Genomic DNA, 53,398 nt, shown 5'->3' with positions numbered 1-53,398 from the left:
CCGAGAAGCGCCCGTTGATCGTGCTCACCACTCGGCCGCCGCAGCTCGAGACGCCGTTCGAGGTCTTCAACGACGGCCTCATCACGCCCAACGACGCGTTCTTCGTGCGCTATCACAACGCCGGCATCCCGACCTCGATCGACGGCGACAGGCATGTCATCAAGATCGGCGGCAACGCCGCGGGCAAGCCCTTCGTTCTGACGATGGCCGACCTGCGCACGCAGTACAAGCCGGTCGAACTGGTGGCCGTCAACCAGTGCTCGGGCAACAGCCGCGCGCTGTTCAACCCGCGCGTCACGGGCGGCCAGCTCACGAACGGCGCGATGGGCAACGCGCGCTGGGTCGGCGTGCCGCTGAAGGACATCCTCGTCCGCGCCGAGCTCAAGGACAGCGCCAGGCAGGTCACCTTCGACGGCCTCGACCTCGCGCTGATGGGCGGCGGCGACTTCGTCAAGGCGCTCGACATCGCGCAGGCCATGAACGGCGAGGTGATGATCGCCTACCAGATGAACGGCGCCGACCTGCCGATGCTCAATGGCTACCCGGTGCGCCTCGTCGTGCCCGGGTACTACGGCACGTATTGGGTCAAGCACCTGTCCGAGATCCAGGTGATCGACCAGGTCTTCGACGGCTTCTGGATGAAGCCCGCGTACCGTGTCCCCGACAACGCCTGCGCGTGCGTCGAGCCCGGCACCGCGCCGGCGGCCACGCGCCCGATCGGCCGCTTCAACGTGCGCTCGTTCATCACCTCGATCGGCGACGGCGCGCGCGTGGCGGCGGGCAGCCCGCTCGCCGTGCGCGGCATCGCGTTCGACGGCGGGCAGGGCATCCGCGAGGTCGCGTACAGCACCGACGGCGGCCAGAGCTGGCGCGAGGCCACGCTCGGCCAGGAGCTCGGCCGCTTCTCGTTCCGCGAGTTCACGTTCGGCTTCACGCCGCAGGCCGGTGGGCACGACCTGCGCGTGCGCGCGTTCAACCGCTCCGGCGAGAGCCAGTCGATGCAGGCCCTGTGGCAACCCGCGGGCTACATGCGCAACGTCGTCGAGTCTGTCAAGGTCACGGCGATCTGAGGAGCGCGAACATGAAGCACACCCCCTGTCTCGTCGTTGCCCTGCTGGCCGTCCTGGCCGCGCCGATCGCCGCCAAGGACATCCAGCTGCCGCCCGACACCGTCCAGCTCACGCCCAGCCCGCTGCCGGGCTATGCCAAGGCGCAGGCCAACTGCACGATGTGCCATTCGGCCGAGTACATGCGCTACCAGCCGCCGAGCGCGGCGCGGCCGTACTGGGACGCGATGGTGCATCGCATGAAGGCGGTCTTCAAGGCGCCGATCGCCGACGAGGACATGCCCGAGATCGTCGACTACCTCGCGAAGACCTACGGCAACGAGCAGCCGAAGTGATCGTCCGCGCAGCCTGTCCGGCGAACGCTGCGGTTCGTCGCAGGCCGCGTGCGCGGCGTGTGGCGCGGCCCTAGGCTTCGCGACCTGTGACGCACGGCGATGGTCGCCGTGGACAGGACGAGAGGTCCACACGATGAATCGAATTTCGCTGCTGCTGTGCGCGTGTCTCGCGCTGCTCGCCGGTGCCGCATCCGCCCAGGACACCGCCGCCGCCGACGCGCTCGATAACGCGATGCGCGGCACGGCGGTGCCGGCGATGGCCGTGCTCGAGATGCGCGACGGCCAGGTCGCGCGCGAGGCGGTGCGCGGCGTGCGCCGCAACGACGGCACCGAGCCGGCGCGGCTGGACGACGCGTGGCTGATCGGCTCCGATGCCAAGCCCATGACGGCCGCGCTGGTCGCGAAGCTCATCGACCGCAAGCTGCTGTCGTGGACGACGCCGCTGTCCGAGATGCTGCCGACGCTGGCGTCCCGCATGCGACCGGAATACCGCGGCGTGACGCTGGAACAGCTGTTGTCGCACCACGCCGGCCTGCCGCACGATGCGAGCGACGAGGCCTTCTTCAACGCGTTCTTCCACGACACGCGCCCGCTGCCCGAGCAGCGCCTGGACTACATCGGCAAGGCGTTGGCCGAGGCCCCGGTCGCCGCGCCCGGCACGAAGTTCGAATACAGCAACACCGGCTTCCTGGTCGCCGCGGTGATCGCGGAGCGCGTGGCGGGCAAGCCCTACGAGGCGCTGGTGCGGCAGGAGGTCTTCGAGCCGCTGGGCATGCACGGCGTCGAGTTCGGCGCCATGCACGCGAACCAGCCGCAGGGCCATCACGACGGCAAGCCCGCGCAGCTGGCGGACACCAACCCCGACATGTTCGCGCCCGCCGGCAACATGGCGATGCCGCTGCGCGACTGGGCGGCGTTCTGCCTCGACCAGATGGCGGGCGGCGAAGGCCACGGCAGGCTGCTGTCGGCTGCGTCGTACCGCGAGATGCAGACCGTGCAGCCCGGCGGCGGCAGCGCGGGCCTCGGCTGGGGCATCCAGGCCTCGCTGGGCGGCCACGCCGGCCCGGTGTGGATGCATGCGGGCTCCGACGGCACTGGCTACGCGATCGTCGCGCTGTTTCCCGCGAGCAAGCGCGGCCTGCTGGTCGTCGCAAATGCCGGCGACGAGATGGGCGGCGCCAAGGCTGCGCGCGACGCGATGGTCGCGCTGATGAAGTCCTATCCCTGAGGACTCTTCAGGTGCTGCGGCAGCGCGCTCAGCAGCGCGCGCAGCGCGAGCGGCAGCAGGACGAGGTCGTCGACCGCGCCGAGCATCGGCATCGCGAGGCTCAGCGGATCCAGCGCGAAGAACGCGAGCAACACGGTGGCGGGTAGCAGCCAGGCGGGCCGGTCGGGGTGCTGCAGCGCGCGCCACAGCAGCCTCAGGTCGCGTCCGCCCTGGCGCCAGAAGAGGAAGAGTCGGCGCATCGTGGCTCCTTGTCGGGCACAGGCGCCCGAAAGCATTCATCTTGGGTCCATCGCGGCGATTTCAATGCGGGCGCTAGACTGCGCGGCCACGCAAACACCGGAGATCCAGCCCATGCTCAACGGCAGCTGCCACTGCGGCAACGTCCGCCTCGAAGTGCCCGACCGTCCCGCGTCGCTGATCCTGTGCAACTGCTCGATCTGCCGCCGCTACGGCGCGCTGTGGGCGTTCTATCCGCGCGAGGAGGTGCGGCTGTCCGGCCATCCGGAACACACCGTCGGCTACATCTGGGGCGAGCGCACCATCGAGACCTTCCGCTGCACAGGCTGCGGCTGCGTGACGCACTGGGAGTCGCTGGCGCCGAAGCCGGGCGGCAAGATCAGCGTGAACATCCGCAACTTCGACCCGCACGAGATCGGCGACGTGCGGCTGCGGCGCTTCGACGGCGCCGACGCCTGGGCCTATCTCGACTGAGGCCGGTCACAATGGCCGCATGACTTCCTTCCAGACGAACAAGAATTCGCGGCGCGTCCTTCAACTGCTCGCCATCGCGGCGACCGTCGCCTGCGCCGGCTGCGAGGCGCCGATCGACATGGTGCACCGCGTCTCGGTCGACGTGCAGGCGCATCCGAAGGATCTGCGCGCCTGCGTGATCGAGGCCATCAAGGGCGTCGACGGCGTGCCCGGCATCGATCCGCCGTCCGGCGGCATCGAGCAGTCGCTCGTCGAGTTCCGCACCACGCTGCCCTACGTGTCGGGCGAGGTGGAGCGGCAGGGCGACGACGGCGTGCGGGTCAGCATCGAGGTGCTGTCGCGCGTGGAGCCGGACAACTTCTGGGCCTTCGCGCAGCCGCGCGCCAAGGCCATCGGCGACGCCATCGTCGCGAAGTGCGGCGCGCTCTGACCGGCCGCGCTACAGGTCGAAGTTCGTCGGCAGCATCACGACGTCGCGGATGGTCATCCCCCGCGGCCGCGTCAGCATGAACAGCACGACCTCGGCCACCTCGCTCGCATCGAGCAGGCTGCCCGACGCGCGCGCCTCGGCGAGCTTGTCGGCCGGCCAGTCGGCGATCAACGCCGTCACCACCGGCCCCGGCGAGATCGCGCCCATGCGGATGCCGTGCCTGAACACCTGGCGGCGCGTGGTCTGCACGAAGCAGTCGATCGCCCACTTCGACGACGCGTAGACCGGCTCCCACGGCGTCGGGTAGTGCGCGGCGAGCGAGCTGGTGACGATGATGTCGCCCGAGCCGCGCGCGATCATGTGCGGCAGCACGTCGCGCACGTTCTTCATCACGACGTTGACGTTGAGCGTGAGCATGCGGTCGATCGCGTCCGCCTGCGCGTCGACGAGGTCGCCGCCGATGTAGAGGCCCGCGTTGGCGTGCAGGATGTCGACGCGGCCGGCCAGGCCCAGCGCCGCGGGCACCAGCGACGCGCAGGCCTTTGCGTCGAGCAGGTCGATGACCAGCGGCAGCATCGCGTCGCCGTGCGGCGCGCAGGCGGCCTTCAGGGCGGCCTCGTCGCGATCGACCATCACGACGCGCGCGCCCGCCGCGACCAGTGCCTTCGCGCTCGCCAGCCCGATGCCGGACGCCGCGCCGGTGACGACGGCCACCTGACCGCTTAATGAGTGGGACATCAGGCGTGCTCCTTGATGAAGAGGTCGCGGTCGGGCGCGAAGTTGGCGTGCAGCGGCAGCAGCGCGCCGCCGAGCGCGCCGGCGTCCGCGCCGATGCTGCCCGCGAACAGCTGCGGCACGCTGACGCCTTCCCAGTTCGAGCGCCGCATCGCGGCCTCGGTCGCGGCGATCAGCTCGTCGAGCAGGCCGCGGTCGATCGCGCCGTCGACGATCACGCCGTCGAGGTCGAGCAGGCAGACCGCGCTCTGGATCGCGTGCGCGATCGCGGCCGCCGCGTCGGCGAGCCATGCGCGCGTGACGTCGCGCCACGGCGCCTGCAGCGCCTCGGGGCCGTCGAAGCCAGGGTCGGCCAGGCCCGCGTTGCGCCAGGCCTGTTCGAGCGTGTGCAGCGAGGCGACGCTGAGCAGCTGCGGGGCGGCGCCGCGGCCGCCGGGCAGGCCCAGCGGCATCGAGCCGATCGCGCCGGCGTTGCCGGTCAGGCCGTTGCGCAGGTGGCTGTCGATCACCAGGCCGCCGCCGATGAACGTGTCGACGAAGATGTAGAGAAAGCTGTGCATGCCGCGCCCGCGGCCCTCGACGAGCTCGGCGACGCACGCGGCCGCGGTGTCCTTCATCGCATGCACGGGCCCGTCGCACATCGCGGCGACGGCCTCGCGCAGGTCGAGGCGGTTCCAGCGCTCGGCGGCCTCGGACGTCACGCCCAGCAGCGACTGCCAGCTGCTCAACGCGAGCGGCGCGGCCAGGCCGACGCCCTGCAGGCGGTCACGCCGATCGGGGCCCAGCTTGCGGCGGATCGCGGCGAAGCGCGCGCGCAGCTCGGCCAGCACGTCCTCCGGATCGGGGAAGCTGTAGGCGAGCGACCAGCGCGCGCACGGCTTGCCGCTGAAGTCGATCAGCAGCGTGTCGAGCCGGCGCCGGCCCACCTTGATGCCGATCGCGTACGCGCCCTCGGGGTCGAGCGACAGCGGCACCGACGGCTGCCCGACCTTGCCGCGCACCGGCTCGCCCTTGCGCAGGTAGCCGTCGTCGATGAGGCTCTTGGTGATCATCGACACCGTCTGCGCGGTCAGGCCGGTGAGCCGCGCGATCTCCACGCCCGGCAGCGCACCGTGCAGCCGGATCGCCTGCAGCACCACACGTTCGTTGTACTGGCGCAGCCCGCCCTGGCTGGACCCGCGCGGGCGCAGGTGGGCGCGTTCCGCGCGCGCGTGGGTCTCGGTCACGATGGTCTCAATGGGCGAGGGCGTCTGCGGGAAGGTCTTCGGGACGCAGCGCGCCGGTCATCACGGCCACGGTGTCGCTCATGCCGATCTTCTTCGGATTCAGCACGGTCGCGCGCTTGCCCAGGCGCGCGACGTGGATGCGGTCGGCCACCTCGAACACGTGCGGCATGTTGTGCGAGATCAGCACCACCGCCAGGCCGCGGTCGCGCACGCGGCGGATCAGCTCCAGCACCATGCCGCCTTCCTTGACGCCCAGCGCCGCGGTCGGCTCGTCCATGATGACGACGTGCTTGGCGAACGCGGCCGCGCGTGCGACGGCCACGCACTGCCGTTGTCCGCCCGACAGCGTCTCCAGCGCCTGCGACATCGAGCGGATGCCCACCTTCAGCTCCGCCAGCCGCGCGATGCTCTCCTCGATCATGCGGCGCTTGTCCAGCATGCGCAGCACGTTGCCGCGCCAGCCGGGGCGCCGCATCTCGCGGCCGAGGAACAGGTTCTCGGCGATGGTCATCGCGGGCGCGACGGCGAGATCCTGGTAGACCGTCTCGATGCCCGCGCGCCGTGCCTCGATCGGGCTGCGGAACTTCGTGACGACGCCATCGAGCTGGATCTCGCCCGAGTCGGGCACGGTCGCGCCCGACAAGGCCTTGATCAGCGAGGACTTGCCGGCGCCGTTGTCGCCGATCACCGCGAGGATCTCGCCGGAGCGCAGCTCGAAGTCGGAGCCGTCGAGCGCGACGACCTGGCCGTAGCGCTTGACCAGCGACGTCGCCTTCATCACCACACGGGGGGTTGCGATCGCGTTCATCAGCGGGCTCCCCGACGCGAGAGTTGATCGGCGGTGACGGCCAGGATGACCAGCACGCCCGTGACCAGCACCTGGTAGATCGACGACACGCCCATCAGTGTCAGCCCGTTGCGGAACACGCCGACCACCAGCGCGCCGACCAGCGAGCCCACGATCACGCCGCGGCCGCCGAACAGGCTGGTGCCGCCGAGCACGACGGCGGTGATGGCGTCGAGATTGTCGGTCTGGCCGGCGTTCGGGTCGCCCACGCCGGTGCGCGACACGCTCAGCAGCGACGCGACGCCGTACAGCGCGCCGGCCACGACGTAGACGACCAGCAGCACGCGCTGCGTCGCGATGCCCACCAGCCGCGTGGCCTCGGGGTTGTTGCCGACCGCGTAGACGTGGCGTCCGGCGGCGGTCTCGCGCAGCACGAACCAGGCGAGTCCGTACATCGCCAGCATCACGATCGTGCCCCACGCGAACTGCGTGCCGCCGATCGAGAAGGTGTCGCCGAGCGCCGTCATCACCGGCGGCAGGTCGGTGACGGTCTGCGCGCCCGAGTACAGCTGCGTCGCCGCGAACGCGATGTTCATCGTGCCGAGCGTCACGATGAACGACGGCAGGCGGATGCGCGTCACCAGCAGCCCGTTGACGAGCCCGAACGCCGAGGTCACCGCGATGCCGCACAGGATCGCGAACACCGGCGGCATGCCCAGCGTCGTCGCGAAGCGGGTCATCACGATGCCGCCCAGCGCCATCAGCATGCCGCACGACAGGTCGATGCCGCCGGTCAGGATCACCAGCGTCTGGCCGATCGCGATCACGCCGACGACGGCCTCCTGCTGCAGGATCAGCGAGAAGTTGGCGCCCGTCAGGAAGTGCTCGCTCTGCGTGGCGAAGAACACGCACGCGAGCACCAGCGCGATCACCGGGCCGAGGACGGCGACGCTGAGGCCCGCGGGCCATTGCAGCCCGCCGACGTTCGGCTTCGTCGCCTTGGCGTCAGGCACCACGGCGGTCATTGGAGCCCCTCCCGCGCCGGGTACGGCGCTCCGTCCCCCGAGGGGACTGCGGGCCTTCTTGGGGCGGCCCGGCGCGCGGCCCGCAAACAGGTTGACACGGAATCGACCATCTCACTTGCCCCAGCACAGCGATTCGCCGACCTTGGAGTCCTTGCTGTCGACGCCTGCCATCGGCTTGTCGGCGATCAGCGTGACGCCCGTGTCGGTATAGCCGCTGACCTTGGTGCCCTTGGTCGCGTAGTCGACGCCCGCGGCCACGCCCAGCGCGGCCATCTTCAGCGGGTATTGCTGCGACGTCGCCTGGATGATGCCGGCCTTGACGTTGCGGATGCCCGCGCAGCCGCCGTCCACCGACACGATGACCACGCCCTTTTCCTTGCCCGCGCGCTTGAGCGCCGTGTACGCGCCCGCGGCGGCCGGCTCGTTGATCGTGTAGATCAGGTTGACGTCGGGGTTCTTCTGCAGGCAGTTCTCCATCGCCGTCTGGCCCTTGGCCTGGTCGCCGTAGCTGTCGGCCTGGCAGATGATCTCCGGCGCGGTGCCCAGCGTGTTGACCGACTTGTCGGGCGCGGCCAGGCCGAAGCCCTTCATGAAGCCGTTGTGGCGTTGCGCGCCGACCGGGTGGCCGGGGAACAGGTCGAGCGTGACGATCTTCGCGGGCTTGCCGGCGAGCGCCGCCTTCGCGTACTCGCCGATCAGGATGCCGGCCTTGTAGTTGTCGGTGGCGAACAGGGCGTCGGTGGCGTCCTGCGGGTCGGTCGGGCTGTCGAGCGCGATCACCATCACGCCCTTGGCGCGCGCCTTCTGGATCGCCGGCACGATGGCCTTGGAATCGTTGGCCGTGATCATGATGGTCTTGGCGCCGGCCGTCATCATGTTCTCGATGGCCGTGACCTGCGCGGCGTTGTCGCCGTCCTGCTTGCCCGCGGCCGTCAGCAGCTTGGCGCCGCGCGACTTGGCCATCTCGGTGGCGCCTTCCTTCATCTTGACGAAGAAGGGGTTGGTGTCGGTCTTGGTGATCAGGCCGATCACGGGCTGGTCCGCGCTCACGGCGACGGTGGTGACGGCCGCGAGGGCGGCGATGGCGAGCAGGGACGAAGCGGACTTCAGCATGGTTTGTCTCCGATGCGTTGAGGAAGGCCGCTTCTGCGGCGGCGTGGCGTGGGGCGATTGTGAGGACGCGCGATTAATAAATCAAGCGGAGTGATTAATGGAAAACCCAGGGGAGCCCGCGCCGCGTGCCATCGCCGACAATCGGGCCACCATGCTGCTGCGCCTCCATCACGCCGCGATCATCTGCTCGGACTACGAGCGCTCGAAGCGCTTCTACACGCAGGTGCTGGGCCTGCGCGTGCTCGACGAGCACTGGCGAGCGGCGCGGCGCTCGTGGAAGCTCGATCTCGCGCTGCCGGACGGTTCGCAGCTCGAGCTGTTCTCGTTCGACGGCGCGCCGCCACGGCCGTCGTATCCCGAAGCCCGCGGGCTGCGCCACCTCGCGTTCGCGGTGGCCGACGTCGCGCGTGCCAAGGCCGAGCTGGAGGCGCAGGGCGTGGCCGTCGAGGCGATCCGCGTCGACGAGTACACCGGCCGGCGCTTCACCTTCTTCGCCGATCCGGACGAGCTGCCGCTGGAACTCTACGAAGACTAGACACGCGACGCGGCTTGCGTCGGACCATCCGCGGTCATATACTGAACAAAATGGTTCAGTATTCACCCGCCCGCCTCGACGCTTCCTTCGCCGCGCTCTCGGACGCCACGCGCCGCGGCGTGCTCGAGCAGCTCGGGCGCGAGGACGCGTCGATCACGCAGCTGGCCGAGCGCTTCCACATGACGCTGACGGGCATGAAGAAGCACGTCGGCGTGCTGGAGCAGGCGGGGCTGGTCAGCACCGAGAAGGTCGGGCGCGTGCGCACGTGCCGCATCGGCCACGGCGCCCTGGACGAGGCGGCGGCCTGGATCGAGGCCTATCGCCAGATGTGGGACGCCCGCTTTTCCGAGCTGGACAGGATCGTCCAGGAATTGAAACGCAAGGAGCAGAGAGATGGCCGACGGAAGAAATCGTGAGACCCGCCCCACGACGGCGGAGCGCCGCGGCGATCGCGAGATCGTCGTGACGCGCACCTTCGACGCGCCGGCCCGGATCGTGTTCGAGGCCTGGACGCGTCCGGAGTTGTTCAAGCAGTGGTGGGTGCCGAAGTCGAGCGGCCTCAAGCTGCTGTCGCTGGACCAGGACGTTCGCGTGGGCGGCGGCTATCGCCTGGTGTTCGACCTCGGGGACTCGAAGACGCTGGCCTTCTTCGGCAGCTACCTCGAGGTCGCGCCGCCGTCGCGTCTGGTGTGGACGAATGAGGAAAGCGAGGACGGTGCCGTGACCACGGTCACCTTCGAGGAGAAGGGCGGCCAGACGCTGCTGACGCTGACCGAGGCCTATCCGACCAAGGAATCGTTCGAGCGCAACGTCGGCAGCACGGACGGCCTGCCCGAGCAGTTCGGCCAGCTCGACGAGCTGCTGCCCACGCTGGGTTAGCCGCGCACGAACTCGCGCTGCAGCAATCCGAGCTGCACGAGGTCGCGCCGCTCGCCCATCCACAACCCGGCCTCGCGCAGCAGGCCTTCCTCGACGAAGCCGAGCGACTTCAGCAGCTTGAGCGACGGCGCGTTGAGCGGATGCACCTGCGCCTCGATGCGTTCGACGTCCATCCTGTCGAAGGCCCACGCGAAGATCGCGCGCAGCGCCTCGGCCATGTAGCCCCGGCCCTGCGCGTGGCGCGCGAGCTCGTAGCCGGTCAGGCAGGTGCGCCAGCCGCGATTCCAGCGGAACACGCCGCAGGTGCCCAGCAGCGCGCCGCCGCGCGCCGGATCGGCGTGCACGATGCCCCAGCGCACGCCCGGGCTGGGCTGCTGGCGCAGGTTGGCGAAGCCGGCGATCACCTTCTCGGCGGCCTCGAGGTCGGCCAGCGGATCGGTGCCGAACCACTTCATCGCCTCGGCGTCGCCGTGTATCGCCAGCAGCGCGGGCGCGTCGCTCGCGACGATCTCGCGCAGCTGCAGGCGCTTCGTCGACAGCGACGGGAAGGCGTCGTCGGAAGTCATCGGCAAGTCTCCGTGCTGCGCACTGCGAGGCGAGCGCCTTCGGGCGGCCGTGCGTCGCTCATGCCGCCCCCAGCCGCCACAGCGAGGTGACTTCCCGGCTGCGCGCCGCGAACAGCGGGTCGGACGGATCTCCCGCCTTCGGGTGCGTGGGCCGGGTGTCGTGGCGCGCGACGACGCGCAGGCCGGCATCGGCGATCCACGCCAGCATCTGCTCGCGGGTGCGCAGGCCCAGGTGCTCGGCGAGGTCGGACATCACGAGCCAGCCTTCGCCGCCCGGCGCCAGGTGCGCCGCCAGGCCGGCCAGGAAGGCGCGCAGCATCGCGCTGTCCGGGTCGTAGACCGCGCGCTCGATGGCCGCGTTGGCCGGCGTCGGCACCCACGGCGGGTTGCAGACGACGAGCGCGGCGCGGCCCTCGGGGAACATGTCGGCCGCGACCACGCGCACCTGCTTCGCGAAGCCCAGGCGCGCGACGTTCTCGGTCGCGCAGGCGATCGCGCGCGGGTCGAGGTCGGTGGCGACGACCTGCTGCACGCCGCGCTTCGCCAGCAGCGCGGCGATCACGCCGGTGCCGGTGCCGATGTCGAAGGCGAGCGATTGCGCGCCTGGCGCGAGCGTCGGAAGGGGCGCCTGCGCGATCAGGCCGAGGTACTCGCCGCGCAGGGGCGAGAAGACGCCGAACCACGGATGGATGCGGCCGCCGAGCGCGGGCACGTCCACGCCCTTCTTGCGCCATTCGTGCGCGCCGATCAGGCCCTGCAGCTCGCGCAGCGACGCGATGGACGGCGTGCCGTCGGGCGCGCCCCAGGCCTCGCCCAGCGCGGCGCGGACGTCGGGCGCGCGCCGCAGCGCGATCGTGTGGTCGGGCTCGAACTCGAGCAGCACGCGACCGAGCAGCGCGGCGCGTCGCGCCTGCGCCTCGCGGTGGCGCGCGAACGCGTCACGCGCGCGCGCGGCCGGGTCAGCCTCGGTGCGCGCCGGCGCGGGCGCGCGGCCGTCGGCGCGCGGTGGCTTGTCGACGCGGCGGCCGAGGGCCTGCAGCAGCTGGCGGCCGTTGTGGAAGTCGCCGCGCCACAGCAGGCCGGTGCCTTCGTTGATCAGGCGGAAGGCCGCATTGGCGGGCAGCGCGTCGTCGGCGGGCTGCAGCGTCGCGGGCATCGCCTGCGATTCGGAGCGCCAGCGCGCGCGCCGCGGCGCGCCGGATTCTTCCCAGGTGATCCAGGGGTCTTGTTCTGTCATGCCCGAATCATGACATTGCCGTGCGTCCGAGCCTATTTGCGCAGCCGTCGCACCCACTGGTTGACCAGGTCGCGCGACGCCGTCGGGATCTCCACCCACAGTCCGCCGCAATGGATGTAGTGGCCGCGCACGGTCATGTGCGTGGTCTTGATCGCGCCGGTCACCGGCGTGATCCTGTTCGGATCGTTCAGGCCCGGCACGGCCAGCGCGATGTTGAGGACGGTGTGCGCCGGGATGCCGACCTCCGAGATCAGGCCGATGCCGCTCTCCGACAGGTCATACACGTTCAGCTCGACGATGCGATCGCTCGCCAGCAGCACGCGCGCCCGCCAGTCGGCGCGCACGCGCGACTCCTTGCGGTTGTCGTCCTTCGGCTTGCCGGCCGCGGCAGGCTTGGGCAGCGCTGCCGGGCTGTCGAACAGCGCGTCCGCATCATCCTGGTCGTCGGGCATGGAGGCCTCCTTGCTGCCGCTGACGCAGCATCAGGATGCGCCTTTGTCCGCGGCGGCGTCAAGGCGCCAAACCCGGCGGCGCATCTCGGCCGTGGAAACGACAAGGGGCCCGGAGGCCCCTGCAAGGCGCGATGCCGGCACGCGTCAGACGCGGTTCATCGACAGGCCCGACGTGCTGCGCAGGCGGTCGATGACATGCTGCGCGATCTTCGTCAGCGGCAGCACCTCGTTGGCCGCGCCGGCGGCGATGGCCTCGCGCGGCATGCCGAACACGACGCAGGTCGCCTCGTCCTGGCAGACGTTGTAGCTGCCGGCGTCGCGCATCGTGCGCATGGCCTTGGCGCCGTCGGCGCCCATGCCGGTGAGCATGATGCCCAGCGCGTTCTGGCCGACGACGCGGGCCGCCGACTCGAACAGCACCTCGACCGAGGGCTTGTGGCGGTTGACCGGCTCGCCGTCGCTGACGCGGGCGATGTAGTTGGCGCCGGAACGCTCCACGCTCAGGTGGAAGCCGCCCGGGGCGATGTAGGCGTGGCCGGGCAGGACGCGCTCGCCGTCGACGGCTTCCTTGACGCGGATCTTGCACAGCCCGTCGAGCCGGTTGGCATACGACTTCGTGAAGCCCGGCGGCATGTGCTGCGTGATGACGACGGCCGGCGAATCCGGCGGCAGGTTCATCAGCAGTTCCTTGGTGGCCTCGGTGCCGCCGGTGGACGCGCCGATGAAGATCAGCTTCTCGGTCGACAGCCGGCCGATCGACTGCGCGGCCGGCCTGGGCGCCGCCGCGGCGCCGGCGACGGTCGTGGCCGCCGGAATGTGCGGCTTGGCGACGCGTGCCTTCGAGGCGGTGCGTACCTTCTCCGTGATCTCGTCGGCGAGCTGCTTCAAGCCGTCGGCGACGCCGATCTTGGGCTTGGCGACGAAGTCGATCGCACCGAGCTCGAGCGCCTTCAGCGTCACTTCGGCGCCGCGCTCGGTCAGCGTCGACACCATCACGACCGGCATCGGCCGCAGGCGCATCAGCTTGGACAGGAAGTCGATGCCGTCCATGCGCGGCATTTCCACATCCAGCGTGATGACGTCCGGGTTGAGGTTGCGGATCATCTCGCGCGCCGCGAACGGGTCGCTGGCCGAGCCGACGCATTCCATGTCGGGCTGGCGGTTGATGATCTCGGTGAGCAGGCTGCGCACCAGCGCGGAGTCGTCGACGACGACCACTCGGGTCTTTGCCATGGCTGTTGTTCTCCCTGTTGTCGTCCGGTCAGAACAGGTCGACCGAGCCGCCGCCCGTCGAGGCCGGAGCGGCCTTCTGCGCGGCGATGCGGTCCTGCTGCACCAGCGCCTCGGCGTTCGTCGGCGCGAGGCGCTTGACCATGGCCTTGCCGGTCGCCGGCAGGAAGCAGACCTTGCGCGGATAGATCTCGAGCACGTCCTTGGAGACGACCGGGATGCGTTCCATCGCGAGGAAGTCCATCACGAACTTGGTGTTGCGCTCGCCGACGTTGATCGAGTTCATGCCGGCGATGACCGCGCCGCCGCCGAAGACCTTGGCCTCCATCGTCATGCGGGTCGCGCCACGCTTCATCATCTCGTTGATCAGCAGTTCCATCGCGTACGAGCCGTAGCGGCCCGAGTCGCCGCTGCCCTCGGGCAACATGAAGTGGTTCATGCCGCCGACCTTGGCCTGGCGGTCGTACAGGCACGCCGCGATGCACGAGCCGAGCGTGGTCATGACCAGCAGTTCCTCGTTGTCGACGTAGTACTCGCCGGGCAGCACCTTGACCGCTTCGTTCTGGAAGTGCGCGTCGTAGAAGAAGAACGACGCCTCGCCGGGCTTGCGCGCGACGGACTTCAGCTTCTCGAGGCGCGAGCCGGGGCCCGAGGTCGCGCGCATCAACGGGGGCCGCGCGACGGCAGCGGCTGGCGTGGATTGGAGGGAAGCCATGTGCGGAAGCCTGAAGGTATTGATGAAATCCGGGGGGGGGCGAGGCGGGAGGGGCGCCTCGTCAGACGCGCTTGTAGATGGTCTTGCCCTGCAGGACGAACAGGTCCCGCGAGTCGGTGAAGTTCTCGGAGTGGCCAACGAACAGCAGGCTGCCGGGCTTCATCACGGCGTGGATGTGCTCGAGCACCTTGCGCTGCGTGGCGTGGTCGAAATAGATCATCACGTTGCGGCAGAAGACCATGTCGAACGGCTCGCCCAGCGACCACTGCGCGGCCATCAGGTTGAACGTGCGGAACTCGATCATCTTCTGCAGCTCGGGCTTGACGCGCATGAAGCCCGCGTTGGCGCCGGTGCCGCGCATCATGTGCCTTTGCAGGCGCTGCGGCGACAGGCCGCGCGAGTCGGCCGCGTAGACGCCGCGCTGCGCGGTGGCCAGCACCTTGGTGTCGATGTCGGTGGCCAGCAGCTTCGCGCCGGCGCAGCCGCCTTCGAGCAGCGTCATCGCGATCGAGTAGGGCTCCTCGCCGGTCGACGCCGCGTTGCACCACATGCGCACCGGGCGGCCTGCGAAGGTCTTCAGGTGTTCGGCCAGCGCGTGGAAATGGTGCTCCTCGCGGAAGAACGAGGTCAGATTGGTCGTCAGGCAGTTGATGAACTCCTGCCACTCCTGCTCGCCCGCGGCGCCGCTGGCGCGCTCGAGGCCGTTCAGGTAGTCGGCGAAGCTGCGGTCGCCCGTCTCGCGCAGCCGGCGCGACAGGCGGCTGTAGACCATGGCCCGCTTGCCATCGTGCAGGCTGATGCCCGCGCGCTGGTAGATCAGCTTCTGCACGCGCTGGAAATCCCCGTTGCTGAACGTGAATTCGTGGCTGGCGGCGTCGGCGTTGTCGAATGCGAGGTCGGTGCTCATCGTCTTGTGTGTCTGCCCGTGAACCGAGGGATCGGTATGGGGTTATCGGTCGCTGCCAGCCAGTCTCAAGAGTCTTGCCGCCCGCCGGCGCCTGAAGTTGGGCCTGAAATGCGGCTCTTTTCGCGGTTCCTGGCGGAGCGAGCCCGGCGGTAGACTCGGCTCAAGGCGGAAAAGCGCCTGCTCACGCCGCGGGACGCCTCCCTGTCAATTTGCTATCCACGTGAACTCGAAGCCCTCATTCCTGCCCCCGGCTGATGCCGACGCGCTGCGTCTGGATCAGGCTCTGTCGCTGCTCACGCAGTCCGGGCAGGGCGTGCCCGCGGGCGTCGAAGGCAGCGCGCCGTGGCTGCAGTCGCTGATCGACGCGCTGTGCGACCTGTCCAGCCGCGACGGTCTCACCGGCCTGGCGAACCGCCGCAATTTCGAGAACGCGATCGCCCGCGAGTCCGACCGCGTCGCACGCTCCGGCGAGCCCGCGCTGCTGCTGATGCTGGACATCGACCACTTCAAGCGCATCAACGACCACCACGGCCACGTCGCCGGCGACCTCGTCATCAAGGCCGTCGCCGACGCCCTCAACGCGACCGTGCGGCCGATGGACCTGGTGGCGCGCATCGGCGGCGAGGAGTTCGCCATCATCCTGCCCAACTGCCCTCCGGCGTTCGGCTCGACCGTGGCCGAGCGCATCCGCGCCCGCGTCGAGAGCCAGGCGATCCCGCTGGTCAGCGGCCAGCAGCTCGGCTGCACGATCAGCATCGGCGGCGCCTACGCCCCGCAATGGGTGCGTTCGACGCCCGCCGTCTGGATGGAGCGCGCCGACCTCCAGCTCTATCGCGCCAAGTCCGAAGGCCGCAATCGCACCTGCCTCGAGCCCACCCCCGTCTCCGTCGTGTCCGCCGAGGAGAAGGGCCTGTTGTTCGCATCGTCCATCTTTGGAGAAGACCTCTCATGAGTGACTTGGTGCCATCCTTCTCGCGGGCCGTGCGCCGGGCCGCCCCAAGGAGGCCCGCGCTCCCCTCGGGGGACGGATCGTCGTACCCGGCGCGGGAGGGGCTCGCATGAAGGCACGCATCACGGCCATCACGAGCGGCAAGGGCGGCGTGGGCAAGACCTTCCTGTCGGCCAACCTCGCCACTGCGCTCGCGCGCCAGGGCGAGAAGGTGCTGGTGCTGGACGCCGACCTGGGCCTCGCCAACCTCGACGTCGTGCTCAACCTGTTCCCGAAGATCACGCTGCACGACGTCTTCACCGGCAAGAACACGCTGGACCAGGCCATCCTCGAGGCGCCCGGCGGCTTCTCGGTGCTGCTGGCCGGCTCCGGCATGGTCGAATACTCGCGCCTGACGCCCGAGGTGCGCGAGCAGCTCGTGTCGGTCGTCCAGCAGGTCGTGCCGCGCTTCGACCGCATCCTGCTCGATACGGGTGCGGGTATCTCCGACGTCGTGCTCTACACGGTGTCGCTGGCCGACGAGGTGCTGATCGTGGCCACGCCCGAGCCGACCTCGCTGACGGACGCCTACGCCACCATCAAGGTGCTGGCCACCACGCAGGGCCGGCGCGACATCCGCGTCATCGTCAACCAGGTGAGCAAGCCGGGCGAAGGGCGCATCATCCGCGGCCAGCTGCAGCAGGTGGTCGACCGCTTCGTCAGCCCGGGGCTGGAAGTGCCGGTCAAGCTCGAGTTCGTCGGCGAAGTGCCGATCGACCCGTCGGTGCGCGACGCCGTGAAGAAGCGCCAGCTGCTGCTCGATTGCCTGCCCGGATCGGCGGCTGCACAAGCCGTCGTTGCCGCCGCCACGCGCCTGCGCGCCTGACGCGCATGCCCCCGCGGGCGCGCGCTCGCGCGCCACGTCCGACAATCCGGGCATGACCGATTCCGTTCCCGACACGAAGACGCCGACCCCGTTCGAACAACTGGGCGGCATTGGCGGCGTGCGCGCGCTCGTCGACCGCTTCTACGACCTGATGGACCTCGAGCCCGAGTTCGCCGCGCTGCGCGCGCTGCACCCGAGCACGCTCGACGGCTCGCGCGACAAGTTCGCCTGGTTCCTCACCGGCTGGCTGGGCGGCCCCGACCTCTACATCGAGCGCTTCGGCCACCCGCGCCTGCGCGCGCGCCACCTGCCGTACCCGATCGGCATCGACGTGCGCGACCAGTGGCTCACCTGCATGGGCCTGGCGATGGCCGAGATCGGCGAGGCCGGCGGCTTCACGGCCGACATGCAGCGGCGCCTGCTGGCGTCGTTCGCCAACACCGCGGACCACATGCGCAACACGGCCGGCTGAACGGCCGTCCGGCTGTCGAGGATGTCCTGACGAGCATCGTCAAGATCTCCTGACAGCGCACGACATCGTGATTTAGTAAGCACGCGAACGATTCGGCGATGGTGCGGTCCTGAAGTCGCCGGGCGATGATCCGAAACACCGAATGTGCAGGAACGCCCTGCACCTCGGCGGGAGAAATCCCCACACCAGGATCCTTGAATGCAACTGCTGCCGCTCCAGGAAGTCGCGAACCAGATCAAGCCGGGTCTCCCGCTGGCCTGGGGCATCCGCGACGGCAACGGCAAGCTGCTGCTGGCGCGCGGGCACCGCGTGACCGATGCCGCCATGCTCAGCACGCTGCTGGCGCGCGGCATGTTCGTCGACGCCGCCGAGATGCGCGCCGCGCTCGCCGCGGGACACGCGGCCACCAAGCCCAGGGAGGGCTTCTTCGGCCGCTGGCGGCTGTCGAGCGGCCGTCTCAACACGCTGCTGACGACGTCGCCGGCCGACCTGCGCGCCGCGCTCGACGAGGTGGTCAACGTGTTGATGTCGCTGGCCGACCGCTATCCCGACAAGGTGCTGTTCCAGATCCTGCGCCACGACCAGACCAAGCTGCAGTCCTACGGCGTGTCGCACTCGCTGCATTGCGCCGCGGTGTGCTGCCTGACCGGCAAGCGCATGGGCTGGGACGACAACCAGCGCCGCATGCTGGTGAGCGCCGCGATGTCGATGAACCTGTCGATGATCGAGCTGCAGGGGCGGCTGGCCGTGCAGTCGGGCCCGCCGACGCCGGAGCAGCGCGCGGCGATCCAGGATCATCCGGTGCGCAGCGCCGTCATGCTCGCGGCAGCGGGCGTCGACGATCCGTTGTGGCTGGCCGCGGTCGAACAGCACCACGAGCTGACCGACGGCACGGGCTATCCGAGCCGCCGCACCGACGTCGTGGAACTGGCGCAGGCGCTGCACTTCGTCGACGTATTCACCGCCAAGCTCAGCGCGCGTTCGTCGCGCGTCGCGCTCGCGCCCAACGTCGCCGCGCGCGACATCTTCACCGGCAGCGCCGGCCACCCGCTGGCGGCGGCGCTGGTCAAGGAATTCGGCATCTACCCGCCGGGCTGCTTCGTGCGGCTGGCCACGGGCGAGATCGCCATCGTCATCCACCGCGGCGAGTCGGTCAACACGCCGGTCGTCGCCTGCCTGACCAACACCGCGGGCCAGCCGATGATGCGGCCGCAGCGCCGCGAGACCACGGACAAGGCCAACGCGATCGTGGCGCTCGTGGCCGACGCGGACGTGATGGTGCGCGTGCCCTGGGAAACGCTGTACCCGGACGACTGAGTTCAGCCCTCTTCGCTGCGCCAGGCCGCGTCCAGCGCGGCCATCGCGCCGTCCCAGGCCAGCGCCATCGTCTCCAGCAGCTTCTTCGTGTCGGCGTTCTTCGCCGACGCCGCCGCGCGGCCCAGCCTCTGGTCCAGCGTCGCCGCGTCGCGGGCAAGCTGCTCGAAGGCGTGGGCGGCTTCGCGCAGGCGGGAGTCGCCCGATTCGTCCTGCCATGCCAGCCCGCGCGCGGCGAGGTCGAACGCGCCGGCGAAGCGGCGCACCGTGCAGGATGCCCAGTCCTCGTGATACGCCGTGCCGTATTCGCGCAGCAGCGGCAGGTCGTCGGCGATGCGCGCGGCGAAGCGGCGCAGCGGATTCGTCGCGGGCCGGAACGCCAGGTGGTTGCCGAGGTGGTGCAGCGCCAGCATCCGCAGTTCCGCGGTGGAGCGCGCGACGCGCCGATCCGCGCGGACGAACTGCGCGCGCGGCGGCAGCCGGCCCTCGTCCAGCGCCGCTACGGTGGCGCCCACCTGTGCCACGCGCGCGCCGCGCCAGTCGGCGATCGCCTCGAGGTCGGACGTGTCGTCCTCCAGCCCGAGCAGGTGCGTGACGTCGTCGCCGTGCGCCTCGGCATGGCCCGCGCCGTGGAAGTAGCCGATGCGGCGGGCGTCGAGGTCGACCTCGTTGAGGACGATCGTCCTCTTCGCGTGGCTGCGGCGATGCTCGGCGTCGACGGGCAGCCAGAACGCGTCGGCCTCGACGACCAGCGCGCGGCCCGCGGCCAGGTGCTCGATCGCGTGCTCGGCCAGCGGGCGCCACACGTCGAGCTCCTGCACGTCGATGCCGTAGAGCGCGCGCAGCTCGTCGCGCGACGGCTCGATGGCGGTGCACTGGTCGCCCTCGAAGTCGAGCGAGACGGTGGCGGGCCACAGCGCGTGGGGGTCGAGGCCGAGCGCGGCCAGCAGCTGGATCCACGGGGCCATGCGGCCGACGTCGGCGTGCGCGGGCGCGGGCGCGGCGCCGGCGGCGGGCTCGCCGACGGGCAGCGCGCGGGCATGGCGCACGCCGGCGCCGGACAGGTCCAGCTTCGAATGGGGAAGGTCGGTCGCAGGCATGCCGCTACTTTAGCGAACGCCGGGTCGCGTGCAGAATGGTCGCCGTGAAAGAAGACGCTTCCGACGCCTCCGCCGGTGCATACCCCGCCACCGTATGGGTCGAACCGGCCGCAACCGCGCGCGTGGCGGTGATGCTGCTGCACGGCCTCGACATGGATGCCGCGCGGCTCGCGCCCATCGTGAGGTCGCTGAAGCTGCCCGCGCTCGTCGCGTTGCCGTGCGGGCCGATCGAGCGCGCCAGCGGCGGGCGCGCGTGGTGGCCGGTGGACGACGCGGCGCGCGAGGCCCGCATGCGTGACGGCCCGGCCGACCTGCACGACAGCCACCCGCAGGGCCGCGAGCCCGCGCGCGAACTCGTGCACGCGACCGCTCTCGCGCTGCGCGAGCGCGCGCCCGGGGTGCCGCTGGTGCTGGCCGGCTTCTCGCAGGGCGCGATGCTGGCGCTCGACGCCGTCCTGCAGGCGCCACCGCTGCCGGTCGACGCGCTGGCGCTGTGGTCGGGCTCGCGCCTGGCGTTCGCGGAGTGGGCGCCGGCGTTGCCGAGGCTGCGCGGCGTGCGGGTGGACCTGGTGCACGGCATCGGCGACGCCAACCTCGGCATCGCCGCGGGACGGTCGCTGCACGATGCGCTGGTCGATGCGGGAGCGCGCGTCCGCTGGCTGCCGTTCGATGGCGGACACGAGATCCCGCCGCAGGCCTGGCTGGCCCTGCGCCGGCTGGTGCGCGAGCTGGCGGCGAACGTGACTTAACTGGCAGTGCGCGGGGTTTACGCCGTCGAGCGGGCACTGGACGCGTCGCTAGAATCGGCTGATACGTTTTGTAACCATGCCCGCCCCCCTCGTCGTCACCGTCCCGGATTTCGCTTCGATGCCGTGCCCCCGCACGCGCCTCGCGGCGGCCCGCGCCTCATCGTGAGCTCGCGCGACGAATGCGCCGCGCTCGCCACGCCCCGCGCTGATCGCCCCGGGCCGACGCCGCGCCGCCAGGCCGCGCCGGCGCCGCAGCCCGTGCTGATCGCTGCCGCCGGCCACACCTGCGTCGCGTGGTGGCACGCGCCCGCCGCGGGCGCGTCCCCGGCCTTGCCGCTGGCAATCGTGCTGGCGAGTTCGTGGGGCGAGGAAGACATGGCGGCCTACGACGCCCAGCGCGCGCTCGCGATCGCGCTGGCCGACGCCGGCCTCGGGACGCTGCGCTTCGAGTGGCCGGACACGGGCGACTCGTCGGCCGCGACCGGCAGCACCAGCGTCGCCGACGCGCTGGGGGCCTTCGACGCCGCGGCCGCGCGCGCCCTCGCGCTGTCCGGCCACGAGCGGCTCGCCTTCGTCGGACTGGGGCTGGGCGCGTTGCTCGCCGCGCATGCCGCGTCGGCGCGGTGCGATGTCGACGCGCTGGTCGCATGGATGCCGGTGGCCAGTGGCCACGCGTTCGTGCGCGAGCAGCGGCTGCTCGGCGCGGATCGCGTGTCGCTGCGGCCCGGCATGCTGCTCGACCCGGCGGAACTACCCGTGTCGCTGGGCGGCTTCGCGCTGCCGGTGCGACGGCTGGAAGCGCTGTCGGCGTTGCGCTGGCCGGCCGCGGCGACGACGTCGGTGCTGGAGGCCCTGGTGATCGAGCCGCCACAAGCGTCGGGCCGCGCGGCCCCGGACGCGCTCGCCCGCATGGGCATGCGCGTGCGCGAGCGGGCGCACGACGACCCGTCGGGCGCGCCGGCGCGGGCCGAGATCGTGCGCTGGCTGCGCGAGCGCGCCACCGACGCCACGGTGCTGCGCGGCGTGCCCGCGATCGAAGGCTTCGGCGTCGCCGATCCGGCCAACGTGCGCGCCCATGCCGCGCTCGCGAAGGCGCGCCTGGACGCGGCCACGACGGCGGTGCTCGCGCTGGCCCGGGGCGACGCGCCGGTGTGGATGCGGCTGCGCGAGCGGGGCGTCGCGCTGCGCGAACGCGTCGTGCGCATCGGCGACGCCGGCGAGCCCGCGCTCGTGGGCGTGCTGGGCGAGAGCGATCGCGCCGACAGCGACGCACCGCCGCGCGAGGCCATCGTGCTGCTGTCGTCCGGGAACGCGCGCCGCGTCGGGCCGCACCGGCTGTGGGTGCCCTGGGCGCGCCAGCGAGCCGCGGCGGACGACGTGGTGCTGCGGCTGGACATCGCGGGCAGCGGCGACAGCGCAGCGCACGCGGACGGCGATGTCGACGACGACGCGCGCGTCGCCGCCGACATCGCGCGCGCCGTGGCCTGGCTGCGCCGCGAGAAGGACATCGCCGCCTGTACGGTGGTGGGTATCGGCTCGGGCGCGACTCGAGCGTGGCGAGCGGCGCTCGAGGGACTCGACGTGCAACGCGTCATCGCCGTCGATCCGACGCATTTGCGCCGCAGGCCCGCGCGCGCGTCGCGCGCGCTGCGCCTGCTGCGGCCGTCGATGGGCGAGTTGGCCGTCGAGCTGGCGCGCAGCGCGGCGCGCGGCGTCTCGCTGAACCTCGTGCTGTCGCAGGGCGCGGGCGATCCCGTGGCGCAGCGGCGCGGCCTGCGCCTGCCGCGCGATGGCGGCGTGGCGATCTGCCGCATCGCGGCCGCGCATCCGGAGTTCGCCGGCCCGGCGGACAGGGCCAGGCTCCACGCGCGCCTCGATGCGCTGCTGTCGCCGGCGCGCTCCCACGTCGCCGCGCCGCTGGCCGGCGAGGCGATCGATGCCGCGCGGGGCCTGCGTCCGTCCGTCGCGACCGAGGCGCTGCGTGCCATCGCGCGTTCGAGCAGGCAGGCGACATGAACAGCGCCGAGCCGGAGATGCCGCGGCGCCTCGCCGCGCAACGCCTGGTCGCGGTGCCCTGGCGCCACGCCGGCCTGATCGCCGCGTGCGCGGTCGTGGGCGGCCTGGCGTCGACGATGCTGTGGCTGCCGCCGGCGCCTGAGCGCGTCGCCGCCGCCAGGCCGCATGTCCAGGCAATCCAGGACGCACCGTCGGAGGCGGCCGCCGGCATCGACCTGCGGCTGGACCTCGACCCCGGCGCGACGCAGGTTGCCGACGCGAGCCCGCCGCCATCGACGCCGCCGCAATGGGACGACGAGATCGACGCCGCGCTGCGCCAGGCCCCGCCGGCCGCGGGCGTCCTCATGCCCGCGACGCCCGAGCCTGCGCGTCCCGATGCGACGCTGCCGGGCCTCGTGGCCGGCCTGTTGCTGGGCCTGCTGATCGCGGGCCTGCGCGAGCTGCGCGGCCAGCGCATGCGCTCGGCGCGCGAAGCGGAGTGGGCGCTCGGCGCGCCGGTGCTGGGCACGATCCCGACGCTGTCGGCCAGGGCCCGCGGCGCCTTGCTCGAGCCCGCGGACGCCGCATGAAGATCGTCCACGACGCCCTGCTGTTCCCGCGCATCGGCCTGGGCGTGCTCGACTACCTGGAGCGCCAGGGCGCGGCGCCGGTGCAGCCGGTCGTCGATGGCGGCGCGGCGGCGCTGTCGGGCCGCGTGATCCTCGTGACCAGCACGCGCGCCGGCGAGGGCAAGAGCTTCGTCGCGCAAGGCCTCGCGGCGGCGCTGGCCGAGCAGCAGGAGGGCGATGTGGTCTGGGTCGACGCCGCGTTCGACCGGCCGCCCGCCGACGACGACATCTCCCGGCGCGGCGCGGCCGGCCTGTCCGAGATCATGACGCTGGGCTCGCTGCAGGGCCTGGCGCCGGCGGGCGCCGGGCCCGACCGCCTGTGGCGTCTCGGGCGCGGCGTGCTGGCGCAGCCCGCGCTGCTGCAGCGGCCCGACGACGTCGCCAAGGGCCTGACGGCCTTGCGCGCGGGCTTCGCGCTGGTCGTGCTCGACGCGCCTTCGCTGGCGGGCTGCGGCGCGCTGCTGACCCAGGCCGACGCGTGCGTGCTGGTCGTCGACTCGCGCCGCACCTCGCGCCGCGAGGCGCGCCAGGCCTTGGCCGACGCGGGCCTGGGCCCTGATCGGCTGGCCGGGCTGGTGCTCAATCACCGGCCGCGGCCGATCCCGCGCTGGCTGGGCGGCGACTGAGTCTCCCGTCGTCCCGGCCGCGGACGGTACAGTCGGCGCGAACGAGGGGAGAACGATGACCGAAGCCGATCACGCGGGCCGCCGGAGCGGACAGCCACTTCGGACGTTGGCGCGCTGGTGTCGGCAGGGGCTGCGCGCCGCGGTGCTGATGCGCCCCGACTGGCGCGGTCTGCGCAGCGGGCCCGGTCCGTTGCTGCTGGCCGTCGTCGTGTGCGAGATCGTCGAGGCCGTCATCTCGCGCGCCTTCATCGTCGGCGACGCCTCGGTGGACTGGCGTGCGCTGCCCACCCAGCTGGCGGTCGCGGCCGTGCTGGCCTGGGCCTGCTGGTTCGCGGTGCCGCCGCCGCCCGAGTATCGCGACGCCCGCCGCCATCCGCCCGACGCGCCGACCCTGTTCACGCTGTTCTACGTGCAGGGCGCGCTGCTGGTCGCGGTGCTCGATGGCGCGCTGGTGCCGGCGATCCGTTCGGGCTTCCTCGACCAGCCGGCGCACCGCGGGCTGGCCTGGTGGTTCTGGATGGCGCCCGTGTTCTGGAGCGTGGCGGCGATGATCCGGCTGATGCTCGGATCCCGCGCCGCCGGGCTGGGCCGGCGCTGGCTGGCCTGCGTCGTCGTGGCCGCGAGCTCGGTGGGGGCGGCCTGGCTGCTGCCGAACCAGTTCTGGTACGCGTCTTCGCCGCCCACGGCCTTCCAGGACAAGCGCCTGCGCCTCACGCAGGAGACGATGGAACTGCAGCCCAGGCTGCTGGCCTCGGCGCTCGACGCGATCGCGCCGCAGCGGCCCGGCGTCGTCGACCTCTACGCCATCACCTTCGCCCCCTACGCGAGCGAGGACGTCTTCATGCGCGAGAGCGCGCTGGTGGCCGACGTGATGGCGAACCGCTTCGACGCGCAGGGCCGCACGCTGCAGCTGGTCAACAACCGGGCCACCGAGACGCAGTTGCCGTGGGCGACCCCGCTGAACCTGCAGCGCGCGATCGAGCGCGTCGCGCAGCGCATGGACAAGCAGGAGGACATCCTCTTCATCCACCTGACCTCGCACGGCGGGGCCGACGGGGAACTGGCGGCGGCCGCGCGCCCGATGACGGTGGCCAGCGTGACGCCGCAGGCGCTGCGCCAATGGCTCGACGATGCGGGCATCCGCAACCGCGTCATCTCGATCTCCGCCTGCTTCTCGGGCAGCTGGATCGCGCCGCTGGCCGGCGACGACACGCTGGTGATGACCGCGGCCGACGCCGATCACACGTCCTACGGCTGCGGCTCGAAATCGACGCTGACCTTCTTCGGCCAGGCGATGTACGACGAGCAGCTGCGCCACACCTGGTCGTTCGAGGAGGCGCACGCCGCCTCGCGCAAGCTGATCGACCAGCGCGAGCGCGCGGCGGGCAAGGACGACGGCTATTCGAATCCGCAGATCAGCGTCGGACCGCGCATCCGCGAGCGCCTGAAAGCGCTGGAGGCGCGCCTGGCTGCTTCCGCGGCCAGGTGAGCGCCTCCAGTTCGAGGACGGGCGGGAAGACTCAGCGGCGCACGCCGCCGTCGCCCGTCAGCATTGACAGCTCGACGAAGTGCGACGCCGCATGCTCGCGGCCGAAGTTCAGGTTGAAGCCGTCGAAGTCGACGTGCTGCAGCGACTCCAGGCCGTTGGCCAGGCCTTCGCGCGTGTTGCTGCGGCCGCGGCGCAGGCCTTCGACGAAGATGCGCGCGTCGACGTAGCCCTCGAGGCTGGAGTAGTTGGCCGTGGCGTCGCCGCCGGCGGCCTTCACGGCGTCGAGGTAGTCGCGCACGATGGGCACCGCGCCCGAGAACGGGTAGGGCATGACCTGGCTGACGACCACGCCCAGCGCCTCTTCCTTGAGCTCGTCGGACAGGGCCTTGGTGCCGACGAAGGACACGTTGAAGAACTGGCCGCCGTAGCCGGCCGCGCGGGCCTGGCGGATGAACGCGGCGCAGGCCTTGTACGAGCCGATCTGCACCACGCCGTCAGGCTTGGCGGCGCAGATGGTCTTGACGGCGTCGCCGACGTTGATGGTGTTGCGCTCGAAGCTGCCGACCGCCACCGGCGCCAGGTTCAGCGCCTTCAGGGCCTTGACGGTGCCGTCCAGCCCGGCCTGGCCGTAGGCGTCGTTCTGCCTGAAGACGGCGATCTTGCTCAGGCCCAGGTTGTGCAGCTGGTTGACGATCAGCGAAGTCTCGTCGTCGTACGAGGCGCGGACGTGGAACACGTTCTTCAGCGCGGGCTGGCGCAGCGACATCGCGCCGGTGAACGGGCCGAAGAACGGAATGCCCGAGTCCTTGACCAGGGGCAGGCAGGCGACGGAGGTCGGCGTGCCGACGTAGCCGAACAGCGCGAAGACGTCGTCGTTGATGAAGGTCGCCGTGTTGGCCTTGGCGCGCGGCGGATCGTAGCCGTCGTCCAGCATGCGCAGCTCGATCTTCTGGCCGTTGACGCCGCCGGCGGCGTTGACCTTGTCGAAATAGAGCCGGGCGCCGCGATTGAGCTGGATGCCCAGCTGCGCGGACGGACCGGTGGAGGGAGCTGATTGGCCAAGAACCAGGTTGCCCGATTCCTTGCCAAAAGCGGTGGCTGCCGGCAGGGAGGCCAGCAAGCTCAGCATCGTGCGGCGCTTCATGATTTGTCTGCGCGGGAGGGACGCGCATCCGGAACTAGGGGGAATCTCGATTGTCGTTCAGCCTGATGACAATCAAAGCCGTGAAGTGCCGGGCAGAAGTAGTTGATTTCCCGAAGGCGTGAAACGGTTCACGAACTTTCTGTCGAGCAGATCCTTTTTTTGTGGCATTGACTTTCCGGTGGAAACGCTCGTTACCGTCCGTTACATTCGCTTGTCGGGAGCTCTTGATCGCGGCGGCGGCGCAACGGCGGATACCTCCCTGGGCATCGCCTTGCGCGCGGCGGACGCTCAGCGCGGCGGCTCCGCCGGGGGCAGCACGCCGCCGGTCGGCGCGGTGAGGCTGGTCATGCCGGTGTCGTTGTTGACCGCGGCCTCGCTGCGCCCGGTGCGCTGGCCCGCGAGCCGCGCCTCCAGCTCGCCGCGGTGGTCGTGGGTGTCGGTCGGGCCCTGCATCTCGGCGCGCAGGCGGGGCAGGGCGCCCGGGTGCTCGCGCTGCATCAACGCGATGAGGCCCTCGCGCAGCAGGCAGCACAGATCCCAGCTCTGGCCGGCGGACGGCGAGCTGACGATCAGCCGCAGCTTCATCGCGCGCTCGCTGGTGTCGACGACCTGCAGCAGGCAGACGCGGCCATCGAAATCTTTCGAGCCCTGCGCGAGGCGCGTGGCCTCCTTGCGCAGGGGCTCGAGGTCGGTCGTGTAGTCCACCCAGAAGAAGACGCTGCCGATGATCTGCGAGGTCGTGCGCGTCCAGTTCTGGAAGGGGTTGTCGATGAACCACTGCAGCGGGATCACGAGGCGGCGCTCGTCCCAGATCTTCATCACGACATAGGTGCTGGTGATCTCCTCGACGCGCCCCCACTCGCCCTGCACGATCAGCACGTCGTCGATGCGGATCGGCTGCGACAGCGCGATCTGCAGGCCCGCCAGCAGGTTGCCGAACACCGACTTCGCCGCCAGGCCGATCACCAGCGCCGACAGCCCCGCCGACGCGAGCAGGCTCGCGCCGAACTGGCGGGCGCGCGGGAACGTCATCAGGATGAACGCGATGCCCGCGAACAGCGCCACGCCGATGGCGATGCGCGCCAGCACGCGTGTCTGCGTGAGGACGCGGCGCGCCTCGAGGTTGTCGGCGACGTCCTGCGGATGCAGCACCGCCACGGCGTCGGCCACGCCGCGCACCGCCGCGATGGCCGCGGCCGTGAAGGCGGCGATCAGCAGCACCGTGACCAGCTGGCGCACACCGTCGACGTGCGGCAGGTCGTCGGCGGCGCCCTCGAGCGCGACCTGCACCGCCATCAGCGGCAGCAGCCAGCGCAGCGGCTTGTCCAGCTGCCGGTTGACGGCGTTTGCCACCGGCGAGTGGCGGCTGAGGCGGCGCGTGATCGGGCGCAGCACGAGGTAGACGACGACGCCGACCGCGGCGGCGCCGAGCGCGGTGACCAGCGGCATCAGCCAGTCGTCGTAGTCGTGCAGGTTCATGGCGCGGGCGGCGCGTCGAGGCGCCGCGGAAGGCAAAGGCCGCAGTCAGCAATCGGCGGGCCTTGTCGCGCAGGCCCCGCGCGCGTCACGCGCGGGCGTCGCGCGCGTCGCCCGTGGCCGAGCGCCAGAAGGCTTCCGCGACCGGGCCCAGCGGCTCGCGTTCGCGGTACAGGCGCACCTCCAGCGGCACGTTCCACTCCTCGCCCGCGGCGGGCACGAGGCGGCCGAGGGCGAGGTCGTCGCGCACCAGCGTCTCGGGCAGCCATGCGAGACCGCGGCCATCGAGCGCCATCGTGCGCAGCACCGAGGCGGCGTGCGCGGTGAACGCGACGTGGCCGCGATCGAAGCGGCGCCCCAGCACGGCGCGCAGGATGCGCCCCAGGCCCGACTCGTCGGTGTACTGCAGCACCGCGGCCGGCTCGTCGTCCGACAACGCGTGGCGCGGCTTGCCGCCCGCGTCCGGCTGCGACACCGGCACCAGCACGTCGCCGCCGACGCACGTGGCGCGGTAGCCATCGACATCGAGCGCGCCGGGCGCCTTGGCATGTGCATGGCTCAGCACGAACTGCACCTGGCCCTGCTGCATCAGCGCCTCGCAGCGCGCGAGCACGTCCGACATCAGCCTCACCTGGCCCAGCGGGGCGCTCGACTCGAGATGGCGCAGCCACTGGGGCAGGAACGTGAACGACAGCGCGTGCGTCGCCGCGATGCGCAGCGCCTGGGCGTCGGCGTCGCGGATGCGGCGCGCGTCGCCCGGCAGTCGGGCCACGCGCTTCAGGAGATCCTCGGCGACGCCGCGGAACCACTCGCCGGCCTGCGTCAGCGTGGCGGGCTGCGAGCTGCGGTCGAAGAGCTCGACGCCGAGCCAGTCCTCGAGGCCGCGGATGCGCCGGCTGAACGCCGGCTGCGAGCTGGCGCGCTCCTCGGCGGCGCGCGAGAAGTTGCCGCTCGCGGCCAGCGCCAGGAAGTCCTCGAGCCAGGTCAGGTTCATGGGCGGGTCGTCCAGCGCATCGAAGATGAGGAAATGAGCATTGGCCCGCGCGGCGCGGCCGGCGCAACATGGCAGGCATCAACCCGCCGGAGACACGCCATGAAGATCGTCGAGATCCGCGAGATCACGCTGCCCATCAGCTCGCCCATCCGCAACGCCTACATCGACTTTAGCAAGATGACGCTGAGCCTCGTCGCGGTGATCACCGACGTGATCCGCGACGGCAGGCCCGTCGTCGGCTACGGCTTCAACTCGAACGGCCGCTACGGCCAGGGCAAGCTGATGCGCGAGCGCTTCATCCCGCGCATCCTGGAGGCCGATCCGGCGTCGCTGGTCGACGCGACGGGCGACAACCTCGACCCGCACAAGATCTGGGCCGCGATGTTCACCAACGAGAAGCCGGGTGGACACGGCGAGCGCTCGGTGGCGATCGGCACGATCGACATGGCGGTGTGGGACGCGGTCGCCAAGATCGCCGGCCAGCCGTTGTTCCAGCTGCTCGCCGAGCGCTACGGCACGGGCACGCCGAACCGCCAGGTCTTCGTCTACGCCGCGGGCGGCTACTACTACCCGGGCCAGGATCACGGCAAGTTGAAGGACGAGATGCGCAGCTACATCGATCGCGGCTACACGGTCGTCAAGAAGAAGATCGGCGGCGCCTCGCTCGATGAAGACCTGCGCCGCATCGACTCCATCCTGTCGGTGCTGCAGGACGGCCAGAAGCTCGCCGTCGACGCCAATGGCCGCTTCGACCTGGACACCGCTGTTCGCTATGCCAAGGCGCTGTCGCAGTACGACCTGTTCTGGTACGAGGAGGCCGGCGACCCGCTGGACTTCGAGCTGCAGGCCACGCTGCGCAGCTATTACAAGAACCCGATGGCCACCGGCGAGAACCTGTTCTCGATGCAGGACGCGCGCAACCTGGTCCGCTACGGCGGCATGCGCCCCGACCGCGACTGGCTGCAGTTCGACTGCGCGCTGAGCTACGGCCTGGTCGAATACCTGCGCACGCTGGACATGCTGAAGGAACACGGCTGGTCGGCCAGCCGCTGCATCCCCCACGGCGGTCACCAGATGTCGCTCAACATCGCCGCGGGACTGGGCCTGGGCGGCAACGAGTCCTATCCCGACCTGTTCCAGCCGTTCGGCGGCTTCCCCGATGGCGTCAAGGTGGACCAGGGCTTCGTGACGATGCCCGACCTGCCCGGCATCGGCTTCGAGGGCAAGTCCGACCTCCATCGGCAGATGAAGGCGCTGTCGGACTGAGGCCGAAATCCCCGCCGACTTGTCGGCTTGTCATGGTGCTCGACAGGCGCCAGGCATACAGTCGAGCCATGAGCCGCCAGATCGCGATTCCCGCTGCCCCTTGCGCCGATGCCGAGCGCATCCTGCCTGGCTACCAGTTCGCGGACGCGTACAAGGTGCAGGCCATCCACGGCGTCGATGCGATAGCGTCCACGCGCATGGCGTTCGCCCACATGCCCTTGTGGATGCGCGTGCTGATCGGCGCGCGCAACCGGCTGGGCCGGCTCGTCGGGCTCAAGCCCGCGCCCAAGGGCGGATTCCCGGTGGTGCGCGAATCGCCCGACCAGGTGATCCTGGGCTTCGACGACAAGCACCTCGACTTCCGCGTCGTCGTGGGCGTCGGCGGCGGCTTCGCCACCGTCACGACCATCGTGCGCTGGCACAACGCCTGGGGCCGCGCCTACCTGGCGGCCATCATGCCGTTCCATCGCGCCATCGCCGCGCGTGTCATCGAGGGCGTGGCCTGAGCCAAGGCAGCCTGTTCGACGAGTTGCCGGAACCGGTTCCGGCGAACCTGCCCGAGGGCCTGGCGTACGAGGCGGACTTCCTCTCGCGCGATGACGAGGCCGCGCTGATCGCGCTCATCCGCGCGCTGCCGCTCGAGGCCGCCATCTACAAGCAGTACACGGCGCGCCGTCGCGTCGCGAGTTTCGGCGGCAGCTACGACTACGACGCCAACAAGCTGCTGCCCGCGCAGCCGCTGATCGAGGAGCTGCATCCGCTGCGCGCGCGCGTCGCGCGCTGGGCGGGCGTCGAGCCCGAGGCGATCCGCCACGTGCTGGTGGCCGAATACGCGCCGGGCACGCCGCTGGGCTGGCATCGCGACGTGCCGGAGCACGAGGACGTCTTCGGCGTCTCGCTCGGCTCCACGGCCACGCTGCGCTTCCGCCCGTACCCGCCGGTCGCGCCGAAGCGGGCCGACGTCGTCAAGCTGCGCGCGGCGCCGCGCTCGATCTACGCGCTGCGCGGGCCGGCGCGCTGGGGCTGGCAGCACAGCGTGGCGCCGGTGGACGAGTTGCGGTGGTCGATCACGCTGCGCACGGCGCGCAACGTTGTTCGTTAGAGCCTCGCGGGTGGGGTCAGGTCTTGCCTTTCGCGGTTGGGGTCAGGTCTTGCCTTTTGCCCGCGACTTGGGGTCAGGTCTTGCCTTTTGCCTGCCCCTGCCCTCGGTGGCGGCCGGGTTCAACGCGAAAGAGGCGGCCCCTTCGAAGTTCGAGCACGACAGCGTTTCGGTGTGGGTCTTGCCTCGGAGCACGCAGGATTTTTGGAGGCAAAAGGCAAGACCTGACCCCAGCCGGAAGGCAAAAGGCAAGACCTGACCCCCAAAAGGCGTGACCCCCAAAAGGCGGGCGCGCTGGGGCTGGCAGAACAGCGTGTCGCCTGTGGACGAGTTGCCGTGGTCGATCACCCTGCGCACGGCGCGAGCGGGCCGGTGAGTCGACGTGCGCGAGGTCTGGCATTGCCCGATCCGCGATCGACACCGATGCCTTGATCCGGGCGACGGCGCGGACGAGGAGATGCCAGACCCCTCCGCCAGCATCGCGCCGCGTCAGAAGCTGCCCGCGTCGCCCGGGAACGTGACCGGCGACTCCCAGCCGTCGGCCGACACCGCCGACACGCCGAAGAAGAAGTCGTCGAGATCGACGTTCCTCAGCACCGCATGGCCCGGATCGACATTGGCCGCGTAGCTGCGGCTGTGCTGCCACTGCGGCGCCGTGGTGTCGCGCCACCAGACACGGTACTGCGCGACTCCGGGCTGCGGCGTCCAGGTCATGACGGTGTCGGTGGTGACGGCGCCGCCGATCTGCACGCCCTGCACCGGCGCGGGCGCGTTGGCGAGCGCGGCGAGCGTGATCGCGTTCAGGCGCGTCACCTGCGCGAGGTAGTCGAAGTCGACGCGGTCGATCGTGTCGCCGAAGCGCACGCCGTTCTCGGTGCGCAGGTCCTGGTGCTCGTTGCGGTAGTCCTCGTGCGGCTCCGTGAGGCGCAGCGCCGGGTAGCCGTGCTGCAGGAACTCCACCTGGTCGCCGCCGCGGCCGTAGCGGTCGGTGCGGTAGACCATGTTGACGCGGAAGTTGACCAGGTGGCGATCGGCCAGCCCGGCGACGAAGCGCGCCAGGTTGCGCGACGGAGAGTCCAGCTCGCCGCCGTTGTAGCGCCGCTTGCTCGCCTGCTCCGGCGTCTCGAGTGCCTTGGTGCCTTCGGAGAACACGCGCACGACGTCGTTCTGGTTGACGCCGTCCTGGCCGTGGCTGTTGCCGACGATGTCGTTGTTCAAGTCGGCCTCCACGCGCCAGCCCTGCGCCTTCGCGTAGTCCGCCAGCACCTTGCCGCCGTACAGGCCCTGCTCCTCGCCGGTGAGCACGCCGTAGACGATGGTGGCCGCGAACCTGCGCTTCGAGAGGATGCGCGCCGACTCCAGCACCGCCGCCGTGCCCGACGCGTCGTCGTTGGCGCCCGGAGCGTCGTGCGTGGCGTCCATCACGTCGGTGACGCGCGAGTCGATGTGGCCGGTGATCGCGACGACGCGGCCGGGGTCGCCGGTGCCGCGCTGGATCGCGACGACGTCGACGATCTCGACGCCGTTGGGCGCGCGCTTGCCGGTGATGTTCTGCGCCGGCGTGACGATCTCCAGGCAGCCGCCGCATTCGCGCGAGATCGCCTCGAAGCGCGCCTTGGTCCAGCGCCGCGCCGCGCCGATGCCGCGCGTCTCGGAGACGGTGTCCGACAGCGTATGCCGCGTGCCGAAGCCGACCAGCTTCTCGATGGTGGCGTGCAGCGCCTGCGGGTCGACGGCGTCGGCGATGGCGGCCAGTTGCACGTCGGGCGGATCGGCCGCGAAGGCCTGCGACGACAACAGCAGGGCGGCGGCGAGCGGGAGGCGAAGGTTTGGCATGGCGCGGATTATCGGGATCCGCGCCCGCGCCGTCACGGCAGGGTCTTCCAGCCCTCGGGCGTCCAGCGCAGCAACCGGTCGCTGATGCCGCCCGGCGACGCCGCCATCTGCTGGTGCGCGAGCGTGCGCAGCGCATCGAGCGCGTGGGCGCTCTCGTCGCCGGTGTAGATGATCTCCGTCGGCAGCGGCACCGCGACGATCAGCACGCCGTCCTGCGCCTTGGCCATGGCCGCCCAGTCGGCGGGAAACAGGATGCGGCTGGCCGTGTAGGCGTCGCCGTCGATCGTGCCGAGCTTGCCCTTGGCGGCCGGCTGCGCGACGCTGGCCAGCGGCTGCAGCGACGCGTGCGTGTTGCTGCGCGCGAGTTCGCGCAGGCCGGCGGCGTCGAGCTTGAGCGCCTCCATGTCCTTCGACGAGGCCCAGCGCAGCGAGGCCGGCGAGTCGATGACGACCGTGCTGACCAGGCCCTCGACGAAGGGCTGCACCTGCAGCGCGAGGCCGGTGGCGCGCGTGCTGTCCATGTAGGCCTGCGCCATCCGCGCCGAGCGCACCGCGATGCGGACCTGCGCCGGCGCCGGCGGCTTGTTCATGTCCTGGAAGGCCTGGGTGACGCCGGCCACGTAGCGTGCCGACGACTCGTCGCACTTCGCGGCATTCGCACGGCAGGCCTGGAACAGCCGCCCGAGGTTGACGGTGAAGCCGGCGTTGCCGATCGTCAGCCGCTGCGGGCCGACGACGATGACGTGCTCGTCCGGCAGCGCGGTGCGCAGCTGCTCGGTGATGGCGTCGGTGAAGCCGGGATCCTCGGTCGGCACCGGGTCGGCGAAGGCCGCGTGCGAGAAGACGAGGGCGCAGGCGAGCGCGGCGGCGCGCAACGGGATCGGGAGGGTCATGCGCGATTCTAGGAGGCCAGGCTGAAGTCTCGGCCACGGTGCGGCCCGGCTCGTCCTCGCCCGCTTTATATGCAACCACGGGGTTGCATGTTTGAGGAGCCCGCGCTACAAATACGTCACCAACCGGAGAGCCGCCATGTCGTCCACCAACGAGATCCGCAAGCACCTGCACATCAAGGCGCCGCAGTCGCGCGTCTGGCAGGCCATCACCGATTCGGCCCAGTTCGGCGCCTGGTTCAACGTCGCGCTGGAGTCGCCTTTCGTCGTCGGCCAACCCACGTCCGGCCAGATCACGTACAAGGGCTGGGAGCACGTGCGCTTCACGCTGCACACCGAGGCGCTGGAGCCCGAGACGCGCTTCGCGTACCGCTGGCACCCGTACGCGGTCGACACGAAGAAGGACTACTCGGCCGAGCCGATGACGCTGGTCGAGTTCCTGCTCGAGCCGCAGGACGGCGGCACGCTGGTGACGGTGGTCGAGTCCGGCTTCGATCGCCTGCCGCCCGAGCGCATTGCCGAGGCGTTCCGCATGAACGAGCGCGGCTGGGACGAGCAGCTCGAGAACGTGCGGGCCTATGTCGGCGCCTGACGCCGCCCGGCGCGCGCAGGACGCCGCGCCGCTGTTCGCCGCGCTCGGCGACGCCACGCGGCTGCAGCTGCTGATGCGCCTGTCGGCCAGCGGGCCGGAGTCGATCGCGCAGATGAGCGAGAAGTCAGCCGTCACGCGCCAGGCCATCACCAAGCACCTGCAGGTGCTGTCCGACGCCGGCTTCGTGGCCGGCGAGCGGCGTGGGCGCGAGCACATCTGGCGGCTGCGGCCGCAGCGCATCCGCGATGTCCATGCGCAGCTCGATCGGATCTCGAAGCAGTGGGAAGATGCCCTCGAACGCCTGCGCGCGTTCGTCGAAGGGGATCAATGATGAGCAACGAGAACGATCTTGAACGCTTCGTGGAAGCCCAGGAACCGCGCATCGCCGACGCCATGGCCGAGCTGCGCGCCGGCCGCAAGCGCACGCACTGGATGTGGTTCGTCTTCCCGCAGCTGCGCGGCCTCGGCCACAGCCAGATGGCCTTTCACTTCGGCATCGCCTCGCGCGACGAGGCCGCGGCCTACCTCGCACATCCGGTGCTGGGGCCGCGGCTGCGCGACTGCGTCGAGCGGGTGCTGGCCGTGCGCGGCCGCACGGCGCACGAGATCTTCGGCTCGCCCGACGACCTGAAGCTGTGCTCCTGCCTCACGCTGTTCGGCGAGGTCGCCGGCGGCGAAAGCGTCTTCGACCGCGCGCTGCGCCAGTATTACGGCGGCCAGCCGGATCCGGCCACGCTCGGCCTGCTCGCGAAGCCCCGATGACGGCGCGCCGCAAGTCGCGCGACATCGACTTCGACGCGCCCGCCGACGTCGTCGCCCATGCGCTGATCGGCGCAACGCTGCTGGTCGACGGCGTCGGCGGGGTGATCGTCGAGACCGAGGCCTACGACCAGTCCGACCCGGCCTCGCACACGCACATGGGCCCGACCGCGCGCAATGCCGCGATGTTCGGGCCGTCGGGCCACGCGTACGTCTACCGCTCGTACGGCATCCACTGGTGCCTGAACTTCACGTGCCGCGAGGTCGGGCATGGCGCCGGGGTGCTGATCCGCGCGCTGGAGCCGCGCGTCGGCCTGGAACAGATGGCCCAGCGGCGCGGCCTGTCCGATCCGCGATTGCTCTGCTCGGGCCCGGGCCGGCTCGGCCAGGCGCTGGGCATCACGAAGGCGCACTACGGGCTGCCGCTGGATCGCCCGCCGTTCTTCGTCGCCGCGCCGGACGAGGCCACCGAGTCGCTCGTCGGGCCGCGCATCGGCATCTCGAAGGCGGTCGACGCGCCGTGGCGCTTCGGGCTCGTCGGCTCGCGCTTCCTCAGCAAGCCGTTCGCGAAGGGCTAGGCATCCACGTCGACGTGCGCGACTTCGGGCAGCGCGTCGATGGCGGCCCAGTCGATCGACCCCAGCACGCGCGTCATGTTCTTGCCGCACCACGAGGCCAGGTCGGCGCGCGGCTTCCAGGCCCAGGCGTCGGCCTCGGGGGTGTCGAGGCCGGTGCGGTGGTGGACGAAGAAGGAGCGGCAGCGGCAGCGCGACATGTCGACGGCGTCGTTGGCCACGCGCAGCGCGAACAGGTGCAGCCGCTTGGCGGGCAGGTAGGCGAATTCGCCGAGGTCGAACAGCGCGTCGGCCGGCAGGCGCAGCCCGGCTTCTTCCCAGGCCTCGCGCACGGCGGCGTCGCGCGGCGCCTCGCCGTCGTCGGCGATGCCCTTGGGCAGGTCCCAGCGCGGCATGCCGGTGGTGTGGCAGACGAACAGCCCGCCGCGCCGATTGGCCAGCACGACGCCGCAGGAAACGGTGCGCGCCATGCTCAGGCCGCCAGCAGCACGATGACCGCCCCGGCGCCGCCCTGCGGCCCGGCGGCCTGCGCGAACGCGATGACTTCCTGCCGCTGCGCCAGCCACTTGTGCACCTTGGCCTTGAGCACCGGCTCGCGCCCTGGCGAGCCGTGGCCCTTGCCGTGGATCACGCGCAGGCAGCGCAGCCCGCGCTGTTCGGCGCCGCGGATGAAGGCGCCGACGGCCTCGCGCGCCTCGTCGCGGCGCAGGCCGTGCAGGTCCAGCTGGTCCTGGATCGACCACTTGCCCTTGCGCAGCTGGCCCAGCACGTCCAGCGACACGCCCGGGCGCCGGAAGCCGAGGCCGTCGTCGGTGAGCAGCAGCGACTCGACGTCCACCTCGTCCGACATCGCCTCGGCCAGCGCACGGGCCTCGTCGAGCTCCTTCTGGCGCGGATGCGCGGCCGGCGGCTCGGGCCGCAGGTCGGCGCGCGCGGCGACCTTGAGCGGCTTGACGACGCCCACCGCGAGCTCGAACTGGCGCCGCTCGCGATCCGCGCGCGCTTTCTCCTCGGCAGCGCGACGAGCGGCTTCCGCTGCCTCGCGCTGCGCGCGCGCGAGCGCGTCGCGCATGGCGCCGAGTTCCTGCAAGCTGCGCATCTTCAAGACGAATTCCCTCCGTGCCGCCATTTTCGCCGAGCGGGCGATGGCCTCGATTCGGGATGGACAGCCCGCCGGCCGATTCGTTCCCCGTCGAGCCGGCCGCGCAACGGGTCGCCCCGTTTCGCCGGTCTGTCGCGTGGCAGCGACGGGCAGCGCGACGAGTGCGCCATGATGCGCGGTGTCGCCACTTCGCCGTCCACCCATGTCGCTCCGGTCTCGCGTCCGCTCCGTTCTCCTGCTCGCCGCCGCCGCGGCCTCGTTCGGCGCCCTGGCGGAGCAGGGCCGCCTCGGCTTTTCCGTCGCCGCGGACACCGACGGCATGTTCAGTCACACGCTGAAGTCGCTCAAGATCACGGCGGTCGCCGCCGGCGCGCCGGCGGCGGAGGCGGGCCTGAAGGCGGGCGACGAGGTCGTGGCCCTGGACGACGTCGCGATCGCCGGTGCCGACGGCTCGAAGCTGATGGACACGGTGCGCGCCACCCAGCCGGGGCAGCACCTGCGGCTCAAGATCAGGCGCGACGGCGCCGAACGCCTGGTCGACATCGTCGCCGGGCCGGCGGCCAAGTAGGGCGCCGGCCGCGACGCGGGCTCACATCAGGCCGCGCTCCGCGAAGCTGACCACCGTGCCGGCGCCCACGACCAGGTGGTCGAGCACGCGCACGTCGATCACGCGCAGCGCCGACGCCAGCGACTGCGTCAGCACCTCGTCCGCGCGCGACGGCTCCGCCACGCCCGACGGGTGGTTGTGCACCAGGATCGCCGCGCCCGCGTTGAGCAGCAGGGCCTGGCGCAGCACCTCGCGCGGATAGACGCTGGTGTGCGCGAGCGTGCCGCGGAACAGCTCCTGCATCTCGATGAGGCGGTGCTGCGAATCGAGGAACAGCACGCCGAAGACCTCGTGCGACAGCGCGCCCAGGCGCAGCGCGACGAAGTCCTTCACCTTCTGCGGCGAGTCGAACACCGGCGCGGCCTTCAGCTGCTGCGCCAGCGCGCGGCGGGCGATCTCGAGCACCGCGGCCAGCTCGGCGCGCTTGGCCGGGCCGATGCCGCCGGCGCGCGCCAGCTCGGCCGGCGTGGCGTGCATCAGGCCGGCCAGGCCGTCGAACTGGCCCAGCAGGCGCTCGGCCAGCTGCAGCACGCCCGTGCCGCGCACGCCGGTGCGCAGCAGCAGGGCCAGCAGCTCGACATCGGCGAGCGCGCATGCGCCGTGGGCCAGCAGCTTTTCGCGGGGACGGCTGGCGCTGGGCAATTCCTTGATCGACATGGCAACGGGCCTGGCAGGTAAAATCGGGTTTCTTCGTGGGTGAAGCGCCTCGGCGCGCCCCATGCGAGCCGACCCGTCCAGTGTCGTGCGCACTCCAGCAGGCCGTGCCTGCCCAACCGCCTCATATTCGTGAACATCGTCCAGCCCGACTCGTTTCTGACGTTGCACTACCGCCTCAGCGGCCCCGACGGCGCCGAGGTCGTCAGCACGTTCGACGACAAGCCCGCCACGCTGTCGCTCGGCGCGGGCCAGCTCGCGCCGGCCATCGAGGCCTGCCTCGTCGGCATGGAGGAGGGCACGCGCATGACCTGGCACCTGGAGGCGGGCGCCGCCTACGGCGAACGCAACCCGGAGATGCTGCAGCGGGTCAAGCGCAGCCTGCTCGCGCAGCACGGCGATGCCGGCGAGCAATACCGCGTCGGCGACGTCGTCGAGTTCCCCACGCCGGACGGCACGGGCAAGTTCGCCGGCGTGGTCCGCGAGGAGGGCGCCGACTGGCTGCTGTTCGACTTCAACCACCCGCTGGCCGGCCAGCCGGTGACGTTCGAAGCGCAGCTGATCGGGGTGCTGTGATGGGCAACGCACGGCCGCCCGAAGGGGCCCGCACCGCAGCCGCAGGCGAAGGCAATTCCAATGACTGAGATCAAGACCGACGTGATGGCGAGTGTCGACGCGCAGCAGCAGGCCGAGGCGCAGAAGTTCGTCGACGAGGTGCTGCTCGCGCAGCCGCGCGGCTTCTGCGCGGGCGTCGACCGCGCCATCGAGATCGTCGAGCGCGCGCTCGAGAAGTTCGGCCGGCCGATCTACGTGCGCCACGAGATCGTGCACAACACCTTCGTCGTCAACGACCTGAAGAGCAAGGGCGCCATCTTCATCGAGGACCTGGCCGACGTGCCGCCCGGCGCCACGCTGGTGTTCTCGGCCCATGGCGTCAGCAAGGCCGTGCGCGAGGAGGCCGCGCAGCGCGGCTTCTCGGTGTTCGACGCCACCTGCCCGCTGGTGACCAAGGTGCACGTCGAGGTCTCGAAGCTCGCGCGCGAGGGCTACGAGTTCATCATGATCGGCCACAAGGGCCACCCCGAGGTCGAGGGCACGATGGGCCAGCTGCGCGAGGGCATCTATCTCGTCGAGGAAGTGGCGGACGTCGCCAACGTGCATCCGAACGACCCGACGAAGCTGGCGGTCGTCACGCAGACCACGCTGTCGGTGGACGACGCCGCCGAGATCCTCGAGGCTGTCAAGCTGCGCTTCCCGCAGGTGCGCGAGCCCAAGAAGCAGGACATCTGCTACGCCACGCAGAACCGCCAGGACGCGGTGAAGTTCATGGCGCCCAAGGTCGACATCGTGATCGTCGTCGGCAGCCCGACCAGCTCCAACAGCAACCGCCTGCGCGAGCTGGCCGAGCGCCTGGGCACGCCGGCCTACATGGTCGACGGCGCGCAGGACCTGCAGCCGGCCTGGTTCGACGGCCGCGCCCGCGTGGGCCTGACGGCCGGTGCCTCGGCGCCCGACGTGCTGGTGCAGGCCGTCATCGACCGCCTCAAGCAGCTCGGTGCGGTCAGCGTGCGCAACATCGACGGCGTCAAGGAGACGGTCGAGTTCCCGCTGCCGATGGGTCTCGGCGATCGCAGCATGGCGGAATTGCGCGCGTCGCGATCTTGACGTTCGCAGCCTGAGCGCGTCGCGCTCGTCGTCCCAAGTCTTCGTCGCAACGCGTGCGCCCGCGGGCCCGCGCGACACCTGAATACGCACCCCCGAATCAAGGAAAGAGACCATGCTCGACATCAACCAGCTGCGCCGCGACCTGCCGGCCGTCATCGCCGGCCTCGAGAAGCGCAGGAACCCCCAGCCGTATCTCGACGTCGCCGCCTACACGGCGCTCGAGAACGAGCGCAAGTCGCTGCAGACGAAGACCGAGGACCTGCAGGCGCGCCGCAACAGCCTCAGCAAGCAGATCGGCATGCTCAAGGGCAAGGGCGAGGACACCGCGCCGGTGATGGCCGAGGTGGCCGGCATCGGCGACGAGCTCAAGGCCAGCGCCGAGCGCCTCGACGCGCTGCAGGGCGAGCTCAACACCATCCTGATGGGCCTGCCCAACCTGCCCGACGACGCGGTGCCCCCGGGCGTCGACGAGACCGGCAACGTCGAGGTGCGCCGCTGGGGCACGCCGGCGACGTTCGACTTCGCGGCCAAGGACCACGTCGACGTCGGCGCCCCGCTGGGCCTCGATCCGGAGACCGGCGCCAAGCTCTCGGGCTCGCGCTTCACCGTGCTGCGCGGCGGCATGGCTCGCCTGCACCGCGCGCTCGCGCAGTTCATGCTGGACACCCACACCGGCGAGCACGGCTACACGGAGATGTACACGCCCTACATCGTCAACCGCGAGGTGCTGGAAGGCACCGGCCAGCTGCCCAAGTTCAAGGAAGACATGTTCTGGGTGCTGCGCGGCGGCGACGACCAGCAGCCCGAGCAGTACCTGATCTCGACCTCGGAGATCTCGCTGACCAACACCGTGCGCGGCGAGATCCTCAAGGCGGAAGAGCTGCCGTTGAAGATGACCGCGCACAGCCCGTGCTTTCGCTCGGAGGCCGGCTCGGCCGGACGCGACACGCGCGGCTTCATCCGCCAGCACCAGTTCGACAAGGTCGAGATGGTGCAGATCGTCCACCCCGAGCACAGCATGCAGGCGCTGGAGGACATGACGCGGCATGCCGAGACCATCCTGCAGAAGCTGAACCTGCCGTACCGCACCGTGCTGCTGTGCGGCGGCGACATGGGCTTCGGCGCCGTCAAGACCTACGACCTCGAGGTGTGGCTGCCGGGCCAGAACGCGTACCGCGAGATCAGCTCGTGCTCGAACATGGGCGCGTTCCAGGCCCGCCGCATGCAGGCGCGCTTCCGCAACGCGGCCGGCAAGCCCGAGCTGGTGCACACGCTCAACGGCTCGGGCCTGGCGGTCGGCCGCACGCTGGTCGCGATCCTCGAGAACTACCAGCAGGCCGACGGCTCGGTGACGATCCCCGAAGTGCTGCGCCCGTACATGGGCGGCCTGGCCGTCCTGAAGGTCTGACATGGACTACCCGTCGTACGACCCGCAATCGCCCAACACGCCGCTGACCGAAGAGGAGCTGTCGAGCCTCGACGACCTGCTGACGAACCTGCCTTCCGACGGCTCGATGACGCTGGACGGCATGGACGGCTACCTGACGGCGCTGCTGGTCGGCCCCGTGGCGATCGGCAGGACGGCCGACTGGCTGCCCGCGATCTGGGGCGGCGAGCAGGAGCCCGCGCCGGCGCCGTTCGCCAGCAACCAGAAGAAGAAGCGCACCACGGTGCTGGTGCTGCGGCACCTGCGCAGCATCGAGGCGGCGCTGTCCGGCCCGCCGGACGCCTGGGAGCCGGTGTTCAGCGTCGCCGAGGTGCCGGGCACGCAGGGCGAGGAGCTGGCCGACGCGACCGACTGGTGCATGGGCTTCCTGGCCGCGATGGATCTCGCGCCCGACGCGTGGGCGCCGCTCAACGCCGATGCCGAGATTGGCCCGGGCCTCGCGACGATCGCGTTCCTCGGCGGCGACATCGACGCGCCGCCCGAGTCCGGCGACGGCGATGACGAGGACATGGACGACCCGCAGGTGCGCGACCAGCTGAGCCGCGCCGCCACCGAGGTCGTGCTGAAGCTGTGGGCGCGCAAGGCGGCGTGAGCCCGCCGTCGCACGACGATCCCCTCGCGGGCCTCGACGCGCCCGCGCGTGACGTGCTCGCCGCGCTCGCGCTCGGCGCGCTGGCACGCTCGCGCACGTGGGTGAGCGACGCGCTGGCGTCGCCGGCGCTGCGCACGCCGGGCAGCGTCGCGCCGTCGCAGGAGCTGGTGCGGCACACGCTGGCGCGGCTGCAGTCCGCGGGCCTCGCCAACGAGGACGAGCGCCGCCCGGGCATCTGGACGCTGCCGATGAACGTGTACCCCGTGGTGTATGCGCGGCTGCTGTCGCGCGCGCCGCAGGCCGCGCTGCAGGAGGCGCTGGCGCACGCGGACGCCTACGCGGTCGCAAGCCTCGGCCGCCAGAGCCACGGCCGCTTCCCGACGCTCAACGCCACCATCTCGCGCGTGCGCCTCGACGCGATGTTCGGCGCCGCGCCGGTCGACCTCGCGCAGCTGCTCGATCGCCTGCCGCCCGGCCTGCACGACATCCCCGCGCTGCTCGACGCCGCGCTGGCCGACTGCATCGACGAGACGCTGTTCGACCGCCTGCATCCCGCGATGCAGGGCGACGTGCTCGCCGGCGCGCTCGATCGCCTCGGCAACGCGCTCAACACCGGCATCGCGCTCGGCGCGGCCTTCGTGCGCGAGCGCGCGACGCGGTTGGTCGACGACGAATCGGCGCCGCACACGAACGGCCTGCGCTGGTCGTTCGCGTTCGACCGCCTGCTGGCCGACGGCGCCGATCGCCGCGGTGCGGACTGGGTCGAGTCCTTCGGCCGCATCCTCGCTCCCGCGATCGACGCGCCGGACGAGGGCGGCCTGATCGACGCGATGCGCGCCACGCACGGCCACGGCGCGGCGCCGCCGCAGGCCAGCATGCCGCTTGCATCCGCGGCGAGCCGGCGCGCGATCGCGCAAGCCATCGGCGCCGCCGCGCTCGCGACGCAGGGCCGCTGGTCGGACGCCGAGCCCGAGTTCGACGCCGCGCTGGCCGCGCTGCGCAAGCTCACCGGCAAGCGGCGCGGGCTGGTTCCGCTGTCGGTGGCGCTGCCCAACGTGCTGGCGCTGCTCGCGCAGCAGACGCCGGCGCACCTGGACAAGGCGCTGCGCTTCTGCCTGGCCGAAGGCGGCAAGCGCGATCCGGTGCTGGAGCATCCGCTGGGCGCGATCGCGCTGGCGATCCAGATGCGGCTGGGCGCCGCGCCGCGCGAGATCAAGCCCTTCCTGCCGTTCGGCAGCCAGTGGGGCTATCGCGCCGCCTCGCGCGTCGTCTCGCCGCTCGACCACAACCGCTGGCTCATGCGCGCGTGGCTGAAGGAGGGCTCGCTCGCCGAGGGCCTGCCGCCGGCCGAGGCCGACGCGGCGCAGAACCTCAAGAGCGCCTACGACGCCGCCGGCTTCGACGGCCTGGCCGAACAGCTGGGCGCCGCGCTGCGCGTGCTGGGCGGCGAGCCCGCGCCATCATGGTTCTTCGTGCCGGCCGGGCTCGAGCGCTGGCAGGTCGCGCTCGCGGCGCTGCGCGCGCTGGGCGAACCAGCGACTGCAGCGCCCGCGGGCGCGGCGTCGACGCCCGACACCCGCGTCGTCTGGCTGATCGAGACCGGCGACAACGGCGCGATCCGGGGGCTCGTGCCGCACGAGCAGAAGCGCGGCGCGCGCGGCTGGGGCGCGCTGAAGGAAGTGCCGCTGAGCCGGCTGCAGCGCGGCGCGCAGGCGCTGACGCCGGCCGACGCGGGCGTGGTGCGCGCGATCCGCCAGGAGACCTTCGGCCGCAGCCTGCGGCTCGACCTCGCGCAGGCCGTCGGCGCGCTGTTCGGCCATCCGCATGTCGCGTTCTCCGACGCGCCGGAGCAGTTCATCGAGCTCGTCGAGGCCGGCCCGGAACTCGAGGTCGTCGACGAGGGCGAGCGCCTGCGCGTGCGCATGCAACCCTCGCTGCAGGTGGCCACCGACGCCGCGACGGCGCGCTGGGCCGGCAGCGAGGCCGAGCAGAAGGAACTCGATGCGTTGCGGCTGGTGTCGATCTGGCGCGACGGGCCGCAGCGCGCGAAGCTGATCCGGCTGAGCGCGTCGCAGAAGCGCGTCGCGCAGCTGCTCGGGCCGACCGGCCTCGACATCCCGCGCCAGGGCGCCGCCCAGTTGCAGGAAGTGCTGACCGGCCTCGGCAGCCACTTCCGAATCCATGCCGACGACGCCGAGACCGCGCTGGCTGCGCGCGAGATCGTGCCCGAGTCGCGCCTGCGCGCCGAGCTGCAGCCGGTCGGCGACGGCCTGCAGCTGCGGCTGGTGGCCGCGCCGTTCGGCGCCGACTACGCGGCCGTCGGCCCGCGCCTGATCCCGGGCCGCGGCCGCGCGCGCGTCGTCGCGACGTTGAAGGGCGAGAGCGTCGGCGTGCAGCGCGACCTGAAGCTGGAGCGCCATCATCTCGAAGCGATCCTCGACACCTGCCCGATGCTGGAGGAGCTGCCGCCGGACGCGCCCTGCGAATGGCTGCTCGACCAGGCCGACGACGCGCTCGCGCTGGTCGAGCGCCTGCAGCCGCACACGTCCATCCGCGCGCTCGACTGGCCGCAGGGCCGGCCGGTGCGCGTGGCGCCGGGCGCGCTGGACCAGCTCACGCTCAAGGTGCGCACGCACGAGAACTGGCTGGCGCTGGACGGCAAGCTGAAGGTCGACGAGGAGCTGGTGGTCGGCTTGCAGCAGCTGATCGCCTTCGCCACCGAGGGCAAGAGCCGCTTCATGCCGCTGGGCGACGGCCGCTTCCTTGCGCTGACGCAGGAGCTGCGCGAGCGCGTGGCCGACATCGCGGCCGTCACCGAGAAGCAGGTCGCGCGCGCCAACAATCCGGACGAGGTGCGCGCGCCCGCGATCGCCGCGCCGTGGCTGCAGGCCGCGATGGAGGGCGCGCGCGTCGAGCACGACGCGGCCTACGCGGCGCGGCTGATGGCGCTCGACGAGGCGCGCCGCGTCGTGCCGGCGCTGCCGTCCACGCTGCAGGCCGAGCTGCGGCCGTACCAGGAAGAAGGCTTCGAGTGGGCGATGGGGCTCGCGGCCGCGGGGCTGGGCGCGTGCCTGGCCGACGACATGGGCCTCGGCAAGACGCTGCAGGCGCTGGCGGTGATGCTGGCGCGCGCCGCCAACGGGCCGGCGCTGGTCGTGATGCCGACGTCGCTGATCGGCAACTGGCGCTCGGAGGCGTCGCGCTTCGCGCCATCGCTGCGCGTGCATGTCTACGCCGAGAAGGGCAGCACATCGGAGCGCGCGGGCGTCATCGCCGAGATGGGCCGGCACGACGTGCTGCTCGTCTCGTACCCGATGCTCCAGATCGACGGCGACGCCTTCGCCGGCAAGCTGTGGGCGACGCTGGTGCTGGACGAGGCGCAGGCGATCAAGAACGCCGCGGCCAAGCGCAGCCAGGCCGTGTTCGCGCTGCAGGCGACGTTCCGGCTCGCGATGTCGGGCACGCCGATCGAGAACCGGCTGGGCGAGCTGTGGTCGGTGATGCGCGCGTGCAATCCCGGCCTGCTCGGAACGCTGGCGCGTTTCAACGAGCGCTTCGCCAACCTGATCGAGCGCCAGAACGACCGCGCCGCGCAACGCACGTTGAAGCGCCTGATCGCGCCGTTCATCCTGCGCCGCACCAAGGCGCAGGTGCTGGCCGACCTGCCGCCGCGCACCGAGCTCGTGCTGCAGGTGCAGGGCGACGACGCCGAGAAGGCGCACTACGAGGCGCTGCGCCGCGAGGCGCTGATCGCCGCGGAGAAGAGCCTGTCGGGCGACGGCGCGGGCCAGGCGCACCTGAACGTGCTCGCGGGCCTGACGCGCCTGCGCCGCGCGGCCTGCGATCCGCGTCTCGTCACGCCGACGCTCAAGCGCCGTGGCGCCAAGGTCACCGCGTTCGCCGAGCTCGCCACCGAGCTCGTCGCCAACGGCCACAAGGCGCTCGTCTTCAGCCAGTTCGTCGACTTCCTCGCCTTGCTGCGGGAGCCGCTGGACGAGGCCGGCATCGCCTATCAGTACCTCGACGGCAGCACGCCGTCGGCCGAGCGCACGAAGCGCGTCGAGGCCTTCCAGAACGGCGAGGGTCATCTGTTCCTCATCAGCCTGAAGGCCGGCGGCTTCGGCCTGAACCTGACGGTGGCCGACTACGTCGTCATCGCCGACCCGTGGTGGAACCCGGCCGCCGAGGACCAGGCCAGCGGCCGCGCGCACCGCATCGGGCAGCAGCGGCCGGTGACCGTCTATCGTCTCGTCAACACCGGCACGCTGGAGGAGAAGATCCTCACGCTGCACCAGACCAAGCGCGAGCTGGCCGACAGCGTGCTCGAGGGCGACGGCGACGCCACCGCCGCGGTGCCGATGGCGCGCGAGCTGCTGCAGCTGATGCGCGGCGACGACATCCCCGAGTAGCGGACTCGGACACGCTACGATGGCATGCAGTCACTCTCCGAGCGCCTCGTCTTGACCGAAGTCACCGGCATCGACCACGTCTACATCACCGTCTCCGAGCTCGGCCGTTCGGAGCCGTTCTACGATCGCGTGCTGCGCGACGCGCTCGGCTTTCGCAAGAACGCGTTCGCGCTCGGCTGCGATCCGCACGTCCAGTACTTCAACCGGTTGTTCGGCATCGTGCTGCGCCCCGCGCGCGTGCTGCGCGCGCACGAACCGTATGCACCGGGGCTGCACCATTTCTGCCTGCGCGTCGACAGCGTCGAGGACGTGCACGCCGTGGCGCGCGACCTGCAAGCCGCCGGCATCGCCGCCACCGACGCGCGCCTCTGGCCGGACTACGCGCCCGACTATTGCGCCACGTTCTTCGAGGATCCCGACGGCGTGCGGGTGGAAGTCACGAACTGGCGCCAGGAACGCCGCGAGCGTGCGGCACACTGGGACGATCCGCAACCGTGACCCGTCGCCGAAACACCGGCCCTCGAAACGTCCATGTCGAATCCGCCCCGCATCCCGCCTGATCCCGTTCCCTCGGACGGCGGCCCGCTCCAGCCCGATCCGCCCGGCACCCCGCTGCGCGCGGTGCTGACCGGCGTCGGCATCGACTTCTGCGGCTCGCAACTGGTGGCCGAGCTGCTGCGAGCCTTCTACGTGCAGAGCTTCGTCAAGCCCGGCATGACCGACGAGCAGGTCGTCGACGCACTGCAGAGCGCGCAGCCCAGCTTGGCGCTGATGCTCGTGGACGTGGCGTTGGGCTCGCTCATGTCGGTCATCGCGGGCTACGCCTGCGCGCGCATCGTGCAGCGCGACGAGCGCCGCGTCGGCGCGCTCATGGCCATCGCGTCGGTGCTCGTCGGCCTGCTGCTGGGCGACGCGGGTGCGCCGGACGATCTCACGCTGCTCTACATCGCATGCGATGTCGCGTGCGTGATGCTGGGCGTCAAGTTCGGCATCGAGCGCAACCGGCGCGTCGAGGCGATGGCGCGCGAACAGATCGACGCTCGCACGCCATGAGCGCGCGCCGCGTCGCCATCGGGCTGGGTGTCGCAGCGCTCCTCGCCAGCGCGGGCTGGTGGGCGGTCACGACGTTCGTGCCGGAGGCGTCCATCGACATCGACCAGGCGCAACTGCAGCAGCGGCTGGACGCGCGCTTCCCGCAGAAGAACTGCACGATGATGATCGCGTGCGTCACGATCAGCAAGCCGGTGGTGCGCCTGACCGAGGGCTCGCCGCGCATCGGGCTGTCGGCAGACGTGCTCGTGTCGCTGGGCCATCGCGAGATGCCCGGCCAGGTGACGTTTTCGGGCGTGCTGCGCTACGTGCGCTACGAGGGCGACTTCTTCCTCGACGACGTGCGCATCGACAACTTCGCGCTCACCGGCATGTCGCCCGAGCTCGTGCAGGTGGTCAAGGTGCGCGGCCCCGACGCGCTGCGCCGCACGCTGCAGGGCCACCCGATCTACACCCTCAAGGGCGACGGCCCGCGCTCGGCGCTCGCCAAGCTGGCTGTGCGCGACGTGAGCGTGGTCGACGGCAAGGTCCGCGTGACCTTCCTGCGCTTCGGCGGCTGACGGCTGTCTCGCCAATGCATCAAAACTTGCCGCACCGCCAAAGCCATGCTAAAGTCGCGGACTGCGCTAAATTGACCAGCGACACCGAATCCGGAGAGGTGGCAGAGTGGTCGATTGTACCTGACTCGAAATCAGGCGTACCGCAAGGTACCGTGGGTTCGAATCCCACCCTCTCCGCCAAGCAGTAAGCAAAAACGGGCCCTCGCGGCCCGTTTTTCATTTGCCTTCCTGCTTGTCGGCTCGACACTCGTCGCGGAGGCGTCGCTGGGGCGTCGCGCAAGACGTGTGATCTCGCCGAGCACCGCCTTCTCGGCGGCTCAGGTCAGGCGCTTCATGCCCGCTTCGTCCAGCCAGGCGAACAGGCGTTCGGGCGGCCAGCCTTCATGCAGCGCGCGCAAGGTGACGGCTTGCGGACTCTCGGGAGCAAGCCCGCCCAGCGGCGGGTCGCGGTCGAGGTTGGTCGGGAACGCGTAGCCCTCGGCGCTGGCCGCCACGACGTGCGCCTGGGCGCGACGATCGAGCGCGCCGTCTCGTCCCATGGCCAGCAGTTGCGGATACAGCATCCGCAACATGCGATCGCGGTTGACCGATTCCATCGCACGGCCGAATGCGGAGGAGACCTGCAGCAGGTTGGCCATGCGCTGGATGTCGCGTGACCGGTTCTCGCCGGCGGCATGCAGCAGTGCGGGATTGAAGAAGACCGCGTCGCCCTTGGACAGCGGCAACTGCACCCGATGCTCGGAGAAGTGACGTCGGAACTCGTCGCGGTCGGCTACGAGGTAGCCGTGGCGGTATTTCTGCGAGTGCGGCAGATACAACGTGGGGCCGCTTTCCAGCGGCATGTCCACGTGCGCCACGGCGCCTTGCAGCGTGAGCATCGGCGACAGGCGATGCGCGTGCGACGGATAGCGCTGTGCCTGGTCGGCCGAGCAGAAACCCAGATGGAAATCCCGATGCGGCGTCTGCGCCGTGCCGCCCGGACGCACGTTGTTGACCTGCGAGGTCATCTGATAGGCCGGCCCGAGCCAGGCCTCGCTGGCGAGCGCGAGCATGTCGTTGGCGTAGTAGCGCGCGAACGCGGCCGGATCGAGCAGGCACAACTTCTCCAGCGCGTTCCAGACGCGGTCGTTGGCGCCCGCCTTGGCGAAGTGATCGCCGCGACTGCCGCCGTCGCGCTCGCGCTCGATGATCTCCACGAAGCGCGCCGTCACGTCATCGACCACGGGCGCCGCCAACGCGCCTTGCAACACCAGGATGCCCGGGCCGTTCTCCCAGATGTCGGCCCACTCGCTCATGAGGATTTGCGGGAAGGCCTCCTCGTCGCGCAGGCGTGGCCGCAGCGCCGCGCTGTCGTAGACCGGCACGTCGTGCAGCAGGCGCGCCGCGTTGGGACACGCGTCCGGGTCGGTGCGTTGGTCGAGGATGGCGCGCAGGTCTTCCAGGCGCGCGTCGGCAGCGCGAAGCCAGCGAGGGTTGGCGAGTGAGGTCATGGTGTCTCCGATGGTCCGGCATCGACCGAGTGTAGGGATGCAGGCGTCGGCCCGGGGCCGCCAGACACCTCAGGAACACCTCAGAAAAGGGTCAGAATGCGAGCGTCGGACCAGCGTGCGAACGGACGGAAGCCCATGGCTCATGCAATCGGAATGAAGGAGATCGCGCTGCAGGCAGGCGTCAGCCTCGCGACGGTCGACCGCGTGCTTCACCAGCGTCCTGGCGTGCGGCCGGCCACGCAGCGGCGCGTGCGCCAGGCTCAGGTCGAGCTGGATCGCCAGCAGGCGCAAGTCGGCTTGCGGGGCCGCCGCTTCCTGATCGACCTGGTGATGGAGACGCCGGAGCGCTTTTCGCGCATCACGCGCGACGCGCTGGACGACGTCGTTGCGCAGGTGCATCCCGCCGTGTTCCGTGTTCGAGAGCAACTCGCCGAAAGGATGGCGGTCGAAGAACTGGTGGACGTCCTGGACGCCATCGGCCGCCGCGGCAGCCATGGCGTCCTGCTGAAGGCGCCCGATGTCGCGCCGATCGGCGAGGCCGTCACGCGTCTGCACGAACGCGGCATTCCGGTGGTCACCCTGGTCACGGACATCGATCATCCCGCCCGCGTCGCCTACGTCGGGCTGGACAACCGGAGCGCCGGGCTCACGGCGGCCTATCTCATGCACCACTGGATGGGCCCCGAGACGGCAGACGTGCTCGTGTCGAGCAGCGACCGACGATTCCAGGGCGAAGGCGAGCGCATCGCTGCGTTCACCGAAGGCTGGAAGCGCGCGCGCCCGCTCAGCCGCGTCCGCATCGTCACCGCAGGCCACGGGTTGCACGATCCCACCGTGGCGGCGGTTTCGCGATCGCTGGCCCGCCATCCGGAAGTCGCCGCCACCTACTCGGTCGGCGGCGCCAACGCGGGCATCCTGGCCGCCTTCGATCGTGCGGAACGTCCCTGCCGGGTCTTCATCGGACATGACCTCGATGAGGACAATCTCGCGTTGTTGCGGGCGGGACGGCTGTCCGCGGTACTGCATCACGACCTGCGCCGCGACCTCCTGCGCGCGTGTCGTTGCGTGATGCACGCCCAACGCGCCGGGCCGCCGCCGGAGCCGTCGCTGCGGTCGAACGTGGAAGTGATCACGCCATTCAATCTTCCAGCGCCCTGAGCGTCGGCACCCGGAACGTCGTCGATGACGCGCACGTCCGTGAACGTTCCGACCGGTGGAAGGCGGCTTCGCGCCGCGATTGTTGAAGGTAGCGCAAAAGACTATTCGATTCAGGGGAGGTCACAGGGCTTCCTCAACCTTCTACATTGAGCGCAATGCGTGCTGTCGCGGGTCGACACGATCCGTGGCGATCGCCGCGGGTTGCAGCCGTGACGCTCACCAGCGCCAACCTTGAAGCACATCCGGCTTCCGATGCGTCACGAACCCAGCAGGCGCGTCGACTGCGCCAAAGGAGGATTCCTTTGTTCGCCCTGTTCCCACTGGCCATCTGCGCGGTGTGCTTTCCTTCCGCGCTCGTCGGCGATGTACGCATCCCGCCGTGGCTGGTCCTCTACGTCTTGGCCACGATCCTCGCTGTGGCGGCCGGCGCCGTGACGCTTGGCGGACTCGTCGCGCTCGCTTTCCTGCTCGGTCTCGCTTGGGAGGCCCACCAGGCCAGCGGGCCGGCGAGGCTTGTGCTCATCCTGCTGTTTGCGGCGCTCGCGATCGCGTTGTCGATCCAGGCGGTGCCGGGTGTCGGCAAGGTGACGTCACCCCTCTCCAGCCTCAATGTCGGAAAGTTCAGTGCCGGCCTGCTGCTGTTCGCGCTCCTGGTGCCGCGCGCGTCGAACGCTGCGGACGTCCGGCGGAACTGGAAGCCGACGCTGGCCATCGGTGCTGCCGGCACCGTGGTCACGGTTTCAGTGGCGGCAGGCCTGGGCTATCTGCACCTCGAGCCCAAGTTGCTGCCAGGAACCGCTGTTGCGCTGGTGTCGAATCTGCTCTTCACATGCATCGCGGAGGAGTCCTTCGTCCGTGGCCTGCTGCAGGAGGAGATGCACCGCGCCGCCGAGCGCACGCAGCGGCGCGGCTTGCACGCGACTGCCGTGGCGGTGTCCGCCGTCGTCTTCGGCGCGGCTCACGCGGCCGGCGGCCTGCACCTCGTGCTGCTCGCTACCTTGGGCGGCATCACCAACGCACTGGCGTACGCGAAGGCACGCAAGGTGGAGGCGAGCGTCGTGACGCACTTCATGCTGAATGCGGCTCACTTCCTGCTCTTCGCGCATCAGGCGGTCGCGCGCTGATCGAGCGTGTCGGGCAGACCTCCTGGTTGCCGTCGGGCATCTCGATCCGGCGGACTCTCTCAGAGCGAGGGATCCTGGACGTTGGAGAAGCTCACGTCCAGATCGAGTCCGTCGATCGCCGTGCCGGGTGCGCTGATCACGGCGTTCTGCTCGAACTGCCACAGGGTGGCTTGTGGCGCATGGCTGCCCGCGGGGTCGCGCGCGACGATCTCGTCCAGGTCGGGTTGCAGCGTGTGCGAGGCCGTCGTCATGACGCGGAAGGCCCAGATCCGGACGTTGGGCGTCGGTTTCAACTGGTCGACGACCTTGGCGATCTGCGGGGCCAGCAGGTAGGAGCAATAGACGCCCGCGTTGTAGCCCGCGTTCGTCAAGGTCTGGACCCACTGCTCGACGTAGTCCTCGCCGTCCGACGAGAGCGCATCGCCGCTTTCAAGGTCGAGGTAGAGGTAGGTGCCGCCCGGGAAGCCGTCGCCGCTGGCCAGGTGCAGCGCGAGCGTCGCCTCGGCCGCGCCGCTGGAGCCGCCCGCGCCACCGGTGTGCACCACCGTGGCGGGCGGGGTCGGCAGGAATATCGGGACGGGATTCCACGTGTTGGCCCGCAGGTTGGCCCGGTTGCCCATCCAGCTCGTGTCGCTGTGCCGGGGCGCGGGCGCCAGGTAGTAGCCGCACCAGCTCACGCTGCTGTTGGCCGATCGCAAGGCGTCCAGTTGCGCCGGCGACGGCATCACGTCCCTGTCGATTCCGATGAAGAACATGGTGCGCTCCTGAAGATTGTCGAAGACGGTGGCTGTCCACGTTGATGGAAGGCCGGGGAGGTGTCATCCTCAACGGGATGGATGAAGACCTGCCTTCGCTGGGGTCGGCGGGTCGGCATCTGGGATGCGGGCGTTCGTGGCGTCGATCACGACGAGCCCTTGGCCCAGTCGTCCGGCCCCCGGGACTGGCCGGCGACGACCTCGATGTCGTCGCGCCGGATCGTCGCCGGGGAGCCCGCGACCTCGCAGAAGATCCGCATGAACAGCGACATGGATCGATTCCTCCGGAAAGTGCTTCGCGGCGTGCAGCGCGCCTTCGCGTGCGGCGGTTCGGGTGGTTATCGAGTGGCGGTGGCGGTCTGGAACAGGGTGAGCGTGTCGCACCAGTCCTTGCGCGCGTCCTTGGGCGGCAGCGGGTCGGTCGTGCGCGTTCCAGGCGTCGCGTGCAGGAGCTTGCACATCTGCTCGTAGGCGGTGTTGCGCGCGGGCCCGGGATTCGACTTCGCCTGTCCCTTCGCGTTGGCGGCCGATGCCGCCGCGGCGGCCTTGGTGGCGATGGCTACGGCAGCGGTCCTGGAGTCGGAGAACGAATTCCACATCACGCGCCGCGACTTCGGCGTGAGGTACCAGTTCATCGAAGGCTGTTGCAGGATCACCTGGCTGCCGTCCATGGCCAGCGTGAAGGCGTCGGACCGCGACTGGTGCAGGAAATCCAGCAGTGCGCGCATCGACGCGTCGGCACGCGAGGACCGCGTCTCGTACAAGCCGATCGGCGGCGTGAGCAACTC

General features: G+C 70.9%; 60 protein-coding genes and 1 tRNA gene (2 of these 61 cut by a window edge). 36 read left to right on the top strand and 25 right to left on the bottom strand.

What is annotated here, in order from left to right; all coding sequences use genetic code 11:
- The 3 genes from sorA to LPC04_RS26695 all read left to right on the top strand — a co-directional run.
- Positions 1–1,070 carry the 3' portion of a SorA family sulfite dehydrogenase catalytic subunit gene (gene sorA / locus LPC04_RS26705; protein WP_275685373.1) on the top strand. It extends 157 nt beyond the left edge of the window, so 1,070 of the gene's 1,227 nt are visible here — the last part of the coding sequence; its start codon lies off the left edge, out of view; it ends in the stop codon at positions 1,068–1,070.
- A gap of 11 nt (positions 1,071–1,081) precedes the next feature.
- Entirely contained in the window at positions 1,082–1,402 is a 321-nt protein-coding gene (sorB, locus tag LPC04_RS26700) for a SorB family sulfite dehydrogenase c-type cytochrome subunit (protein ID WP_275685372.1), read from the top strand.
- Between the two features lie 133 nt (positions 1,403–1,535).
- The gene (locus LPC04_RS26695; protein WP_275685371.1) at positions 1,536–2,630 is read left to right on the top strand and encodes a serine hydrolase domain-containing protein; all 1,095 of its coding nucleotides are present in this window, start codon (positions 1,536–1,538) and stop codon (positions 2,628–2,630) included.
- Here LPC04_RS26695 and LPC04_RS26690 read toward each other — a convergent pair.
- Complete coding sequence (locus LPC04_RS26690; protein ID WP_275685370.1) at positions 2,621–2,869, bottom strand: hypothetical protein; 249 nt, start codon at positions 2,867–2,869, stop codon at positions 2,621–2,623. The two genes, LPC04_RS26695 and LPC04_RS26690, sit on opposite strands and share 10 nt — an antisense overlap.
- 112 nt (positions 2,870–2,981) lie before the next feature.
- On the opposite strand from LPC04_RS26690, the gene LPC04_RS26685 reads away from it, so the two are divergent.
- Positions 2,982–3,341 carry a GFA family protein gene (locus LPC04_RS26685; RefSeq protein ID WP_275685369.1) on the top strand — a complete coding sequence of 120 codons (360 nt, stop codon included), beginning with the start codon at positions 2,982–2,984 and terminating at the stop codon, positions 3,339–3,341.
- Positions 3,342–3,360: 19 nt separating this feature from the next.
- On the top strand, positions 3,361–3,771 hold the full coding sequence (locus LPC04_RS26680) for a hypothetical protein (protein WP_275685368.1): 411 nt from the start codon (positions 3,361–3,363) through the stop codon (positions 3,769–3,771).
- A 9-nt stretch (positions 3,772–3,780) separates the two neighbouring features.
- Here LPC04_RS26680 and LPC04_RS26675 read toward each other — a convergent pair whose 3' ends face one another.
- The 5 genes from LPC04_RS26675 to LPC04_RS26655 form a co-directional block, all read right to left on the bottom strand.
- Entirely contained in the window at positions 3,781–4,509 is a 729-nt protein-coding gene (locus LPC04_RS26675; RefSeq protein ID WP_275685367.1) for an SDR family oxidoreductase, read from the bottom strand.
- Positions 4,509–5,732 (bottom strand): ROK family transcriptional regulator, encoded by a 1,224-nt coding sequence (locus LPC04_RS26670; RefSeq protein ID WP_275685366.1) that lies wholly within the window; start codon positions 5,730–5,732, stop codon positions 4,509–4,511. Before LPC04_RS26670 ends, LPC04_RS26675 begins: the two co-directional genes overlap by 1 nt.
- A 7-nt stretch (positions 5,733–5,739) precedes the next feature.
- Positions 5,740–6,540 (bottom strand): ATP-binding cassette domain-containing protein, encoded by an 801-nt coding sequence (locus tag LPC04_RS26665; RefSeq protein ID WP_275685365.1) that lies wholly within the window; start codon positions 6,538–6,540, stop codon positions 5,740–5,742.
- Positions 6,540–7,544: an ABC transporter permease gene (locus LPC04_RS26660; RefSeq protein ID WP_275685364.1), complete on the bottom strand. Its 1,005-nt coding sequence runs from the start codon at positions 7,542–7,544 to the stop codon at positions 6,540–6,542. Before LPC04_RS26660 ends, LPC04_RS26665 begins: the two co-directional genes overlap by 1 nt.
- Before the next feature lie 111 nt (positions 7,545–7,655).
- Positions 7,656–8,657 carry a sugar ABC transporter substrate-binding protein gene (locus LPC04_RS26655; protein ID WP_275685363.1) on the bottom strand — a complete coding sequence of 334 codons (1,002 nt, stop codon included), beginning with the start codon at positions 8,655–8,657 and terminating at the stop codon, positions 7,656–7,658.
- A gap of 151 nt (positions 8,658–8,808) precedes the next feature.
- Here LPC04_RS26655 and gloA2 point away from each other — a divergent pair, with 151 nt between their 5' ends.
- The 3 genes from gloA2 to LPC04_RS26640 are packed head-to-tail and all read left to right on the top strand — an operon-like array spanning position 8,809 to position 10,071.
- The gene (gene gloA2, locus LPC04_RS26650; protein WP_275685362.1) at positions 8,809–9,192 is read left to right on the top strand and encodes an SMU1112c/YaeR family gloxylase I-like metalloprotein; all 384 of its coding nucleotides are present in this window, start codon (positions 8,809–8,811) and stop codon (positions 9,190–9,192) included.
- A gap of 50 nt (positions 9,193–9,242) precedes the next feature.
- The gene (locus LPC04_RS26645) at positions 9,243–9,608 is read left to right on the top strand and encodes an ArsR/SmtB family transcription factor (protein ID WP_275685361.1); all 366 of its coding nucleotides are present in this window, start codon (positions 9,243–9,245) and stop codon (positions 9,606–9,608) included.
- Complete coding sequence (locus LPC04_RS26640) at positions 9,586–10,071, top strand: SRPBCC domain-containing protein (RefSeq protein ID WP_275685360.1); 486 nt, start codon at positions 9,586–9,588, stop codon at positions 10,069–10,071. Before LPC04_RS26645 ends, LPC04_RS26640 begins: the two co-directional genes overlap by 23 nt.
- Here the strand turns inward: LPC04_RS26640 and LPC04_RS26635 are convergent.
- The 6 genes from LPC04_RS26635 to LPC04_RS26610 form a co-directional block, all read right to left on the bottom strand.
- A complete protein-coding gene (locus tag LPC04_RS26635; protein WP_275685359.1) occupies positions 10,068–10,637 on the bottom strand; it encodes a GNAT family N-acetyltransferase in 570 nt (189 codons plus the stop codon). The genes LPC04_RS26640 and LPC04_RS26635 overlap by 4 nt on opposite strands.
- A gap of 58 nt (positions 10,638–10,695) precedes the next feature.
- A complete protein-coding gene (locus LPC04_RS26630; RefSeq protein WP_275685358.1) occupies positions 10,696–11,874 on the bottom strand; it encodes a class I SAM-dependent methyltransferase in 1,179 nt (392 codons plus the stop codon).
- Positions 11,875–11,906: 32 nt separating this feature from the next.
- Positions 11,907–12,326 (bottom strand): hypothetical protein, encoded by a 420-nt coding sequence (locus tag LPC04_RS26625; protein ID WP_275685357.1) that lies wholly within the window; start codon positions 12,324–12,326, stop codon positions 11,907–11,909.
- A 144-nt stretch (positions 12,327–12,470) separates the two neighbouring features.
- A complete protein-coding gene (locus tag LPC04_RS26620; protein ID WP_275685356.1) occupies positions 12,471–13,559 on the bottom strand; it encodes a protein-glutamate methylesterase/protein-glutamine glutaminase in 1,089 nt (362 codons plus the stop codon).
- 28 nt (positions 13,560–13,587) lie between these two features.
- On the bottom strand, positions 13,588–14,271 hold the full coding sequence (gene cheD, locus LPC04_RS26615) for a chemoreceptor glutamine deamidase CheD (protein WP_420854776.1): 684 nt from the start codon (positions 14,269–14,271) through the stop codon (positions 13,588–13,590).
- A gap of 61 nt (positions 14,272–14,332) precedes the next feature.
- Complete coding sequence (locus tag LPC04_RS26610; protein ID WP_275685355.1) at positions 14,333–15,178, bottom strand: CheR family methyltransferase; 846 nt, start codon at positions 15,176–15,178, stop codon at positions 14,333–14,335.
- A gap of 220 nt (positions 15,179–15,398) precedes the next feature.
- Between LPC04_RS26610 and LPC04_RS26605 the strand changes: the two genes are divergently transcribed.
- The 4 genes from LPC04_RS26605 (at position 15,399) to LPC04_RS26590 (ending at position 18,781) form a co-directional block, all read left to right on the top strand.
- Positions 15,399–16,130: a GGDEF domain-containing protein gene (locus LPC04_RS26605; RefSeq protein WP_275685354.1), complete on the top strand. Its 732-nt coding sequence runs from the start codon at positions 15,399–15,401 to the stop codon at positions 16,128–16,130.
- A 106-nt stretch (positions 16,131–16,236) separates the two neighbouring features.
- Complete coding sequence (locus LPC04_RS26600; protein ID WP_275685353.1) at positions 16,237–16,992, top strand: MinD/ParA family protein; 756 nt, start codon at positions 16,237–16,239, stop codon at positions 16,990–16,992.
- A gap of 52 nt (positions 16,993–17,044) precedes the next feature.
- A complete protein-coding gene (locus LPC04_RS26595) occupies positions 17,045–17,464 on the top strand; it encodes a group II truncated hemoglobin (RefSeq protein WP_275685352.1) in 420 nt (139 codons plus the stop codon).
- 198 nt (positions 17,465–17,662) lie between these two features.
- A complete protein-coding gene (locus LPC04_RS26590; protein ID WP_275685351.1) occupies positions 17,663–18,781 on the top strand; it encodes an HD-GYP domain-containing protein in 1,119 nt (372 codons plus the stop codon).
- 2 nt (positions 18,782–18,783) lie between these two features.
- Here LPC04_RS26590 and LPC04_RS26585 read toward each other — a convergent pair whose 3' ends face one another.
- A complete protein-coding gene (locus LPC04_RS26585; RefSeq protein ID WP_275685350.1) occupies positions 18,784–19,878 on the bottom strand; it encodes a DUF1839 family protein in 1,095 nt (364 codons plus the stop codon).
- A gap of 44 nt (positions 19,879–19,922) precedes the next feature.
- Between LPC04_RS26585 and LPC04_RS26580 the strand changes: the two genes are divergently transcribed.
- From LPC04_RS26580 to LPC04_RS26560, 5 genes are all read left to right on the top strand, one after another.
- Positions 19,923–20,627, top strand: coding sequence for an alpha/beta hydrolase (locus tag LPC04_RS26580; protein ID WP_275685349.1), 705 nt, complete (start codon positions 19,923–19,925; stop codon positions 20,625–20,627).
- A gap of 162 nt (positions 20,628–20,789) precedes the next feature.
- Positions 20,790–22,643, top strand: coding sequence for a hypothetical protein (locus LPC04_RS26575; RefSeq protein ID WP_275685348.1), 1,854 nt, complete (start codon positions 20,790–20,792; stop codon positions 22,641–22,643).
- Positions 22,640–23,212 carry a hypothetical protein gene (locus tag LPC04_RS26570; protein ID WP_275685347.1) on the top strand — a complete coding sequence of 191 codons (573 nt, stop codon included), beginning with the start codon at positions 22,640–22,642 and terminating at the stop codon, positions 23,210–23,212. The genes LPC04_RS26575 and LPC04_RS26570 overlap by 4 nt, the downstream gene beginning before the upstream one ends.
- Positions 23,209–23,877, top strand: a complete 669-nt coding sequence (locus tag LPC04_RS26565; protein ID WP_275685346.1) for a P-loop NTPase family protein — start codon at positions 23,209–23,211, stop codon at positions 23,875–23,877. The genes LPC04_RS26570 and LPC04_RS26565 overlap by 4 nt, the downstream gene beginning before the upstream one ends.
- Before the next feature lie 55 nt (positions 23,878–23,932).
- Positions 23,933–25,366 carry a C13 family peptidase gene (locus LPC04_RS26560; protein ID WP_275685345.1) on the top strand — a complete coding sequence of 478 codons (1,434 nt, stop codon included), beginning with the start codon at positions 23,933–23,935 and terminating at the stop codon, positions 25,364–25,366.
- A 31-nt stretch (positions 25,367–25,397) separates the two neighbouring features.
- Here the strand turns inward: LPC04_RS26560 and LPC04_RS26555 are convergent, their stop codons facing one another.
- The 3 genes from LPC04_RS26555 to LPC04_RS26545 all read right to left on the bottom strand — a co-directional run bounded on the left by LPC04_RS26555 (position 25,398) and on the right by LPC04_RS26545 (position 28,980).
- The gene (locus LPC04_RS26555) at positions 25,398–26,510 is read right to left on the bottom strand and encodes an ABC transporter substrate-binding protein (protein WP_420854775.1); all 1,113 of its coding nucleotides are present in this window, start codon (positions 26,508–26,510) and stop codon (positions 25,398–25,400) included.
- Between the two features lie 288 nt (positions 26,511–26,798).
- Positions 26,799–27,989: a mechanosensitive ion channel family protein gene (locus tag LPC04_RS26550; RefSeq protein ID WP_275685344.1), complete on the bottom strand. Its 1,191-nt coding sequence runs from the start codon at positions 27,987–27,989 to the stop codon at positions 26,799–26,801.
- 85 nt (positions 27,990–28,074) lie between these two features.
- Complete coding sequence (locus LPC04_RS26545) at positions 28,075–28,980, bottom strand: LysR substrate-binding domain-containing protein (protein ID WP_275685343.1); 906 nt, start codon at positions 28,978–28,980, stop codon at positions 28,075–28,077.
- Positions 28,981–29,079: 99 nt separating this feature from the next.
- On the opposite strand from LPC04_RS26545, the gene LPC04_RS26540 reads away from it, so the two are divergent.
- The 3 genes from LPC04_RS26540 (at position 29,080) to LPC04_RS26530 (ending at position 31,348) form a co-directional block, all read left to right on the top strand.
- Entirely contained in the window at positions 29,080–30,246 is a 1,167-nt protein-coding gene (locus LPC04_RS26540; RefSeq protein WP_275685342.1) for a mandelate racemase/muconate lactonizing enzyme family protein, read from the top strand.
- 68 nt (positions 30,247–30,314) lie between these two features.
- Positions 30,315–30,752 carry a DUF2867 domain-containing protein gene (locus LPC04_RS26535; RefSeq protein ID WP_275685341.1) on the top strand — a complete coding sequence of 146 codons (438 nt, stop codon included), beginning with the start codon at positions 30,315–30,317 and terminating at the stop codon, positions 30,750–30,752.
- 23 nt (positions 30,753–30,775) lie between these two features.
- The gene (locus tag LPC04_RS26530) at positions 30,776–31,348 is read left to right on the top strand and encodes an alpha-ketoglutarate-dependent dioxygenase AlkB (RefSeq protein ID WP_275685340.1); all 573 of its coding nucleotides are present in this window, start codon (positions 30,776–30,778) and stop codon (positions 31,346–31,348) included.
- Positions 31,349–31,834: 486 nt separating this feature from the next.
- Here LPC04_RS26530 and LPC04_RS26525 read toward each other — a convergent pair whose 3' ends face one another.
- A complete protein-coding gene (locus LPC04_RS26525) occupies positions 31,835–33,181 on the bottom strand; it encodes a M28 family peptidase (protein WP_275685339.1) in 1,347 nt (448 codons plus the stop codon).
- A gap of 32 nt (positions 33,182–33,213) precedes the next feature.
- Complete coding sequence (locus LPC04_RS26520) at positions 33,214–34,074, bottom strand: DUF1444 domain-containing protein (RefSeq protein WP_275685338.1); 861 nt, start codon at positions 34,072–34,074, stop codon at positions 33,214–33,216.
- A 136-nt stretch (positions 34,075–34,210) separates the two neighbouring features.
- Here LPC04_RS26520 and LPC04_RS26515 point away from each other — a divergent pair, with 136 nt between their 5' ends.
- From LPC04_RS26515 to LPC04_RS26500, 4 genes are read left to right on the top strand one after another with little or no spacing between them, the layout of a single operon-like run.
- On the top strand, positions 34,211–34,663 hold the full coding sequence (locus LPC04_RS26515; RefSeq protein ID WP_275685337.1) for an SRPBCC family protein: 453 nt from the start codon (positions 34,211–34,213) through the stop codon (positions 34,661–34,663).
- Positions 34,650–34,994, top strand: coding sequence for an ArsR/SmtB family transcription factor (locus LPC04_RS26510; RefSeq protein ID WP_275685336.1), 345 nt, complete (start codon positions 34,650–34,652; stop codon positions 34,992–34,994). Before LPC04_RS26515 ends, LPC04_RS26510 begins: the two co-directional genes overlap by 14 nt.
- Complete coding sequence (locus LPC04_RS26505) at positions 34,994–35,425, top strand: DUF1810 domain-containing protein (protein ID WP_275685335.1); 432 nt, start codon at positions 34,994–34,996, stop codon at positions 35,423–35,425. Before LPC04_RS26510 ends, LPC04_RS26505 begins: the two co-directional genes overlap by 1 nt.
- On the top strand, positions 35,422–36,000 hold the full coding sequence (locus tag LPC04_RS26500; protein WP_275685334.1) for a DNA-3-methyladenine glycosylase: 579 nt from the start codon (positions 35,422–35,424) through the stop codon (positions 35,998–36,000). Before LPC04_RS26505 ends, LPC04_RS26500 begins: the two co-directional genes overlap by 4 nt.
- Here LPC04_RS26500 and LPC04_RS26495 read toward each other — a convergent pair.
- Positions 35,997–36,467, bottom strand: a complete 471-nt coding sequence (locus tag LPC04_RS26495) for an NUDIX hydrolase (protein WP_275685333.1) — start codon at positions 36,465–36,467, stop codon at positions 35,997–35,999. The two genes, LPC04_RS26500 and LPC04_RS26495, sit on opposite strands and share 4 nt — an antisense overlap.
- Before the next feature lie 2 nt (positions 36,468–36,469).
- Entirely contained in the window at positions 36,470–37,102 is a 633-nt protein-coding gene (locus LPC04_RS26490; protein WP_275685332.1) for a Smr/MutS family protein, read from the bottom strand.
- A 199-nt stretch (positions 37,103–37,301) separates the two neighbouring features.
- Here LPC04_RS26490 and LPC04_RS26485 point away from each other — a divergent pair, with 199 nt between their 5' ends.
- A complete protein-coding gene (locus tag LPC04_RS26485; protein ID WP_275685331.1) occupies positions 37,302–37,667 on the top strand; it encodes a PDZ domain-containing protein in 366 nt (121 codons plus the stop codon).
- A 21-nt stretch (positions 37,668–37,688) separates the two neighbouring features.
- Here the strand turns inward: LPC04_RS26485 and radC are convergent, their stop codons facing one another.
- On the bottom strand, positions 37,689–38,363 hold the full coding sequence (gene radC, locus LPC04_RS26480; RefSeq protein ID WP_275685330.1) for a RadC family protein: 675 nt from the start codon (positions 38,361–38,363) through the stop codon (positions 37,689–37,691).
- Between the two features lie 129 nt (positions 38,364–38,492).
- Here radC and LPC04_RS26475 point away from each other — a divergent pair, with 129 nt between their 5' ends.
- From LPC04_RS26475 to LPC04_RS26435, 9 genes are all read left to right on the top strand, one after another.
- Complete coding sequence (locus tag LPC04_RS26475; RefSeq protein WP_275685329.1) at positions 38,493–38,936, top strand: FKBP-type peptidyl-prolyl cis-trans isomerase; 444 nt, start codon at positions 38,493–38,495, stop codon at positions 38,934–38,936.
- Positions 38,937–39,020: 84 nt separating this feature from the next.
- The gene (ispH, locus tag LPC04_RS26470; RefSeq protein WP_275685397.1) at positions 39,021–40,025 is read left to right on the top strand and encodes a 4-hydroxy-3-methylbut-2-enyl diphosphate reductase; all 1,005 of its coding nucleotides are present in this window, start codon (positions 39,021–39,023) and stop codon (positions 40,023–40,025) included.
- A 112-nt stretch (positions 40,026–40,137) separates the two neighbouring features.
- Positions 40,138–41,433, top strand: a complete 1,296-nt coding sequence (serS, locus tag LPC04_RS26465; protein WP_275685328.1) for a serine--tRNA ligase — start codon at positions 40,138–40,140, stop codon at positions 41,431–41,433.
- A 1-nt stretch (position 41,434) separates the two neighbouring features.
- Positions 41,435–42,064 carry a UPF0149 family protein gene (locus tag LPC04_RS26460; RefSeq protein ID WP_275685327.1) on the top strand — a complete coding sequence of 210 codons (630 nt, stop codon included), beginning with the start codon at positions 41,435–41,437 and terminating at the stop codon, positions 42,062–42,064.
- Positions 42,061–46,473: a DEAD/DEAH box helicase gene (locus LPC04_RS26455; RefSeq protein ID WP_275685326.1), complete on the top strand. Its 4,413-nt coding sequence runs from the start codon at positions 42,061–42,063 to the stop codon at positions 46,471–46,473. The genes LPC04_RS26460 and LPC04_RS26455 overlap by 4 nt, the downstream gene beginning before the upstream one ends.
- Positions 46,474–46,497: 24 nt before the next feature.
- A complete protein-coding gene (locus LPC04_RS26450; RefSeq protein WP_275685325.1) occupies positions 46,498–46,971 on the top strand; it encodes a VOC family protein in 474 nt (157 codons plus the stop codon).
- Positions 46,972–47,004: 33 nt separating this feature from the next.
- Positions 47,005–47,526: a hypothetical protein gene (locus tag LPC04_RS26445; RefSeq protein WP_275685324.1), complete on the top strand. Its 522-nt coding sequence runs from the start codon at positions 47,005–47,007 to the stop codon at positions 47,524–47,526.
- Positions 47,523–48,083, top strand: a complete 561-nt coding sequence (locus LPC04_RS26440; RefSeq protein ID WP_275685323.1) for a DUF1439 domain-containing protein — start codon at positions 47,523–47,525, stop codon at positions 48,081–48,083. The genes LPC04_RS26445 and LPC04_RS26440 overlap by 4 nt, the downstream gene beginning before the upstream one ends.
- Before the next feature lie 92 nt (positions 48,084–48,175).
- A tRNA-Ser gene (locus tag LPC04_RS26435) sits at positions 48,176–48,263 on the top strand.
- Between the two features lie 137 nt (positions 48,264–48,400).
- Here the strand turns inward: LPC04_RS26435 and LPC04_RS26430 are convergent.
- Positions 48,401–49,573, bottom strand: coding sequence for a phytanoyl-CoA dioxygenase family protein (locus LPC04_RS26430; RefSeq protein ID WP_275685322.1), 1,173 nt, complete (start codon positions 49,571–49,573; stop codon positions 48,401–48,403).
- A 135-nt stretch (positions 49,574–49,708) separates the two neighbouring features.
- On the opposite strand from LPC04_RS26430, the gene LPC04_RS26425 reads away from it, so the two are divergent.
- Together LPC04_RS26425 and LPC04_RS26420 are read left to right on the top strand one after the other, a co-directional pair.
- Positions 49,709–50,731 carry a LacI family DNA-binding transcriptional regulator gene (locus LPC04_RS26425; RefSeq protein WP_275685321.1) on the top strand — a complete coding sequence of 341 codons (1,023 nt, stop codon included), beginning with the start codon at positions 49,709–49,711 and terminating at the stop codon, positions 50,729–50,731.
- A gap of 302 nt (positions 50,732–51,033) precedes the next feature.
- Entirely contained in the window at positions 51,034–51,855 is an 822-nt protein-coding gene (locus LPC04_RS26420; RefSeq protein ID WP_275685320.1) for a CPBP family glutamic-type intramembrane protease, read from the top strand.
- A 59-nt stretch (positions 51,856–51,914) separates the two neighbouring features.
- On the opposite strand, the gene LPC04_RS26415 is transcribed toward LPC04_RS26420, so the two are convergent.
- The 3 genes from LPC04_RS26415 to LPC04_RS26405 form a co-directional block, all read right to left on the bottom strand.
- A complete protein-coding gene (locus LPC04_RS26415) occupies positions 51,915–52,610 on the bottom strand; it encodes a glycoside hydrolase domain-containing protein (RefSeq protein WP_275685319.1) in 696 nt (231 codons plus the stop codon).
- Positions 52,611–52,756: 146 nt separating this feature from the next.
- Positions 52,757–52,882 (bottom strand): hypothetical protein, encoded by a 126-nt coding sequence (locus LPC04_RS26410; protein WP_275685318.1) that lies wholly within the window; start codon positions 52,880–52,882, stop codon positions 52,757–52,759.
- Between the two features lie 66 nt (positions 52,883–52,948).
- Positions 52,949–53,398 carry the final stretch of an MFS transporter gene (locus tag LPC04_RS26405; protein ID WP_275685317.1) on the bottom strand. Its footprint extends 1,986 nt past the window's final position, so only the last 450 of its 2,436 coding nucleotides appear in the window; its start codon lies beyond the right edge, outside the window; the stop codon is at positions 52,949–52,951.

This window comes from Scleromatobacter humisilvae (assembly GCF_023231945.1).
Classification (GTDB): Bacteria; Pseudomonadota; Gammaproteobacteria; order Burkholderiales; family Burkholderiaceae_C; genus Scleromatobacter; species Scleromatobacter humisilvae.
Note: the sequence above shows the minus strand (reverse complement) of the source record. Positions and strands in the feature narration are given on the sequence as shown.

Excerpts from the sequence above, each read along its gene's own strand:
- LPC04_RS26585 (WP_275685350.1), bottom strand. The coding sequence starts at position 19,878 with ATGCCTGCGACCGACCTTCCCCATTCGAAGCTGGACCTGTCCGGCGCC.
- LPC04_RS26510 (WP_275685336.1), top strand. The coding sequence starts at position 34,650 with ATGTCGGCGCCTGACGCCGCCCGGCGCGCGCAGGACGCCGCGCCGCTG.
- LPC04_RS26620 (WP_275685356.1), bottom strand. The coding sequence starts at position 13,559 with ATGGCAAAGACCCGAGTGGTCGTCGTCGACGACTCCGCGCTGGTGCGC.
- LPC04_RS26560 (WP_275685345.1), top strand. The coding sequence starts at position 23,933 with ATGACCGAAGCCGATCACGCGGGCCGCCGGAGCGGACAGCCACTTCGG.
- LPC04_RS26535 (WP_275685341.1), top strand. The coding sequence starts at position 30,315 with ATGAGCCGCCAGATCGCGATTCCCGCTGCCCCTTGCGCCGATGCCGAG.
- LPC04_RS26680 (WP_275685368.1), top strand. The coding sequence starts at position 3,361 with ATGACTTCCTTCCAGACGAACAAGAATTCGCGGCGCGTCCTTCAACTG.
- LPC04_RS26460 (WP_275685327.1), top strand. The coding sequence starts at position 41,435 with ATGGACTACCCGTCGTACGACCCGCAATCGCCCAACACGCCGCTGACC.
- LPC04_RS26645 (WP_275685361.1), top strand. The coding sequence starts at position 9,243 with ATGGTTCAGTATTCACCCGCCCGCCTCGACGCTTCCTTCGCCGCGCTC.
- LPC04_RS26525 (WP_275685339.1), bottom strand. The coding sequence starts at position 33,181 with ATGCCAAACCTTCGCCTCCCGCTCGCCGCCGCCCTGCTGTTGTCGTCG.
- gloA2 (WP_275685362.1), top strand. The coding sequence starts at position 8,809 with ATGCTGCTGCGCCTCCATCACGCCGCGATCATCTGCTCGGACTACGAG.
- LPC04_RS26450 (WP_275685325.1), top strand. The coding sequence starts at position 46,498 with ATGCAGTCACTCTCCGAGCGCCTCGTCTTGACCGAAGTCACCGGCATC.
- radC (WP_275685330.1), bottom strand. The coding sequence starts at position 38,363 with ATGTCGATCAAGGAATTGCCCAGCGCCAGCCGTCCCCGCGAAAAGCTG.
- LPC04_RS26515 (WP_275685337.1), top strand. The coding sequence starts at position 34,211 with ATGTCGTCCACCAACGAGATCCGCAAGCACCTGCACATCAAGGCGCCG.
- LPC04_RS26485 (WP_275685331.1), top strand. The coding sequence starts at position 37,302 with ATGTCGCTCCGGTCTCGCGTCCGCTCCGTTCTCCTGCTCGCCGCCGCC.
- LPC04_RS26610 (WP_275685355.1), bottom strand. The coding sequence starts at position 15,178 with ATGAGCACCGACCTCGCATTCGACAACGCCGACGCCGCCAGCCACGAA.
- LPC04_RS26495 (WP_275685333.1), bottom strand. The coding sequence starts at position 36,467 with ATGGCGCGCACCGTTTCCTGCGGCGTCGTGCTGGCCAATCGGCGCGGC.
- LPC04_RS26590 (WP_275685351.1), top strand. The coding sequence starts at position 17,663 with ATGCAACTGCTGCCGCTCCAGGAAGTCGCGAACCAGATCAAGCCGGGT.
- cheD (WP_420854776.1), bottom strand. The coding sequence starts at position 14,271 with ATGGCTTCCCTCCAATCCACGCCAGCCGCTGCCGTCGCGCGGCCCCCG.
- LPC04_RS26665 (WP_275685365.1), bottom strand. The coding sequence starts at position 6,540 with ATGAACGCGATCGCAACCCCCCGTGTGGTGATGAAGGCGACGTCGCTG.
- LPC04_RS26445 (WP_275685324.1), top strand. The coding sequence starts at position 47,005 with ATGTCGAATCCGCCCCGCATCCCGCCTGATCCCGTTCCCTCGGACGGC.
- LPC04_RS26635 (WP_275685359.1), bottom strand. The coding sequence starts at position 10,637 with ATGACTTCCGACGACGCCTTCCCGTCGCTGTCGACGAAGCGCCTGCAG.
- LPC04_RS26690 (WP_275685370.1), bottom strand. The coding sequence starts at position 2,869 with ATGCGCCGACTCTTCCTCTTCTGGCGCCAGGGCGGACGCGACCTGAGG.
- LPC04_RS26685 (WP_275685369.1), top strand. The coding sequence starts at position 2,982 with ATGCTCAACGGCAGCTGCCACTGCGGCAACGTCCGCCTCGAAGTGCCC.
- LPC04_RS26640 (WP_275685360.1), top strand. The coding sequence starts at position 9,586 with ATGGCCGACGGAAGAAATCGTGAGACCCGCCCCACGACGGCGGAGCGC.
- serS (WP_275685328.1), top strand. The coding sequence starts at position 40,138 with ATGCTCGACATCAACCAGCTGCGCCGCGACCTGCCGGCCGTCATCGCC.
- LPC04_RS26425 (WP_275685321.1), top strand. The coding sequence starts at position 49,709 with ATGGCTCATGCAATCGGAATGAAGGAGATCGCGCTGCAGGCAGGCGTC.
- LPC04_RS26430 (WP_275685322.1), bottom strand. The coding sequence starts at position 49,573 with ATGACCTCACTCGCCAACCCTCGCTGGCTTCGCGCTGCCGACGCGCGC.
- LPC04_RS26600 (WP_275685353.1), top strand. The coding sequence starts at position 16,237 with ATGAAGGCACGCATCACGGCCATCACGAGCGGCAAGGGCGGCGTGGGC.
- LPC04_RS26550 (WP_275685344.1), bottom strand. The coding sequence starts at position 27,989 with ATGAACCTGCACGACTACGACGACTGGCTGATGCCGCTGGTCACCGCG.
- LPC04_RS26655 (WP_275685363.1), bottom strand. The coding sequence starts at position 8,657 with ATGCTGAAGTCCGCTTCGTCCCTGCTCGCCATCGCCGCCCTCGCGGCC.
- LPC04_RS26440 (WP_275685323.1), top strand. The coding sequence starts at position 47,523 with ATGAGCGCGCGCCGCGTCGCCATCGGGCTGGGTGTCGCAGCGCTCCTC.
- LPC04_RS26520 (WP_275685338.1), bottom strand. The coding sequence starts at position 34,074 with ATGACCCTCCCGATCCCGTTGCGCGCCGCCGCGCTCGCCTGCGCCCTC.
- LPC04_RS26505 (WP_275685335.1), top strand. The coding sequence starts at position 34,994 with ATGAGCAACGAGAACGATCTTGAACGCTTCGTGGAAGCCCAGGAACCG.
- sorB (WP_275685372.1), top strand. The coding sequence starts at position 1,082 with ATGAAGCACACCCCCTGTCTCGTCGTTGCCCTGCTGGCCGTCCTGGCC.
- LPC04_RS26415 (WP_275685319.1), bottom strand. The coding sequence starts at position 52,610 with ATGTTCTTCATCGGAATCGACAGGGACGTGATGCCGTCGCCGGCGCAA.
- LPC04_RS26570 (WP_275685347.1), top strand. The coding sequence starts at position 22,640 with ATGAACAGCGCCGAGCCGGAGATGCCGCGGCGCCTCGCCGCGCAACGC.
- LPC04_RS26630 (WP_275685358.1), bottom strand. The coding sequence starts at position 11,874 with ATGACAGAACAAGACCCCTGGATCACCTGGGAAGAATCCGGCGCGCCG.
- LPC04_RS26500 (WP_275685334.1), top strand. The coding sequence starts at position 35,422 with ATGACGGCGCGCCGCAAGTCGCGCGACATCGACTTCGACGCGCCCGCC.
- ispH (WP_275685397.1), top strand. The coding sequence starts at position 39,021 with ATGGCGAGTGTCGACGCGCAGCAGCAGGCCGAGGCGCAGAAGTTCGTC.
- LPC04_RS26410 (WP_275685318.1), bottom strand. The coding sequence starts at position 52,882 with ATGTCGCTGTTCATGCGGATCTTCTGCGAGGTCGCGGGCTCCCCGGCG.
- LPC04_RS26675 (WP_275685367.1), bottom strand. The coding sequence starts at position 4,509 with ATGTCCCACTCATTAAGCGGTCAGGTGGCCGTCGTCACCGGCGCGGCG.
- LPC04_RS26565 (WP_275685346.1), top strand. The coding sequence starts at position 23,209 with ATGAAGATCGTCCACGACGCCCTGCTGTTCCCGCGCATCGGCCTGGGC.
- LPC04_RS26625 (WP_275685357.1), bottom strand. The coding sequence starts at position 12,326 with ATGCCCGACGACCAGGATGATGCGGACGCGCTGTTCGACAGCCCGGCA.
- LPC04_RS26540 (WP_275685342.1), top strand. The coding sequence starts at position 29,080 with ATGAAGATCGTCGAGATCCGCGAGATCACGCTGCCCATCAGCTCGCCC.
- LPC04_RS26545 (WP_275685343.1), bottom strand. The coding sequence starts at position 28,980 with ATGAACCTGACCTGGCTCGAGGACTTCCTGGCGCTGGCCGCGAGCGGC.
- LPC04_RS26555 (WP_420854775.1), bottom strand. The coding sequence starts at position 26,510 with ATGAAGCGCCGCACGATGCTGAGCTTGCTGGCCTCCCTGCCGGCAGCC.
- LPC04_RS26695 (WP_275685371.1), top strand. The coding sequence starts at position 1,536 with ATGAATCGAATTTCGCTGCTGCTGTGCGCGTGTCTCGCGCTGCTCGCC.
- LPC04_RS26660 (WP_275685364.1), bottom strand. The coding sequence starts at position 7,544 with ATGACCGCCGTGGTGCCTGACGCCAAGGCGACGAAGCCGAACGTCGGC.
- LPC04_RS26595 (WP_275685352.1), top strand. The coding sequence starts at position 17,045 with ATGACCGATTCCGTTCCCGACACGAAGACGCCGACCCCGTTCGAACAA.